Origin of the sequence: Microcoleus sp. Z1_A1, assembly GCF_036700305.1 — a bacterium.
In the GTDB taxonomy this organism is placed as follows: Bacteria; Cyanobacteriota; Cyanobacteriia; order Cyanobacteriales; family Microcoleaceae; genus Microcoleus.
This window is the reverse complement of sequence record NZ_JAUBOR010000002.1, coordinates 192304-249974: the sequence shown is the minus strand read 5'-3', so window position 1 is coordinate 249974 and position 57671 is coordinate 192304. Positions and strand designations below refer to the sequence as shown.

51 protein-coding genes (1 of these 51 running past the window's edge) are annotated in these 57671 nt (G+C 45.6%); 41 read left to right on the top strand and 10 right to left on the bottom strand.

Annotated features, from left to right (window positions below):
* Nucleotides 1–402, top strand: the end of a protein-coding gene (hflX, locus tag QT973_RS02255; RefSeq protein ID WP_333390488.1) for a GTPase HflX. The gene continues 1239 nt to the left of window position 1, outside the view; the window shows 402 of its 1641 coding nt (coding positions 1240–1641); its start codon lies beyond the left edge, outside the window; it ends in the stop codon at nt 400–402.
* Nucleotides 403–1057: 655 nt separating this feature from the next.
* On the opposite strand, the gene QT973_RS02250 is transcribed toward hflX, so the two are convergent.
* Complete coding sequence (locus QT973_RS02250) at nt 1058–1255, bottom strand: hypothetical protein (RefSeq protein WP_333056697.1); 198 nt, start codon at nt 1253–1255, stop codon at nt 1058–1060.
* 504 nt (nt 1256–1759) lie between these two features.
* On the opposite strand from QT973_RS02250, the gene grxC reads away from it, so the two are divergent.
* The 7 genes from grxC (at nt 1760) to QT973_RS02215 (ending at nt 12242) form a co-directional block, all read left to right on the top strand.
* The gene (grxC, locus tag QT973_RS02245) at nt 1760–2023 is read left to right on the top strand and encodes a glutaredoxin 3 (protein ID WP_333056698.1); all 264 of its coding nucleotides are present in this window, start codon (nt 1760–1762) and stop codon (nt 2021–2023) included.
* 67 nt (nt 2024–2090) lie between these two features.
* Entirely contained in the window at nt 2091–3071 is a 981-nt protein-coding gene (gene gshB / locus QT973_RS02240) for a glutathione synthase (protein ID WP_333240424.1), read from the top strand.
* Nucleotides 3072–3231: 160 nt separating this feature from the next.
* Nucleotides 3232–4371, top strand: a complete 1140-nt coding sequence (locus tag QT973_RS02235; RefSeq protein WP_333056700.1) for a Gfo/Idh/MocA family oxidoreductase — start codon at nt 3232–3234, stop codon at nt 4369–4371.
* Nucleotides 4372–4844: 473 nt separating this feature from the next.
* Nucleotides 4845–6659: a CHAT domain-containing protein gene (locus tag QT973_RS02230; protein WP_333209773.1), complete on the top strand. Its 1815-nt coding sequence runs from the start codon at nt 4845–4847 to the stop codon at nt 6657–6659.
* Nucleotides 6660–6825: 166 nt separating this feature from the next.
* Nucleotides 6826–7407, top strand: coding sequence for a hypothetical protein (locus tag QT973_RS02225; RefSeq protein ID WP_333209775.1), 582 nt, complete (start codon nt 6826–6828; stop codon nt 7405–7407).
* Between the two features lie 389 nt (nt 7408–7796).
* On the top strand, nt 7797–9101 hold the full coding sequence (gene iscB / locus QT973_RS02220) for an RNA-guided endonuclease IscB (protein WP_333209835.1): 1305 nt from the start codon (nt 7797–7799) through the stop codon (nt 9099–9101).
* A gap of 639 nt (nt 9102–9740) precedes the next feature.
* The gene (locus QT973_RS02215; RefSeq protein WP_333390471.1) at nt 9741–12242 is read left to right on the top strand and encodes a glycosyltransferase family 2 protein; all 2502 of its coding nucleotides are present in this window, start codon (nt 9741–9743) and stop codon (nt 12240–12242) included.
* Here QT973_RS02215 and QT973_RS02210 read toward each other — a convergent pair.
* Both QT973_RS02210 and QT973_RS02205 read right to left on the bottom strand, forming a co-directional pair.
* Nucleotides 12239–12508: a hypothetical protein gene (locus QT973_RS02210; protein WP_333204682.1), complete on the bottom strand. Its 270-nt coding sequence runs from the start codon at nt 12506–12508 to the stop codon at nt 12239–12241. The genes QT973_RS02215 and QT973_RS02210 overlap by 4 nt on opposite strands.
* Nucleotides 12509–12675: 167 nt before the next feature.
* On the bottom strand, nt 12676–14100 hold the full coding sequence (locus QT973_RS02205) for an ABC transporter substrate-binding protein (protein ID WP_333056706.1): 1425 nt from the start codon (nt 14098–14100) through the stop codon (nt 12676–12678).
* 906 nt (nt 14101–15006) lie between these two features.
* Here QT973_RS02205 and QT973_RS02200 point away from each other — a divergent pair.
* The 4 genes from QT973_RS02200 to QT973_RS02185 all read left to right on the top strand — a co-directional run bounded on the left by QT973_RS02200 (nt 15007) and on the right by QT973_RS02185 (nt 17944).
* Nucleotides 15007–15918 (top strand): heme A synthase, encoded by a 912-nt coding sequence (locus tag QT973_RS02200; protein ID WP_333339545.1) that lies wholly within the window; start codon nt 15007–15009, stop codon nt 15916–15918.
* Between the two features lie 307 nt (nt 15919–16225).
* Nucleotides 16226–17203, top strand: coding sequence for a heme o synthase (locus QT973_RS02195; protein ID WP_333231419.1), 978 nt, complete (start codon nt 16226–16228; stop codon nt 17201–17203).
* Between the two features lie 244 nt (nt 17204–17447).
* The gene (locus QT973_RS02190) at nt 17448–17687 is read left to right on the top strand and encodes a hypothetical protein (RefSeq protein ID WP_333056710.1); all 240 of its coding nucleotides are present in this window, start codon (nt 17448–17450) and stop codon (nt 17685–17687) included.
* A complete protein-coding gene (locus QT973_RS02185; protein ID WP_333056712.1) occupies nt 17684–17944 on the top strand; it encodes a type II toxin-antitoxin system RelE/ParE family toxin in 261 nt (86 codons plus the stop codon). Before QT973_RS02190 ends, QT973_RS02185 begins: the two co-directional genes overlap by 4 nt.
* A gap of 23 nt (nt 17945–17967) precedes the next feature.
* Here QT973_RS02185 and QT973_RS02180 read toward each other — a convergent pair whose 3' ends face one another.
* Nucleotides 17968–18270, bottom strand: coding sequence for a DUF433 domain-containing protein (locus QT973_RS02180; protein WP_333390467.1), 303 nt, complete (start codon nt 18268–18270; stop codon nt 17968–17970).
* 121 nt (nt 18271–18391) lie between these two features.
* On the opposite strand from QT973_RS02180, the gene QT973_RS02175 reads away from it, so the two are divergent.
* The 8 genes from QT973_RS02175 (at nt 18392) to QT973_RS02140 (ending at nt 22608) form a co-directional block, all read left to right on the top strand.
* Nucleotides 18392–18622, top strand: a complete 231-nt coding sequence (locus QT973_RS02175) for a hypothetical protein (protein ID WP_293208071.1) — start codon at nt 18392–18394, stop codon at nt 18620–18622.
* A complete protein-coding gene (locus QT973_RS02170; RefSeq protein ID WP_333056714.1) occupies nt 18619–18888 on the top strand; it encodes a ParE family toxin-like protein in 270 nt (89 codons plus the stop codon). The genes QT973_RS02175 and QT973_RS02170 overlap by 4 nt, the downstream gene beginning before the upstream one ends.
* 173 nt (nt 18889–19061) lie before the next feature.
* Entirely contained in the window at nt 19062–20084 is a 1023-nt protein-coding gene (locus QT973_RS02165; protein WP_333056715.1) for a DUF559 domain-containing protein, read from the top strand.
* Nucleotides 20085–20117: 33 nt separating this feature from the next.
* Entirely contained in the window at nt 20118–20324 is a 207-nt protein-coding gene (locus QT973_RS02160) for a hypothetical protein (RefSeq protein ID WP_333056716.1), read from the top strand.
* Between the two features lie 163 nt (nt 20325–20487).
* Complete coding sequence (locus tag QT973_RS02155) at nt 20488–20727, top strand: hypothetical protein (protein WP_333056717.1); 240 nt, start codon at nt 20488–20490, stop codon at nt 20725–20727.
* A complete protein-coding gene (locus tag QT973_RS02150) occupies nt 20724–20975 on the top strand; it encodes a hypothetical protein (protein WP_333231423.1) in 252 nt (83 codons plus the stop codon). The genes QT973_RS02155 and QT973_RS02150 overlap by 4 nt, the downstream gene beginning before the upstream one ends.
* Before the next feature lie 18 nt (nt 20976–20993).
* Nucleotides 20994–21686 (top strand): SRPBCC family protein, encoded by a 693-nt coding sequence (locus QT973_RS02145; protein ID WP_333339542.1) that lies wholly within the window; start codon nt 20994–20996, stop codon nt 21684–21686.
* A gap of 547 nt (nt 21687–22233) precedes the next feature.
* The gene (locus QT973_RS02140) at nt 22234–22608 is read left to right on the top strand and encodes a signal peptidase I (protein ID WP_333209785.1); all 375 of its coding nucleotides are present in this window, start codon (nt 22234–22236) and stop codon (nt 22606–22608) included.
* Here the strand turns inward: QT973_RS02140 and galK are convergent.
* Nucleotides 22598–23677 (bottom strand): galactokinase, encoded by a 1080-nt coding sequence (gene galK / locus QT973_RS02135; RefSeq protein ID WP_333056721.1) that lies wholly within the window; start codon nt 23675–23677, stop codon nt 22598–22600. The two genes, QT973_RS02140 and galK, sit on opposite strands and share 11 nt — an antisense overlap.
* A 378-nt stretch (nt 23678–24055) precedes the next feature.
* Between galK and rsmA the strand changes: the two genes are divergently transcribed.
* Complete coding sequence (rsmA, locus tag QT973_RS02130) at nt 24056–24877, top strand: 16S rRNA (adenine(1518)-N(6)/adenine(1519)-N(6))-dimethyltransferase RsmA (protein ID WP_333209787.1); 822 nt, start codon at nt 24056–24058, stop codon at nt 24875–24877.
* Between the two features lie 121 nt (nt 24878–24998).
* Here rsmA and QT973_RS02125 read toward each other — a convergent pair whose 3' ends face one another.
* Nucleotides 24999–26525 (bottom strand): ATP-binding protein, encoded by a 1527-nt coding sequence (locus tag QT973_RS02125; protein ID WP_333390464.1) that lies wholly within the window; start codon nt 26523–26525, stop codon nt 24999–25001.
* A 90-nt stretch (nt 26526–26615) separates the two neighbouring features.
* Here QT973_RS02125 and ispE point away from each other — a divergent pair, with 90 nt between their 5' ends.
* From ispE to metH, 7 genes are all read left to right on the top strand, one after another.
* Nucleotides 26616–27593, top strand: coding sequence for a 4-(cytidine 5'-diphospho)-2-C-methyl-D-erythritol kinase (ispE, locus tag QT973_RS02120; protein WP_333270841.1), 978 nt, complete (start codon nt 26616–26618; stop codon nt 27591–27593).
* Between the two features lie 183 nt (nt 27594–27776).
* On the top strand, nt 27777–28130 hold the full coding sequence (locus QT973_RS02115) for a DUF3082 domain-containing protein (RefSeq protein ID WP_333056726.1): 354 nt from the start codon (nt 27777–27779) through the stop codon (nt 28128–28130).
* 75 nt (nt 28131–28205) lie between these two features.
* Complete coding sequence (locus QT973_RS02110) at nt 28206–28832, top strand: DUF488 domain-containing protein (RefSeq protein WP_333209794.1); 627 nt, start codon at nt 28206–28208, stop codon at nt 28830–28832.
* Nucleotides 28810–29262 carry a DUF488 domain-containing protein gene (locus QT973_RS02105; protein ID WP_333056729.1) on the top strand — a complete coding sequence of 151 codons (453 nt, stop codon included), beginning with the start codon at nt 28810–28812 and terminating at the stop codon, nt 29260–29262. The genes QT973_RS02110 and QT973_RS02105 overlap by 23 nt, the downstream gene beginning before the upstream one ends.
* Before the next feature lie 72 nt (nt 29263–29334).
* Nucleotides 29335–30015 (top strand): dual OB domain-containing protein, encoded by a 681-nt coding sequence (locus tag QT973_RS02100; RefSeq protein ID WP_333056731.1) that lies wholly within the window; start codon nt 29335–29337, stop codon nt 30013–30015.
* 105 nt (nt 30016–30120) lie between these two features.
* Nucleotides 30121–30879, top strand: a complete 759-nt coding sequence (locus tag QT973_RS02095; RefSeq protein WP_333056732.1) for a hypothetical protein — start codon at nt 30121–30123, stop codon at nt 30877–30879.
* A gap of 416 nt (nt 30880–31295) precedes the next feature.
* Nucleotides 31296–35033 (top strand): methionine synthase, encoded by a 3738-nt coding sequence (gene metH, locus QT973_RS02090; RefSeq protein ID WP_333056734.1) that lies wholly within the window; start codon nt 31296–31298, stop codon nt 35031–35033.
* Between the two features lie 158 nt (nt 35034–35191).
* Here the strand turns inward: metH and QT973_RS02085 are convergent, their stop codons facing one another.
* Together QT973_RS02085 and QT973_RS02080 are read right to left on the bottom strand one after the other, a co-directional pair.
* Entirely contained in the window at nt 35192–35815 is a 624-nt protein-coding gene (locus QT973_RS02085; RefSeq protein ID WP_333056735.1) for a hypothetical protein, read from the bottom strand.
* Between the two features lie 269 nt (nt 35816–36084).
* Nucleotides 36085–36411, bottom strand: coding sequence for a YbjQ family protein (locus tag QT973_RS02080; RefSeq protein WP_172184303.1), 327 nt, complete (start codon nt 36409–36411; stop codon nt 36085–36087).
* A 24-nt stretch (nt 36412–36435) separates the two neighbouring features.
* On the opposite strand from QT973_RS02080, the gene QT973_RS02075 reads away from it, so the two are divergent.
* The 7 genes from QT973_RS02075 (at nt 36436) to QT973_RS02045 (ending at nt 47309) form a co-directional block, all read left to right on the top strand.
* The gene (locus QT973_RS02075) at nt 36436–37662 is read left to right on the top strand and encodes a tetratricopeptide repeat protein (RefSeq protein ID WP_333056736.1); all 1227 of its coding nucleotides are present in this window, start codon (nt 36436–36438) and stop codon (nt 37660–37662) included.
* A gap of 433 nt (nt 37663–38095) precedes the next feature.
* Complete coding sequence (gene crtO, locus QT973_RS02070; RefSeq protein ID WP_333056737.1) at nt 38096–39793, top strand: beta-carotene ketolase CrtO; 1698 nt, start codon at nt 38096–38098, stop codon at nt 39791–39793.
* 617 nt (nt 39794–40410) lie between these two features.
* Nucleotides 40411–41511, top strand: a complete 1101-nt coding sequence (locus tag QT973_RS02065; RefSeq protein ID WP_333056740.1) for a saccharopine dehydrogenase NADP-binding domain-containing protein — start codon at nt 40411–40413, stop codon at nt 41509–41511.
* 387 nt (nt 41512–41898) lie between these two features.
* Nucleotides 41899–42249: a hypothetical protein gene (locus QT973_RS02060; protein ID WP_333056741.1), complete on the top strand. Its 351-nt coding sequence runs from the start codon at nt 41899–41901 to the stop codon at nt 42247–42249.
* A gap of 286 nt (nt 42250–42535) precedes the next feature.
* Entirely contained in the window at nt 42536–43057 is a 522-nt protein-coding gene (locus QT973_RS02055; RefSeq protein WP_333056742.1) for a hypothetical protein, read from the top strand.
* A gap of 546 nt (nt 43058–43603) precedes the next feature.
* Nucleotides 43604–44938: a hypothetical protein gene (locus tag QT973_RS02050; protein ID WP_333056743.1), complete on the top strand. Its 1335-nt coding sequence runs from the start codon at nt 43604–43606 to the stop codon at nt 44936–44938.
* A 484-nt stretch (nt 44939–45422) separates the two neighbouring features.
* The gene (locus QT973_RS02045) at nt 45423–47309 is read left to right on the top strand and encodes a PAS domain S-box protein (RefSeq protein WP_333056745.1); all 1887 of its coding nucleotides are present in this window, start codon (nt 45423–45425) and stop codon (nt 47307–47309) included.
* Nucleotides 47310–47390: 81 nt separating this feature from the next.
* Here the strand turns inward: QT973_RS02045 and QT973_RS02040 are convergent, their stop codons facing one another.
* Complete coding sequence (locus tag QT973_RS02040) at nt 47391–47708, bottom strand: hypothetical protein (RefSeq protein WP_333056746.1); 318 nt, start codon at nt 47706–47708, stop codon at nt 47391–47393.
* A 112-nt stretch (nt 47709–47820) separates the two neighbouring features.
* Between QT973_RS02040 and QT973_RS02035 the strand changes: the two genes are divergently transcribed.
* From QT973_RS02035 to QT973_RS02020, 4 genes are all read left to right on the top strand, one after another.
* Complete coding sequence (locus QT973_RS02035) at nt 47821–48714, top strand: ion channel (RefSeq protein WP_333209806.1); 894 nt, start codon at nt 47821–47823, stop codon at nt 48712–48714.
* 59 nt (nt 48715–48773) lie between these two features.
* Nucleotides 48774–49121 (top strand): DUF433 domain-containing protein, encoded by a 348-nt coding sequence (locus tag QT973_RS02030; RefSeq protein ID WP_333209808.1) that lies wholly within the window; start codon nt 48774–48776, stop codon nt 49119–49121.
* Between the two features lie 193 nt (nt 49122–49314).
* The gene (locus QT973_RS02025; protein WP_333056750.1) at nt 49315–50490 is read left to right on the top strand and encodes an exonuclease SbcCD subunit D; all 1176 of its coding nucleotides are present in this window, start codon (nt 49315–49317) and stop codon (nt 50488–50490) included.
* A 250-nt stretch (nt 50491–50740) separates the two neighbouring features.
* Nucleotides 50741–53803 (top strand): SMC family ATPase, encoded by a 3063-nt coding sequence (locus QT973_RS02020; protein WP_333056751.1) that lies wholly within the window; start codon nt 50741–50743, stop codon nt 53801–53803.
* Nucleotides 53804–53835: 32 nt separating this feature from the next.
* Here the strand turns inward: QT973_RS02020 and QT973_RS02015 are convergent, their stop codons facing one another.
* Nucleotides 53836–54411, bottom strand: coding sequence for a Uma2 family endonuclease (locus QT973_RS02015; RefSeq protein ID WP_333056752.1), 576 nt, complete (start codon nt 54409–54411; stop codon nt 53836–53838).
* Nucleotides 54412–54506: 95 nt separating this feature from the next.
* Between QT973_RS02015 and QT973_RS02010 the strand changes: the two genes are divergently transcribed.
* Together QT973_RS02010 and QT973_RS02005 are read left to right on the top strand one after the other, a co-directional pair.
* Nucleotides 54507–55676: a pyridoxal phosphate-dependent aminotransferase gene (locus QT973_RS02010; RefSeq protein ID WP_333056753.1), complete on the top strand. Its 1170-nt coding sequence runs from the start codon at nt 54507–54509 to the stop codon at nt 55674–55676.
* A gap of 16 nt (nt 55677–55692) precedes the next feature.
* Entirely contained in the window at nt 55693–57606 is a 1914-nt protein-coding gene (locus QT973_RS02005; protein ID WP_333390460.1) for an aminopeptidase P family protein, read from the top strand.
* Nucleotides 57607–57671: the final 65 nt, after the last annotated feature.

Below are 57671 nucleotides of genomic sequence, written 5' to 3'. Positions count from 1 at the left end.
TTGACCATTCCTGGCACTGTCACTAGGGAACCGCTATCGATCGTCCTCACAGATACAGTGGGCTTTATTCGCGAACTGCCTCCCGCCTTGATCGACGCTTTCCGGGCTACCCTCGAAGAAGTCACTGACGCCGATGCTTTGCTGCACCTCGTCGATCTCTCCCATCCCGCGTGGCAGAGCCAAATTCGATCGGTCATGAATATTTTGACCGATATGCCCGTAACTCCCGGCCCAGCCCTTGTAGTCTTTAACAAAATAGATGCCGTAGATGGAGAGACTCTCGCCCTCGCCCGAGAAGAATTTCCTCAAGCAGTATTTATTTCGGCCGCCAAAGGTTTGGGGATGGAAACTCTCCGCGACAGACTAGCTCAGCTCATTCAATACGCCCTCTACCCTCGGTAAATACTTAAATATTCCTTTTGAATAGTTGACATGGGGGAATATACGTACATATACTGAGGACAGATTTAGTCGAAATATGAGATGATAAAAGAGTAGTCAGATTGTGCATGGCAAAGTACAATACAGCAGCTCTATTTGGCGAGCGGTTAAATAATTAATTCCCGGAGGCCGCGGTCAAGGTAAAAAGACTCTTTGTTAATGGCTGTAAGGGCTGTTGGTTCAGAGGTAGCAAAAAGATGTTGCTTAACTGTTGGTTAACTGTTGGTTAACTCTGTGCAAACTACCTGTCTGTGCAAACCTCTGTGCAAACCACGGTACGGGATGTCAAGGTAAAAGAGAATAATTTTATTAAAGTGTTTGGGCACTTACCTCAAGCGCTATACTATCTTTTACAGACGTCCGCGAGAGAATACATCTTATTGATTGTAAATTGATTGTAAGATTGATTGTAAGAACTCTAAAATCCTTGCCCGTCGTACAGCGCTAATCTCTAGGACTATTTCTATTTTTCGATTTTACCACTGTTTAACTAAATAGTTATGTGTACGCCACTGGCAAAACTAGCAATTGGACTCTCTGCCACAATGGCAACAGCGTTTTACTATCTAGCTGCCGCCCCTCCGGCAGCTGCAGTAGATGTCTGCGGTCCGGGAAATTATTCTACTGCCTGTGCCCCCCCGCCGGCACCCACCCCAACGGCATCGGAGAGCCCATTGGCGACCCAGCCCCGTTTATCCCAAATATACAGAACTACACCTTCGAGAAATGCAACTTCTATTCCGGAACCGGGTACTGCGATCGCAGTCCTACTGACAGGTGCAGGTATGATATGTTCCTGCAGAAAGCGAAACAATCAGGTTGGTCCGCAGCGCTAGGCAGGCTGATGACCAACCTGTTTGCCTTTAAAATGTCTCCGTTTTTTTTAAGCGAGGATATTTGTTTACTTAAATTTATATAAAAAATAAAAAGTTGTATAAAAAATAACTTGACACCTAGCTTGTGCGCTGCAAATAAAGCCGGATGTTGAAGGAAGAAAGCGATAGCGACTTCAATCAGGGTAAAAAAAAGGAAGAAGGCAAATGCACTTCCCTGCAAGGGTTTTAGCAATGAATAACCTCCGGTGCAACAGATAAGGTTGCTATATATAATAAAAATTAAAATATAAAAATTAAAATAAGATTGGTTAAGATCAATGCTTCGCACAGTTTTTGAGAACCCACCGTATAATAAGGGTTTCAAGGCTCCTAGGCAAGTTTGCTACCAACGAAAAATCGAGGGTTTCAGCCTAGGAAGTAAAAAAAGTCCGCACTAGGGTTAAGATTAAAATTAAAAAATATTGTTATTGTTTGAGCGTCCCATGACCCCTAAAGTAGAAATTTACACTTGGAGAACCTGCCCGTTTTGCATTCGTGCCAAAGCACTGCTGAAACGAAAAGGGGTTGATTTCACAGAGTACGCGATCGACGGAGATGAAGCGGCACGGGATCAAATGAGCGATCGAGCCCACGGAGGTCGCACCCTGCCCCAGATATTTATTAACGACCAACACATAGGCGGCTGCGACGACATCCACCAACTCGATACTCAAGGCCTGCTAGATCCGCTGCTAGCAGCAAAATGAGGCATTCCCTGTGGAATTTTCAATTAGCCCAAATTTTTAGGCGACCAATTCTTAATTTTAACTGACAATGAAATTTGCATTCATCATCGATCCCCTCGCGCGACTAATTCCAGGACACGATACCAGCGTAGCGCTGATGGAGGCAGCTCAAGAGTTGGGTCACGAAGTCTGGGCGACTCAAGCCAACGAATTAAGCGTCATCGGCGGCAAAACCTGGGCAATGCTCAGTCGGGTAGCCCTCACCCCAGTAAAAGTGGTAGAGGGACGCTGGGAGGCGGCTGAGGCTTGGTACCAGGTAGAACAGCCTACTTTGCAGCCTCTGGAAGCAATGGACGCTGTATTTATGCGGACAGATCCCCCAGTCAACATTCCTTACCTTTACGCTACTTACCTTCTAGATGGCATCGATCCGGCTAAAACTTTGGTAGTTAACAGTCCCAAAGGATTGCGGGCGGCGAATGAAAAGATGTATGCTTTGCAATTTGAGGGAGCGATCCCCGAAACAATTGTTTCTCAAAACAAGCAGGTAATTCGGCACTTTGTCGAGAAAAAAGGAGCAGCAGTTCTTAAACCCTTGGGCGGCAAAGCTGGCGAGGGGATTTTGTTTTTGGAAGCGGACGATCGCAATCTTAACTCCCTGGTCGAAATTAGCACTCAACAAGGGCAAATTCCAGTGATGGTTCAGACTTATCTGCCGGAAGCCAAAGAGGGAGACAAGCGGATTATATTGTTAAACGGCAAGCCGATCGGTGCTATCAACCGCATTCCCACGGGCAATGAATTTCGCGGCAACATGGCCGTCGGCGGCCGAGTCGCAAAAACCGAAATTACCGATCGCGAACTGGAAATTTGCACTCAGTTAGAACCAGTGCTGCAACGGGACGGACTGTACTTTGTCGGCATTGATATCATTGGCGGTTATCTCACAGAAGTTAATGTCACCAGCCCTACAGGGATCAGAGAAATTGACTTGTTTGAGGGCGTTAATTTGGGGAAACAAGTAATTGAATGGGTGGAGAAGGAAGAAGGAAAGCACGACACGGATTAGGACACGGATACACGGATTAATTATCGAGCGTTCCTTCTGATTTTGAAGTTATTAGTTATTAGTTAGTTGCTACCAATACCTAATACTTCGGTTACGCGGTTCATGAACGAAGTCGCAGGGCAGCACAAGTTCCCAATTCCCAATTCCCAATTATTAAATTATGTCAAAAATTGGCGTTGCAGTAGTCGGTACCGGTTTTGGTCAAAAAGTACACATTCCCGGATTCCAGGCCCATCACCGGACAGAGGTTGTGGCTGTTTATCACCGGAATTTAGACAAAGCAAAGGATCTCGCCTCTACCCACAATATCCCCTACGCTTGCGACTCGATCGCCGATATAGTAGCCATCCCAGAAGTGGCGGGAGTCAGCATTTCCACACCGCCCTTTTTGCATTATGAAATGGCAAAAACCGTCTTGGAAGCAGGCAAGCATTTATTATTAGAAAAACCCACAGCCCTGACAGCAAATGAAGCCAGGGAACTTTACCGATTGGCAAACAACGAATCTCAAACCGATTTTAAAAATGGTGGTTCGAGAGCAATTGCCACAATGGACTTTGAGTTTCGCTTCATCCCCGCATGGCAAATGCTAGCAGAACTATTGGCAGCAGAATATGTGGGAGAAAAGCGTTTAATTAAGATTGATTGGCTGGTATCGAGCCGCGCTGATGCGAGTCGCCCCTGGAATTGGTACGCGCAAAAAGAGCGAGGCGGCGGAGTTTTGGGCGCGACTGGTTCTCACGTTTTTGATTATATTAGCTGGCTGTTCGGCCCGCCACAGAGGCTTTCTGGGCAATTGATTACAGGAATTTCGCGGCGGCCAGATCCGAATGATTCGGGAAAATTAAAATTAGTTGATGCAGATGATTCTTGCACGTTGATGTTGGAATTAGCTGGGGGAACGCCTTGCCAAGTTTGTTTGAGTTCTGTTACGTATCAAGGGCGGGGACACTGGGTGGAAATATACGGGAGTAAGGGTACGTTGGTGTTGGGAAGCGACAACCAGCAAGATTACGTCCACGGATTTCGCTTGTGGGGTTCCCAAGGTGGAGAACCTTTAGCTGAAATCAAAATTCCTCAAAGATTGGAGTTTCCTCAAGTTTATCCAGACGGGAGAATTGCACCGTTTATTCGAGTAGTAGATAGGTGGGTTGAAGCAATAGATGCAGGTAAATCCTTGATACCGTCCCTCAGAGAAGGGGTTTACTCGCAGTTGTTGATGGATTTGACCCAGGAGTCGAATGCTACGGGGACTTGGGTAGATTTACCGAGTATTGATAAATTTTTGGGCACTAAGTAAAAACTCCCAAAGCAATCTCTCGCACTCGATCGCACCCCAAACCCGATAAACTACAAATAGAGAAACTCAATCCCACCCTATATCAAGAGTCGGTAGTTGTCAGTAACGAGCGGGCTAAAGCCACGCTCGCTTGTAAGAGCGATCGAGCAAGCTGTACTGACCAGCTATCGCCTTAACTGGCTACGTTATTTAGGTCACGACACCCGCTTGATGCGAAGCTAGTCCCTTGCTCTGTCGCTAGTAGTTAAACAGCCTTAAAGTCACTGAGGCAGTGCGGCCAGCCGGCGCAAGCCTCTATAACATTGGCGAAGCTAACATTACCCCGCAAGGGAGATCGAGGCAACCATACCTCACCAGAGGGGCAACCATACCCCTCTACCCCGCAAGGGGATTCAAAGCGATTGAAATCGCCGGGTCGTTTTCCTCTCAGGACTAAAGTCTCTGAGCTTCCCACTTACCGAGCTTTTTTGTGAATGGCGCGCCCTGAAAGTCCTTGCCTCAGTATAGCGATCGCTCGCCTGAGAACCGCTGGGGCAAACCATTTTGCCACTTGGGTTCTACAAGCTCCTTATCCCAGCGGGTACGTTCACCACGACTGTATGTGGCCCGATACCCTCTCCCAATCTTGGAAAGCTTGGCAGGAAATGTTTTCGCCCTCCGGGACAATTCACGAATTGCCCCTAAATCCTGATGGCAGTTTGGTCTCGCCAGAAAACAACCAGAATATACTGGCAGAAACTGAACAACGAATACCGACGCCCTCTGTGCCCCTCCACCTCGGTCAAGGGGGGTGGGGCGACAAGGGGGATCAGCATCCGCCTCGGCCACCGGCAAGCTACAGCAGTCGCCTGATGCAGCATTTGGGGATTAATCTTTGGCAGTGGCTGTTTGAAGGGCCGATTCAGGGTAGTCTGCAGGAAAGTAAAGGTATCGCGATCGGGCAAAATCTACCCCTGCGAGTGCGCGTAGACTTGCGCGAACCGTATTTAATTGCTTTACCTTGGGAAATTATGCAGCCTCAAGCTGGTCAACCAGCAATTTCTCTGTCGCAGCAATTGCTTTTTAGCCGCACTACCAGCAATGTTGAACCTTTGCCACCCCTGCATCCTGCGGAGTCGCTCAACATTTTGCTAGTTTTGGGACAAGCAGAACCAGGCGGCGGTGCTAATTCTCAATTTTCCAACAGTAATAACGGTCATTTGCAGTTGGGAGAAGAAGCACTCGCCCTAGCTGGCATTCTGGAAAGTGCTTTTCAAACCGACGACAGCGGCAAATATTTTGACATCAGCGTTCCGACTCGCGTCGATACTCTGATCGAACCTACTGCGGCGGAACTCATTTCTCGGCTGGAAACGCAAACTTACAACATTCTGTTTTACGCCGGCCACGGGATACCGGGCCCCGACGGCGGTTTGCTGTTTTTGGGGCCGGAAACGGCGATTAATGGCACTGAACTGGCTCAAGTATTAGTTCGGTGCCGCGTGACTCTGGCGGTGTTTAATGCCTGCTGGGGAGCTCAGCCGGCGGTGGAGAGGTGGCACTCAACTAACGGCCAGCAACAGGCGATCGCCCGCAGCAGTTTGGCTGAGGTACTGATCCATCACGGGGTGCCTGCGGTGTTGGGGATGCGGGACTCGATCGCCGATCGCGAGGCCCTGAGTTTTATCCAAACTTTTGCCCAAGCTTTGGCCGGACGGATGTCGATCGATCGGGCAGTCGCCGTCGCCAGACAGCAGTTACTGACGCTCTACAAGTTCAATCAACCGGCTTGGACGCTGCCTGTGCTGTATATGCACCCTGAGTTTGACGGTCAGCTAACTGAGCCGGTAGATGACCTGAAAACTGAGTTGCCTTTAAATTCTTCTACTTGGCTGGGACGGTTGCCGTCTTGTGCTTATTTGCGGGGGCGCGATCGACCCAATGGCAAATCCACCGACTCGAGCAATCAGGTTTGGCCCATTCGCGCAGGTATGGTTCGAGTCGGACGCTGGGAAGAAAACGACGTAGTGATTCGAGAACAGTGGGTTTCTCAAAAACACGCCGAGATTTTCTGCCGAAACACGATCGGAGATAGCCGGGAAGAACCTAGCTACTTCCTGCGCGATTTTTCTCGCTACGGGACTCTAGTTTTGGGCTCTGAGGGATGGCAGAGAGTTCACCACCAAGAATTGCTGCTACGCAGCGGGACTCAGCTAAAATTTGGCAGTTCTCAAGGTCAGATTTTTGAGTTCACTATTGAGGTTCCTAAAACTTCGGGCTACAGTGAGACTGATTGCGGAACGAATTAAGGTGCGGGTGTAGCTAATGAAGACAAGCGGCGAGTAGCACAGCAAAGTTCTAGGCGTTAAGTCTCCAGTCTGAATTTAAGAGAGTTACTCACCACTGATAGCTCGGCACTAGCTCTTGGCACAGTCCCCCCTCTGTCTTTTCCTTTTCCCACTTAGGTATTACATCATGGCTACCCAATCTACTGATTCTGAATATTTTCGCGATTCTCAAACTCAGGCCCAGATGGAACTTCTCGCCACAATTGTTCAGACTGATGTTGCTTACCCCTGGAATCCTGCACAGCTTGAATCGGAATCTTATTTAACTGCCCTAGAGCAGGAATTTGCGCTATCTGATTCATTCAGCGACAGCGATATTGCCCTGAAGTCCCAAGTTTTATTCTCGCAATTAGAACAAGTTTGGCTGACGACTTCTCTGCAAAAGTCTTTGCGCGAGAAATTTGCTCGCGTTCCTCAAGATTTTCTGGCCAGCATCGCTCAAAGCGTGCAAAACGCCACTGTTAAGTATCAATCTTTAGCTGACCAAATGGTAGAGTGCGTCTTAGATATTTTGCCTCAGTGGGCTGAGGAAGATTTGCAGGTGTTGGCACGTCCTTTGGCTTATGCCATGCGAGATGTGGATTCGGAAGGGGGAGAATTAGTGATGGCTACTAAAAGACCTTGGGCCCAATTGTCGGAAATAGAACAAGCCAGAGTTAGTTTGGCTGTCGCCCGCTATGCAATCTCGCAATTAGAAATTGCTGATTAGTTTTTGGATGGCTAAATTTTTGTGCTGCGATCGCGGTAATTTTTTTAAATTAATATAAAATTAATCTACCTTTAGTTAGATGTCAAATTCGGCTAATTGTTAAATCCTAGGGATTGCTATAGTTTGATATAGCAATCCTATTTGATTTGTAGAGTAGCACCAATCCGTAGTATTTCGGCGTAATCCGAGGTATTGCAGCTACTCCAGACCACTCAAAGCGAGTAATCGTTATCTCTAAGCGTTTAAGTTCACACCTTGGGATTCGCTAGTTCCAAGCTCTGTAAGTAGATTGTTAAACATCCGAGATTGGTTAGAGGAAGTGCAATCTGCATAGTACCGAGAAGATAACAGGGTTGAAGCAAACTTTACTTTTAGGAAGCAACGCCAAAATGTTGAAACCCAATTTCGTTTTTGTAATTGATGCCAACAAGAAACCGCTGACACCATGTAAGCCTTCTATGGCGAGACGTTTATTATCGATGGGTAGAGCGTCTGTTTTTAGAAGATATCCGTTCAGCATCATTCTCAAAAAAGAGGTTGCAGATATTCCTAAACCCGTCACAATTAAACTAGACCCCGGTTCTAAAACCACAGGGATTGCTCTTGTTCAAAACGACAAAGTAATCTTTGGTGCTGAGTTGACTCATCGCGGTCAAGCCATCAAAGCATCTTTAGAATCCCGTCGTTCTCTACGTCGGGGGAGGCGTTATCGTCACACTCGCTATCGGCAAGCACGGTTTCTCAATCGCACCCGCCCTTCAGGTTGGTTGCCTCCAAGTTTGCAGCATCGCGTAGAAACTACTTTGACATGGGTGAATAAATTAATCAAATTTGCACCCATCAGTGAGATCGTTCAGGAGCTTGTCAGATTTGATTTACAACAACTTGAAAACCCAGAAATCTCAGGCATTCAGTATCAGCAAGGCATTTTATGTGGGTACGAAATCCGCGAGTATTTATTGAATAAATGGAACAGGAAATGCGCTTACTGCGACGTGACTGACACACCATTGCAAGTCGAACACATCCAGCCCAAAGCAAAAGGTGGCACAAATCGGATCTCCAATCTGTGCCTGGCTTGCGAGAAATGCAATCTCAAAAAAGGGACTCAGGATATTAGCGTTTTCTTAGCCAAAAAGCCAGATGTTCTGCGATCGGTTCTAGCTCAAGCAAAACGCCCATTAAAAGACGCGGCGGCTGTCAACTCAACCCGATGGGCATTGTTCAACCGACTCAAAGAAGCGGGTATTCCTGTCTCCACAGGTTCGGGTGGTCTGACCAAATACAACCGCACTCGATTAAGCCTGCCTAAAACTCACTGGTTAGATGCGGCTTGTGTGGGTCAGATTGATTCCTTGGAGATGCTCGCCTTACAGCCCTTGCTGATTAAATCAACAGGACAAGGGAATCGACAGTCCACTAGAAACGATAAATACGGTTTTCCTTGTGCCAAGCCTAGACAGTCTTTTACTCATTGTAGGACTGGTGATATTGTTGCCATTCAGCTTCTAGAAGACCGCAAGCGATTCCAATCAGGACTTTACGTTGGACGGGTCAAGACTCCAACAGATAAAGGTGTTGAGATTAAGATCGGTAATTTTAGACTAAGTACAAAAGATATGAGCAACGTCAAATTCTTGCACAAACAAGATGGCTATCAATATGCGTCAATCAACTCCGCTTTACTCCAATAAAGGCGTTTCTAGTAATTAGACAAGATATAGCCTTTCTCTGTAACATGAGGTGCACGCTTGATAAGCGGGCATAGGCCTCCGTGGGCATAGGCCTCCGTGGGCATACCTCACCAAGATTGAGAACTGGTGTAATTTTTTTTGAACTATAGCAAGCGCGCCCGACGTTTATGACTGAGATGTGGCAGAATTTTTAGTAAGATTTTTATGGGCGGCGTCGCAGAAACGGCCCCCAAGAAATATTTTTTATTATGGAACAGGCCGGAAAGCCTGTTACGGACATTGCTGAAATCCTTGCCGAATATTGCTTCTGACCGAAAGCATCCAGGATACAAGCCCCCCAATTTATCCGGGGGGTCAATGCTTCAATTCTTTAATCTAAAATCTAAAATCTAAAATCGATTGACTTCTCTCCTCGGTAACTAAAGCCTTCTTCCTTCTTCCTTCTGCTATATTTGGCCAGGTTTGGACTCGCTTAGCAGTTTGGCAACAGCAAGCAAGATGAATTATCATACAAGGGTCAGAATGTTAAAAAATGTAAAAATAGTAATTGGGGAGTGTCGGAATTTTCAACTGAAGTAAAAAGTGGACAGCAGGAAACCCTTACTGTGGCATGCACGATCGGGACTTTAAAATTATTTTATGACAACTTCAAGATTTGATTTTCAAGACTTGAAACGCCGCTTTGGGCGGATTTCGCGGGTGCAGACGGCAACGCTAGTCGTGTTGGGGGTGGTTGCTTTCGCAGGTGCGATCGCCGCAGCCTGGTTTGGCAGTGAAGGTACAGTCAGCGGTATTTTTGCCACAATTAACATTTGGCAGCAAAACCCGCCTGTGTGGCTGCAAGTGCCTGCTACGAGCAAGATGTATTTGTTACTGCCGACTTTTATGCTGGTTTCGACCGCTTTAGCTGCAATTAAAATTTCGCCTCAACCGCAGAAATGGTCGCGCGCTGTGGTAGTTGCAATAGTTCTGGCTTTAACGATTCGCTACGTTTTATGGCGATCGCTCGCTACTCTAAATTTAACCGATCCCCTCAACGGTATCTTTAGTTTGGGGCTGTTTTTCCTAGAAATGTTACTGGTTTTTAACAGCAGTATTCAATTGTATTTAATGCTGAGAATGAAAGACCGGCGTCGAGAAGCCGATCGCATGGCAGTTGCAGTGGAAGCTGGAAACTTCACCCCGCCCGTAGATATTTTTATCCCAACTTACAACGAACCGGCTTTCATTTTACGGCGCAGTGTAATCGGCTGTCAAGCCTTAGATTATCCCAACAAAAAAGTATATTTGCTCGACGATACCAAGCGGTCTGAAATCAAGTTGCTGGCAAAAGAACTGGGATGCGAGTATATAACCAGACCCGATAATATTCACGCCAAAGCTGGAAACATCAATCATGCCACAGCCCTAACAAATGGAGAACTAATTGTAGTTTTCGATGCAGATTTTATTCCCACTAAAAACTTTTTAACTCGCACAGTTGGATTTTTTCAAAATCCCGAGATCGCCCTCGTTCAAACACCGCAAAGCTTTTACAATCACGACCCCATCTCCCGGAATTTAGGTTTAGAAAATGTGCTCGCGCCGGAAGAAGAAATCTTTTATCGGCAAATTGAAATCATCAAAGACAGCGCCGACAGCGTAGTTTGTTGCGGTACATCTTTTGTTGTGAGGCGAAGTGCTTTAGAAGCAGCGGGAGGCTTGGTCACAGATTCAATCTGCGAAGATTATTTTACCGGAATTCGGCTGTCAGCAACCGGATATCGCTTAGTTTATTTAGATGAAAAATTGAGTGCTGGTTTGGCGGCTGAAAGTATAGAGGCTCATCTAAATCAAAGGCTACGCTGGGCGCGAGGCACGCTTCAGGCATTTTTTATTGATTCCAATCCTTTAACAATTCGCGGTCTCAGATTCGTACAAAGGCTGTCTCATTTGGAAGGATTGTTGCACTGGTTTACCAGTTTAACCAAGGTTTTATATCTGTTGATACCTTTAGCTTATTCATTTTTTGGCATAATTCCTTTGCGGGCAAGTGCGCGGGAATTGCTGTACTTTTTCCTGCCTTACTATTTGGTGCAACTGACTGTGTTTTCTTGGCTGAACCGCCGATCGGGATCGGCTTTGCTTTCGGATATTTATTCGTTCGTCCAGTGTATTCCTTTAGCGGTGACGGTGGTGAGTTCCATGCTGAATCCGTTTGGGAAAGGGTTTCAGGTGACGCCAAAAGGAATGGCGAGCGATCGCTTTCGTTTTAACTGGAATTTGGGATGGCCTTTGATTGTCTTGTTCGCAGCTACAGCAGTCAGTTTGTGGCACAATTTAAACATTAATTTAGTTAAAAATTTTGGCACCGTACAGTCAATATCAGAAAGTGCAGATTTGTCAAAAAGCCTGGGTTGGGGATGGATTTGGAGCGCGTACAACCTGCTGATGCTGGGGATTGCCTTGCTGATTTTGGTGGATATTCCTAAGCCGGACATTTACGAATGGTTCAATTTACGCAGGGTTGTACAACTGAATATTGGCGGTCAAAGTTTTTGGGGTGTAACCACTGTAATTTCGGAAAGTGGCGCGGAAGTTGCTTTGACACAGTGGCCAAGTTTTGCGGTGAAAAATAAAGGCAGTAAAGAGAGTTTTACAGCAGCAGACATTTTGCCAAAATATGCCGTTCCGACAACTTTATCCCAGGGTAAAATAAAAGCGCTCCCTCGCAGTGCGACAGTCAAAGCAAGGAGATATGTAGGGCCGTCTGTTGTTGAGTTGGGTACTAAGGGGAGTTTGGCCAAAGGTTTGATTGATTGCGATTCGGCGACTTTGGAAATTATGGAAGAGAACTGTTTTATTCCTGTGGCTAAGATTGAGTTGGTGAGCGATAAATCTCAGTTGGAGTCGAGTTTTCGGGATGGAAAAGAGTGCAGTTTTGCGGAATTTCCCACTGTGCGAATTGCGTTCGATCGCCTGAACATTAGCCAGCACCGCTGTTTGATCGAAATGCTGTATTGTCGCCCGGGGCAGTGGCAGCGCCAGGAAACTCCCGGAGAATGGCGATCGCTGTGGCTGTTGTTGAGAATTGCTTTGAAACCGAGGGCTGTTTTTGAGAGGAATAGGGCAGTTAGACCGATCGCAGTTTCGCAACTTTAGATCGAGTTTCCATCCCGCGCGGCTTGCACCAAACCTTTATCGCGCCAACAAACAATCCCATCAAGCTGCCCCCGCCAAAGAACAATGGTACATTTTATAGCAACCGCCAAGACGGTTAGGACGTTGTTAGGAATGAGAATTAAATAACTTAGAATTTTGATGGTTCTTGTGGGATGGGCGTCCCGCCCGTCCAGAAAGGGCGGCCGGGACGCCCAACTCACAAACTTGTGTAAATTATTTAATTCGCGATCCTTAATGGCTGACACGATTGATTTTATTGCTTCTTCCTTCTTCCTTCTGCTAAGCTGTTGCGCGTTTAAATTGCATATTCGGGACGGGCTAGAAGCCCATCCCACAATAATTTGAGTGATTTTTGACACACAATTTAAATGGAGAACAGCTTATACATAGACAAATGACCAGAACTTGTTTTTTAATTAATCGGCACAAACTCGTAACCGTAACTGGTGCGATTTCCGGGTTTAACAGTTACTAATTGAACTGCGCGATTACGATCGCCCGAAGGTAAAAACCGAATCGGGCCCGATGCTCCTTTTGCCGAAAAATCTGAAGCCGATAACGCTTGTTGAATGCCTGTACGAGTCGGATTGCGCTCTAAACCGGCAATTAACGCGATCGTCGCATCGTAGGCTAAAGCTGTGCGCCAACTTACTTCAGCATTCCAAAGTTGTTTGGATGTTTGGGGAAAGTTGGACTGCGGATCTGCGAGAATGTGCCAAGGAACAGCCAGCACCATATCTGTTGCTCCTGCGCCACCTATTTGCAGTGTTTTAGCAGTATAAGCACCGTCTCCCGCTAGTAATGGCAGCCGTTTGGCGTTTACTTGCACTACTTGCAAAGCTTGGTCGATCGTGGTTGAATCGGATGCTAACAGAATCACTTCTGCTCCTTGGGCGATCGCACTTTTAACGCTATCGGCGGCATTAAAATTGCCATTAGCAAAGTCAAATTCCAATACTATTTGTCCTCCATCTCCGTAAACAGCCGTCGTGAATTCATCTTTTAAAGATTTGCTGTAACTGCTAGCAGAATTAAAAAATACAGCAGCTTTTTGCTTTTGCAATTTTTCCACCATATAACGGGAAAGAGCATTAGCTGCAAACCGATCGCTCGGCACTGTCCGAAATATATTGTTGGCAACTCCTGAGAGCTGCACTGACGTACTTGTTGGAGAAATTGCTACTAATTGTTTTTGCTGGTAAATCTTGCTAGCTGCTAGCGTTGTATCTGAACCAAAATGCCCAATTACTCCTATAATCTCCGAATTATTTGCTAAAGCAGTAGCAATTTGGGCAGCCATTTCTTGGTTGTTGTCATCCTTAGCAATTAGCACTTTTAATGGAGTCCCGCTAACGCCGCCTCTTTGGTTGATTTCATTTTGAGCTTGAGCTACGCCCCGCAGAATTTCTAGAGCCGCATTGATATCGCCTCCAATGGGAACTGCGGCGGCAATTGTGTAGGATTTCCGATCGCCGATGCGGGCGTTGTTGAGGTAAATTAAGGCTTCGGGATCGTTGCGATTGGTTTTCAGCGAAGCTTGTAAGTCGGAAATAGCTGCGTTATAGTTGCCAGATGCGATCGCCTGTACTGCTGCTTGTTTAGTTGTTGTGGCTTGCTCTGGAATTAACACTTTTTGTCCGGCACTCAGACGCTGCTCAATTGCCTGATCTGACTGCGACGAATTAGTCGGAGGCTTGGGAAATGTCGGATTTTGGGGTGATAAACCCCCGACATTGATGCCGCCTCGGCTTGTCAGCCACCAAATACCTGCACCGGCTAGTCCGATCGTAATTAGGAGGGATAAGATGAGAACAGCAGTTTCATTTTTTTGTGACATAATTTTACATTTTTAGATTTTTGAAATAACGAAGTCATTAGTCATTGTCATTAGTTATTAGGAGCAAGTAAAAAACCTTGATCGAGGAGAAAAAGTGATTTTAACTTGGCGATCCCGAATTGATGTATGGTGCGTCAGATAGGGTAATTTTATCTATCAATTGATGCTTTCGGAGCTGAGGCACCATGCAAGCCTAAAATCCAGTAGTCACTACTCCCTTATTATATGCGATCGCCCGGACATGATATAATTCAGTAACATTGGCCTAGTAAAAATAGCGCTCGCACTGTTTAGTCTGAATGCCTTCAAGGTGGTTCCACCAGAAAAGTGCAGGAATTTTTATAAGTTACCGATTCAAAGATTAGTGAACCCTACCCTGCAAGAGCGCCACTTCCTCCATTCCCAATTTAGTTAAGCAGGCAAGAAATGATAACTGGTGGATTAGATAAAACGCTGAGTGTTGGAACTGAATTATACAATCTAAGGTGAGTAAACCTGAGAACTACCTTGAATAACACCTAGGGGGTAACTCTTCATTCCTGTATTTAGTTACAAATTTTTACGTTAAAGTTGGGTATATATCATAAACCTTTAAAAAAAAGCTTTTCTTAATGATATCTTTATTTTTCTCCGCGAGTGGCAGTGGGAGGGAGGCTGTAACAGCAAAGGGTTGGGTAAAATAATTAAAGTTTGTTGAAATTTATAAAAATAGCTGCAATACTTTGTAATGTAAAGAGGAAAGTTGAAAAATATCTAAAGACAAACTAATTGGATTGCGATGTCGCTAAGGTAGTATATATGACGGTTTGTCACCGAAAAAGAGTGTTAAGCTCAGCTAAGCTCAGCAAAAGTAAAAGCTCGCTATTTCATTAAGTTCGATCGATAACAAAGGCTAAGGTAAAGTTCATGGCAAACTCAGTTTTAAATCAGCCAAAAGCAGCAGGAGTGCAGTGGCAGCCAAAAGATATTATCCGCGGCTTAGTGTGGAAAATTGCGATCGCAACCTGGCTGTTAATGGCAGTAGGCAGCGCCACGCGAGTCATGAATGCGGGGCTCGCTTGCCCCGACTGGCCGCTGTGCTACGGTCAATTAATACCTGCAGCGCAAATGAATTTGCAGGTATTTCTGGAATGGTTTCACCGATTGGACGCAGCAGCGATTGGCCTGAGCGCGATCGCACTTTTAGGACTATCTTTGTTTTACCGCAGCAGCCTGCCAAAATGGCTGCCAATTGCGAGCGCCGGAGCACTATTTTTAATCGTTTTTCAAGGCGTATTGGGCGGCTTGACAGTAACACAACTGCTGAGATTTGACATCGTTACCGCTCACTTGGGAACAGCTTTACTATTTTTTGGCGCCCTGCTAGTCATCGGTTTCATGCTGACTCCCTACCAAGCTACAGGAAATGTCGGCAAATTAGCTTGGGTAAGTTCGATCGCAGCATTGTTAGTTTACCTGCAAAGTTTGCTAGGAGCATTAGTAGGCTCTAGATGGGCACTGCACCAATGTTTGGACTCCTCAGAATTGTGCTCGGTAATGAACAGCCACATCGCCGGTATCGTACCAGCTACAGCAGCGACTTTAGCAGTAGCAGTCATGGCTTGGCGGCAGCCTGCACTGAGTCCAAATTTGCGAAAACTGGCTAACTGGGCGAGTGTTTGCCTAATGGCTCAATTAGTTCTGGGATTAGCAACATTCCGGCTGCACCTTCAGGTAGAACCGCTGACAGTCGCCCACCAAGCAGTCGGTGCTGCTTTGCTGGGAACCCTGATAGCTTTTAGTGTTTTAGCTTGGCGCGATCGAGTTTTATCAGCTTGAGAGTAATATTATGTCCGGTAGCATCGTTATTATTATAATCCAAGGTCTTGTAGGGGCGGGTTCACCATCATTCTCGATAAAAGCCAACAGTTTCCTAAACCCGCCCCGCCCAGACAAGCACCAATCAACCGGACACTCTCTAAAACGCAGATTTATCTATTCCTTGAGTAAGAGAGGGCTGATTTATCTCTCGTCGGTGGGGGCGGGTTTATTAATCCTTTTAGCTACGGCAGATATCTCTCGTAAAACCCGCCCCTACGAACCAATGACAACTAACTGACAACTGAAAACTAACAACTAATAACCGATGCAAGAAGTTCTTACAAACAATAGCCCCCGTCTCCACGAAAACTTTTCGCAAGTCGTGAAAAGTTACTATCAACTAACAAAACCCAGAATTATTTTACTGCTGCTAATCACGACATCAGCAGGAATGTGGATGGCGGCCAAAGGAGAAGTAGATCCGCTATTACTGGTATCAACTATTACTGGAGGCGCTTTAGCTTCTGCGTCGGCGAATACGATTAATTGTGTCTACGACAGCGACATCGATTATATCATGGAGCGCACCCGGTGGCGGCCGATTCCTTCGGGGCGTGTCAAGAAGCGGGATGCTTTGATATTTGCGATCGCCCTAGCTACAATATCCTTTACATTGCTCACAGTTGTTGCCAACTTATTAGCGGCATTGCTAGCAATGTCAGGCATCCTTTTCTATGTCCTAATTTACACCCACTGGCTGAAGCGTCACAGCGTGCAAAACATCGTCATCGGCGGTGCAGCAGGGGCGATTCCGCCGCTAGTTGGGTGGGCTGCGGTGACGGGAGATTTGAGTTGGGGTGCGTGGCTGCTGTTTGGGATTATATTCCTGTGGACACCGCCGCATTTTTGGGCATTAGCAATGATGATTCGCGATGAATACAAGGAAGTAGGCGTGCCCATGTTACCTGTAATTGAGGGCGACGAAGAGACAGCCCGCCAAATTTGGATTTACACGCTATTGATGATTCCTGCAACTTTGCTGCTAGTTTATCCCCTGAATTTAGCCGGCGCGGTGTATGCGGGAACAGCTATTTTCCTCGGTGCTATTTTTGCCCAAAAAGCTTGGTTGCTGTTGCAGACTCCAGAGGATAAGATTGTTGCGCGATCGCTCTTCAAATACTCTATTCTGTACCTGATGCTATTGTGCGCGGGAATAGTGGTTGACAGTTTGCCTGTGACTCATAATTTGACTACTGCTCTTTTACAAAATGTGCAAACTTTGATGAGTGCGGTTGTAATGTAGTAATCAGTTAAATTGCCATGATTAAAATGAAGCCCGCATCTTGCGGGTTTTGTTTATGGTAAAATAGCAATAGTCATTCTTCCATCTGCGTAAATCTGCGTAAATCTGCTTTAATCTGCGGTAAAAAAAAGAGCGAAAGAACATGACAGAAACCATTTAGCTAAATATAAAATCACATTCCAGCTACTTTGAGCATCTTGAATAAATATACTAAGTGTAAAATTAAAGTAGGAGGAAAGTTCTGATGGCTGAGAATACTGTGAAAGTAGACATCTCATTTCAATCACTGCTGGAAGCTATTTCGTCACTGGGAATTGCTGAAAGATACAAGATATGGGAATTTTTGGAAGCTGAATTATTCCCGGATGAGGACGATTATCCAGAAGATATTGCCGAAATTGAAGCGGCCCGTGCTGATTACAAAGCTGGAGATTACACAACTTTCGATCGATATATGGCCGGGCGGGCAAATAAATCGACATGACTTACACTATCCTTACCCCTAAAGCTGTACAAAAGCAGCTAGATGCCCTGCCCAATGATGTCTACGATCGTATCGCTGTCAAGATTTTGCAACTTGCCGAAAACCCGCGCCCAGATGGGGTGGTCAAGCTCAAAGGTGCTGACAATGAGTACCGTATTCGGATCGGTGATTATCGCGTTCGTTATGAAATCGGCGATGAAGAACTAATCATTCTCCTATTACAATGCAAACATCGGAAAGATGTTTACAAAGCATGATGTTTCTTCACCTACTATCTCACTCATGCTTCTTTACCAAAGTTGCTGTACAAAGCTTCAAGACGCTTGGCTTCTGCTGCTTGATGGATTAAATCAGTTTCAATTTCTGCGGTGTTGGCATGATAGTAGGTGAGTGCGGCGTAGACTTCGGCGAGGGTGAGATGAGAAATGCGATCGCAAATCTCTTCAGCATTCAATCCTCGCTTGTACCAGGTTACAATCCGGCGAACGGTAACACCTTTACCGAGGATGTGGGGACATCCACCGTGCAGTTCGGGAGTGCGTGTAATGAGCGTACCAATGTCAATAGATACTGCTGTGGTCATAAACTATGGAAGTTTGAAGGGACTGATCTCTATTACAGCATAGCGATCGCAGAATTATATCGCGGTGTGAATTTCGATCGATAAATGAAGTAAGCTAGAGATACAGGTTTCAAACAAAATCATGACTGAACTCCTTCAACAGGCGATCGCCCAAATCCAAAAACTCCCACCCGATCGGCAAGATGCGATCGCGGCTCGGTTTTTGGCAGAGTTGCAGGACGAGCAAAAATGGGAAACTCGTTTTGCTGACACGACAGACGATCAATGGGATCAGATGGCTGCAATGGTACGTCAAGAAATTGCGGGAGGAGAAACGGTTCCACTTGATGAGGTTTTCCCAACACAAAAATGAAATCAAGTGTTACAAAGTCATTTCGCACGCGGCTAGAGAGTCTTCCTGCATCAGTTCAGGAACAAGCCGATAAAGCTTATGCCCTTTGGCAGGATGATCCTTATCATCCAAGTCTTCAGTTCAAGCGAGTCAGTCAGAAGCAACCGATTTATTCTGCTCGTATCAGTATCAATTATCGTGTTTTAGGTTTATTGGAAGCCGATCGTATTTACTGGTACTGGATTGGTGTACACGACGAGTACGATGAATTGCTGAAACGGATGTAGTTTAAGGCGATCGAATTCGTCAACCCCCCGCTACCGTAAATGGCGATCGCAGAATTATATCGCGGTGTGAGTTTTGGGCGATAAATGAAGTAAGCTAGAGACAAAGGTTTCAAAATAATTGTTAAATTTATTGCAGTAAGCAAGCGATGAGATTGTCCTAATGAGACTATTTTATGATGACACCAAATGTTGAAATTTTGAAAACAGAGTTCCGTGAATTCTGTGTAGATAATTTGGTGGTACGTAACATCAATGATATTTTTACTGCTGCTGGAATTGCACAGGGAAAATCCGAGAAGAATTCAAGTGGAACTCGTAGATCACTTGTTGAAGATTATTATGCTTCCCTAAATTGGGAAAGTATGGAGTCGATCCGAAAGTTTGTGAAAGTTTTAGAAAACACATTACTTATAAGTTGGATTAGTGAGGAGAGGAAACAAGAATTACGCTTGCTTTGTGAAAAGCACGGTTTTACAGTAGACAAGAATGGTTATAGAGTTTACCCTGCCAATCTGGGGGTAGGTAACAACGTTAAGAATTTGATTTTTGCAGCGACTGGACCAAAGCCAGAAATCATCTTCTCTGATTCAGTCAGCAACGATATTGAGATAGTCAAAAATGCGGATTATTGTCTCATATACGATCGTCCAATCAAGTCACACGGTCTTCTTTGGAAGGAGCTTGTTGATTGGTGGAGGGAGAGAGAACAACTAAATAACGAATCAGATAGAGAGGTCGGCCGAAAACTATATTCTCGTTTGGATAAATCATTTAGTTCTCAGCCGGAGAAGTTATTTTGGAGAAGTTATTTTAAGAAGTTTTATGAGTCATTCAACGAGAAACTTCCGGCTCTAGTCCCACAAGTTTATTTGCACTATGACCCGTATACACTTAAGCAGTTGCAAGCTCGGCGTCGCTTGGTGCGCCAAAGAATGGATTTTTTGTTTCTGCTATCAGATCGAATAAGGATAGTAATAGAAATTGACGGGAAGCAGCATTATGCTGAAGAAGATACAGCCAGTCCAAGGCTATATTCTGAAATGGTTGCTGAAGATAGACGGCTAAAGCTATGTGGTTATGAAGTGTATCGATTTGGAGGTTATGAACTTAATAACGAAAGTGAAGCGGAAATAATAGTAGAGCATTTTCTGGTCAACCTATTCAAACGTCACGATCTGATAGCACACGCAACCTAACAACGTTCAAATTCCAACCCAAAGGTGAATGCCATGCAAGCCAAACTTCAAGAACAACTTTCTCCTGCTGATGCCGAAGTTATTTTGGGACGTTTGCCAGAACGAATTAAAGCAGCTCTAATCGCGCGTGCTGCGGAAATTGAATATCCGATCGAAGCGCTGATCGAAATGGCGATCGCCAGTTTTCTCGACACAGAAGCATTAGGTTTCGTAGATTGCAAACCAGGACGCGGGCAGTAAAAGCGACAAGAGCTTTAAACCCCCGTTTTAGTTCGGAGATGAAATGCTCTACAGCAGGCGATCATTACTTTAGGCAGACGCAGGAGCCCCGCCAGGAAAGATACATTTTAAAGAATCTGTTGTTTTCATTACACAACCCCTTATTAGAAAAAGAGTTTCAGCGGTGAACTTAATATCTGCAGAGGAACTCAAAGCACTGGTACAACAATCTCCGGGATTGTGCGTATCAATTTATATGCCAGTCGCTCAAGGAACAGAAACTCAACAAAATCCGATTCGGTTCAAAAATTTAATCAGAGAGGCTGAACAAAAAATAGTAGAGTACGGATTTGACAAGAAAGAAGCGGTGGGATTGCTAGAGCCAGTCCGAGCAGAAGCAGCGATAAAATTTCTGCTGATTTGAAAGAAGCTGTTTCGGCTGCTTATTTTGGACGGGTCGATCGACTATTTGTGGCTCTTGGCGTTCATCAGTGGGGTACTTTTAATCCCGATACGAACGCGGTGCAAATCCACCCAGATGCAGAATTGGGCGACGAAGATTTGTTGAATGCCGCAGCAATTCAAACTATTCTCAACGGCGGAACTGTTTACGCGATGCCGCCGGAACAAGTGCCGGACGAGGCACCTTTAGCTGCTATTTTTCGCTATTAATTCACGAGGTTTAAAGCAATGGAATCTACTTCAATGACAAATTCCGACAAACAAAACCAAAGTAGCAGCGGCGATACCGAACGCTGGGCATCTTTAATAGGTGGCGGGGCGCTGGTGCTTTTTGGTTTGTCGCAGCGTTCTTTGAGAGGTGCTTTGCTGGCGGTTGCGGGCGGCGGTTTAGCGGCTCGCGGGCTGGGGGTTGTAGAGGGTTTGCAGTCGGCCGCAGATGCCAATCAAAGCATTAAAGTTGAAAAGACGGTGACGATCGACAAACCGGCTGAGGAATTGTACCGTTTATGGCGCAATTTTGAAAATTTGCCTCGGTTTATGAAGCATCTCAAACACGTTACGGTAATCGATGAAACACGTTCTCACTGGATTGCTAGCGCGCCGATGGGCAATAGTGTGGAATGGGATGCAGAGATTGTCCGCGAAGAAGAAAATCGCTTAATTGCTTGGGCGTCTGTGGAAGGGGCTGATGTTGACAATTCGGGTTTTGTGCGCTTTCAAGCGGCACCAGCGGGACGCGGTACTGAGGTAAAAGTTGTCATCGAATACAACCCTCCGGGCGGTGCAATTGGTGCTGGTGCTGCTAAACTATTTGGCGAAGCTCCCGAACAGCAAATTGCAGATGATTTACGTCGCTTTAAGCAGTTGATGGAAGCTGGGGAAATAGCGACTACGGAAGGTCAACCTTCGGGCCGCAAGTAAGTATCGCACTTTTGGTGGTAAGCCCTTGTAGGAACACGGCGACTGTAGGGACTTAGGACAAGCCCATAGGTGTTCAACTTAAGCTTTTTGTCCACCAGTCCTCCCGCCCACACCTTAGTCCGCCAGGGAATGAATTCCCTGTCTCATAGCGAAAGTCCTCTCAAAGAGGACTGAAAAACTCATTAGTCCTCTTTGAGACGACTTTAGCTTTGAGGCAGGGGTTTCAACCCCTGTCGGACTATCGGTTGTACGTTAAGTTGACACCTATGGACTGTTGGAGTTAGTCCGCCAGGGAATGAATTCCCTGTCTCATAGCGAAAGTCCTCTCAAAGAGGACTGAAAAACTCATTAGTCGTCTTCAGACGACTTTAGCTTTGAGGCAGGGGTTTCAACCCCTGTCGGACTGTGGGACTATCGGTTGTACGTTAAGTTGACACCTCTGGACTCTTGGAGTGTCCCTACGACACGAGCGATCGTGCGGGATGTCCTTGAGTACAAAACGTAGAGTTGGTGCTCTCAAGCTATTTGTTGTTTACCGGATTAGCTGATGTCATCTCAAGTGGTTTTCGGAAATGCGGGCGCTGAAGGGGCAAGTCGGGGCGGTTGGTTTGCGGGTCACTTTATGACGCCGGAAGATGACCCGCGATCGACTTCTGTATTAGAGGTAAAATGGGGCACTCACCCCGCCGGAGATTGTAGGACTCAGTGGGCGGTAAATGCACAAGCCACGACGCTTTCTATCCTGGTAAAAGGCCGGTTTCGCCTGCAATTTCCAGAGCAAGAAATCTTGCTGTCTCGCGAAGGAGATTATGCTCTCTGGCGGCCGGGAGTGCCTCATTATTGGTCTGCGGAGGAGGATTCGGTAATCGTGACTGTGCGGTGGCCTTCCCTACCGGGAGATAGTTCTGGAGTTAAGAATTAACTGGAATTTCGGGAACCAAAACGCGGCCGCTATAACCCGCGCGCTGGTAGCGATCGATCGCCTCGGATGCAATAACACCCGCTTTCCCACTCTCCACCAAGGCTACGCAAGCACCGCCAAAACCTCCGCCCGTCAGCCTTGCGCCGAAGACTCCGGGGATTGACTGCAAGATGGCCGCCAGCGTGTCTACTGCCGGCACCGAAACTTCGTAGTCGTCGCGCTGACTGGCGTGGGAAGCATTCATTAACTCGCCAAAACGTTTGGCTGACAAAGATTTTACTGCTTCTAGCACGCGGTTGTTTTCGGTAACGACGTGGCGCGCTCGTCTTCTGAGAGGTTCCGGTAATACTTCGACAGCTTGGGGATCGGTTATATCCCTAAGAGCTTTAACTCCCAATATCCGGGCGGATTCCTCACACTCGGCGCGCCGCTGGTTGTAGCCGCTTCCGGCTGCTAGTTGGTGGCTTTCGCCACTGTCAATTATTAAAATTTCTGTGTTTGCGGGAAAAGGTATCGGGCGGCATTCGAGGCTGCGGGTGTCGATTAATAGCATGGTGTTGGTGTCTGCTAAACTCGACGCCATTTGATCCATGATCCCACAGTTCAAGCCGGCATATCGGATTTCGGCTAGCTGTCCGATTTGAGCTAGGCGCACGTCGTCTATGGGGAGGTTCAGCAGGGCGCGCACTCCTCTGAGGGTTGCTATTTCTAAAGCGGCGCTGCTGGACAAACCGGCTCCGATCGGCACAGTCGAGGTAATGTAGAGATTTATTGGCGGTATTTTGTATCCTTCTTTTTCTAAAAGTCTGAGGCAGCCACAGATATAAGTGACAAATTTTTGCGGTATGGTATCGTCGTCTGAATAATTTATCAGTTCGTCATATTCTGCTGAATAAAAATGGTGGCGATCGTCGCTGCTGAAGCCGATTTGTACTGTGGTGCGCTGGGGAATCGCTGTTGGAAGTACAAATCCATCGTTGTAGTCTGTGTGTTCGCCCAGCAGGTTTACTCTGCCGGGGGCGCTGGCTGTGGTTTTGGGTAATGTACCAAATACTCGTTGGAATTTCATTTTTGGGGAAGTGGTAATTGGTTGTTGGTTATTTGTTATTGGTTATAGCAATCCTAAATCATTTGTAAATTTCTTACTCCCTCCCCTTGATAAGGGGAGGGTTGGGGTGGGGTAAAAAAATTACGACTCCTGCAAAAATTGCTATATTTGTTATTGGTTATTTGGAAAAACAGCTATCCGTGTATGCGTGACTTACGTGTTGTGCTGTTGGTAATTGGGAAGAAATAAATTGATTTTTTATCGTTTGTCCTTATTATAGTGCCCAAGTTTTTTGGTTAATTCAACCCCTGTTAACAAAAATAAACATGACCGTAGGTTAGGAAAAGATATAGACCTGTGATAGAATGACAGGCTAAGATTTCTCCAAAAATTCAAAAAATGCGATCGACCAGACCCCGGAAACAGTTTGCTCAACATTGGCTCAAAAGCGAGAAAGCCTTAGATAAGATTGTGAAAGCGGCTTCTTTGGATGGCGATCGCGTCCTGGAAATTGGGCCGGGCACGGGGATTCTGACTCGGCGTTTGCTGCCTGCGGCTGAGTCTGTTGTTGCTGTGGAGATCGATCGAGATTTGTGTCTCAAGCTAGCCAAACAACTCGGCAAAACCGACAATTTTTTATTGCTGCAAGGCGACATCCTGGAAATGGACTTAGAGGCTGAACTAACAGCCTTTCCCAAATTCCAAAATCCCAATAAAGTTGTTGCCAATATCCCTTATAATATTACCGGCCCGATTCTGCAAAAACTGCTGGGAACAATCTCTGTTCCTGCTGCTAAACCCTTCGATGCGATCGTGCTGTTAGTGCAGAAAGAAGTGGCCCAAAGGCTTTACGCTAAACCGGGTTCGACAGCTTTTGGCGCGCTGTCGGTGCGGGTGCAGTATTTAGCAGAATGCGAGTTAATTTGCGATGTGCCGTCTAAAGACTTTTTTCCGCCGCCAAAAGTCGATTCTGCCGTGGTGCGGCTGCTTCCCAGACAGATAGAAACTCCGGCGGTTAATCCGCGCTATTTGGAGAATTTAGTTAAGTTGGGATTTGGTAGCAAGCGCAAGATGCTGCGAAATAATTTGAAAGGGGCTGTGGATTTAGATAAACTCGTTCAATTGCTAGAAGAGTTACAGATAAATCCTCAATCTCGCGCTGAAGATTTAAGCGTGGAGCAATGGGTAAAGTTGAGCAATAATCTTATGTGCGAGGTTTGAAGTTCAGGATTGTGTTAGATACCCGAATGCTTAAATAATTCGGATATCGGGGTATTTCTTAAGTATTTTTTGGTCTGAATACTAATAGTTGAATTTAGGTTTTATGGAAATTTTTAAAGGCTTATTGTAGGCTAATCGGAATTTGAATAATAAATTCTGCACCTTTCCCCGGTGCAGAAATACACTGCAATTCGCCTTTATGCCTTATTGTGATAATTTGATAGCCAATAGATAATCCTAATCCCGTGCCTTTGCCTACTGGTTTAGTGGTAAAAAATGGATTGAATAACTGGTTTTTCACCGATTCGATTATTTCTGGCCCGTTGTTGCTAATTCGGATTTCTACCAATTCACTGTCTGAAAGTTGGGTAGAAATTTTGATGAGGCGGCTATCAGCTTCATTGGCTGCAATCGACTCGCTGTGGCTGTCCTCTTCTAAAGCATCAATAGCATTAGCCAGGATATTCATAAACACTTGATTTAGCTGTCCGGGGTAGCACTCGATTCGGGGTAAATTGCCATATTGTTTGATAACTTGAATATTCGCCAAACCGGGCTTAGCATTCAATCTGCTTTGCAAAATCATCAGTGTGCTGTCAATTCCTTCGTGAACATCGGCTAATTTCATATCGGCTTCGTCATGGCGCGAAAAAACTCGCAGCGACTTGACAATACCGAGAATGCGCTCGGCCCCGTTTTTCATAGAAATTAATATTTTTGGTAGATCATAGATAATAAAATCTAAATCTACAGACTGGAGTTTTTCTTTAAGTGTGGGTAAGGGATTCGGATACTGTTTTTGATAGATATTCACCAATTCTAGCAAACTATCGGCATACTCGCGAGCGTGAGTAACATTCGCGTAAATAAAGTTAATCGGATTGTTGATTTCATGAGCAACCCCAGCGACCAATTGCCCTAAAGATGACATTTTTTCGCTAGGAATTAGCTTTGATTGAGCCTGCTTCAATTCAGACAAGGCTTGTTCGAGCTGTTGAGTTTGAGACTTTAACTCTGCGGTGCGTTCCTCAACTCGAATTTCTAATTCTTCTTTAGCTTTTTTTAGTGCAGCTTCGGCTAATTGGCGATCGACAATTTCAGCTTCTAGGAGTCGGTTGGCCAAGGCTAAATGTTGAGCTTGAGTCTTTAACTCTGCGGTGCGTTCCTCAACTCGAATTTCTAATTCTTCTTTAGCTATTTTTAGTGCAGCTTCGGCTAATTGGCGATCGACAATTTCAGCTTCTAGGAGTCTGTTGGCGGATTCTAACTGTGCGGGACTGGGAAGTGCTAGGGCTTGAGGCATTAAGTCTACCAAAAGTATGGCTGTAGCAAAGGAAATAAGGGCAGTAATTGCTTTCATTGTTCCTGAAAGCCAATAGTTGGGATGCCAAAGTGTCCAGAGTTCAAATATGTGAGTGATGCCACAGGCGACGATAAAGGCTCCAAACAGGGCAAAGATCCAATTAAATGGCAAATCTTCGCGTTTGGAAATAAAATAAACCAATGTAATTGGAATCGAAAAATACGCGAGTGCAATGATTGAATCTGAGGTAAGGTGAAGCCAGACTAACGGGGTATGCCAGAGATAGCAGTGGCCGTGAGGAATAAATGGCCCGGAAGTAAAAAAAGTTTTCCACATTTCCTGCATAATATTTCCTTTGAGTTGTGAGAAAATGGACTCTGACTGGTGTCAATTAATTTCAACCAGGGGTTTCTTTCACCTGCGGCTTAATCACCTATGCGTTCATATTCTCTGCTAGCTTCAGCAAAAATCAATCTGTATCTGGAAATCATAGGCGATCGCCCCGACGGATTCCACGAACTGGCGATGGTACTTCAAAGCATAGATTTAGCCGATCGAATTGACTTGCGCGCGATCGGTACGGACACGATTCGCGTGCGCTGCGATCACCCGCAAGTCCCTCCTGACAAGAATAACCTGGCCTACCGGGCGGCGGATTTGTTGGCGAAGCAATTCCCCGATGCTTTGGCGAAATACGGCGGAGTCGAGATTGCCATTCACAAGCAGATTCCAGTGGCGGCGGGGCTTGCCGGCGGTTCGGCCAATGCGGCGGCGGTTTTAGTCGGGATGGATTTGCTGTGGCAATTGGGACTTACTCAGTCGGAGTTGCAAGAGTTGGGGGGAACTTTGGGTTCGGATGTGCCTTTTTGCATTGCGGGAGGTACGGCTTTGGCAACTGGTCGCGGGGATAAACTGTCGCCGCTGCCTGATTTGGGTGGCTTTTCTGTGGTGTTGGCCAAGTACCGGAATCTCAGTATTTCTACGGCATGGGCGTATCAAACTTATCGCCAGCAGTTCAGTAGTTCCTATTGTGCAGCGGAAGATTTGGAGTGCCGTCGGCAACGGCTGCATTCGGGCCCGATGGTGGGGGCGATCGCCCAAAAAGATCGATCGAAAATTGGTCAATTGCTGCACAACGATTTAGAAAAAGTTGCTTTACCTGTGTACCCGCAGGTGTTGCAGTTGCGGGAGGCTTTTGAGTCGGCGGGGGTTTTGGGAACGATGATGTCGGGTTCCGGGCCGACGGTGTTTGCGCTGGCGGAGTCTTCAGAGCAGGCTCAGCAGGTTGTGGAACGGGTTAAAAGTGCGATCGCTTCTCCAGATTTGGATTTTTGGGTAGCACCGTTTAGCAATACTGGAATTCAGATTTTTTCGCAGGGAAACGAGACGAAACCGCCGATTTCGAGGGTGTAACTCGAAGAGGGTGCGATCGCCATCGCCCGTTAAACCTGTCTAACAGGCGAGGGTAAAGATTAATCTAACTTTTCGCAGAGTCTATTGAGATCGAAGAACTGATAATATGTCATGCAACACCGATTTTAGTTTTGGTGAATTAACCAGAAATCTAAAATCTAAAATCTAAAATCTAAAATCGCCATGACTGATTTAACTAATCCAAATTCTACTTCTAAACCTCTGAGTTCGGCTGAAGATGCAACCTCTGCATCTTCCACGCCGCCGACGATTTTGCGGTGCGTGATGGGTTCGCTGATCGCGGGCGGGTTTGCGGCTGCTTTGTACGCGCTAACTTTGTCGATCGTCCAAACTTTTGCAAATTCCCCGATTCATTCTGACAATGTGACTGCGATTAATATTGGCGCGGCTGTGAGAACTTTAGTTATGGGGATTGTGGCTTTGGGTGCGGGTGTTTTTGCTTTTGCATCTTTGGGTTTGATGCTGCTGGCTGTGCAACTTGTGATTCAAAAGTTGCTAAAGAAACCTACAGCTTGAAGTCTACCAGTTGCCAGAATTTGGCTACACAAACTTTCATCCGCAAGGCAAAGACGGAATAGTAAGATCGAAGCAATGGAATTATTTACGATCGGGCACTCCAATCTGAGTATTGAAGCGTTTGTTTTGCTGCTGCAACAACACGGAATTACGGCGGTTGCGGACGTGCGATCGCATCCTTTTAGCCGCTATTTACCTCATTTTAATAAATCCGAAATTAAAGTTTCTCTGTCAAGTGTTGGCATTCAATATGTTTTTTTAGGCAAAGAGTTGGGCGCGAGACCAGAGGATTTAAGCTGTTATGATACTAGCGGTAAAGCTTTATACGATCGCATAGCAGCAACTCCTCTATTTTCCGAAGGAATTCAGCGGTTGATCCAAGGCGCAGCCAATTATAAAATCAGTTTAATGTGTGCGGAAAAAGACCCGATTACTTGTCATAGGACTATTTTAGTTTGCCAGAAACTCAGAGAATTTAATTTACAAATTCATCACATTCTTTCCGATGGCAATTTAGAATCGCACCAGCATTTAGAAGAAAGACTTTTGAGCAAGTTTAACAAAGGCAAAAAAAATAATGAGCCAATTCAGCTAAGCTTGTTTGAATTAGAGCCTCAAGTTAAAGAGGAAATAGTAGATTTAGAAACAGCTTATTATCGTCACGGGTTGGACATCGCTTATGTCACAAAAGAAAGCAATTAATTTATTTACAATTGGTTTCACTCAAAAAAGTGCGGAGGAGTTTTTTGGGATTTTGATGCAAGCGGGAGTCCGCAGGGTGATAGATACGCGGCTGAATAATGTGTCGCAGTTGGCGGGTTTTGCTAAGCGGAAAGATTTAGAGTATTTTTTGCGAACCATTGGCAATATTGAGTACGTTCACATTCTGGATTTAGCGCCAACTCAAGATATTTTGGATGATTATAAAAAGAAAAAGGGAGATTGGGATGTTTATGAACAGAAGTTTTTGGAGTTGATGGGCGATCGACAAATTGAACACAAGGTTTCATCGGATATTTTAGACTGCGGGTGTCTGCTTTGTAGCGAACCAAAACCTCATAATTGTCACCGCCGCTTAGTTGCTGAATATCTCAGCGAGAAGTGGAAAAATGTCACAATTAATCATCTTTGATTTAGTGAAAAGATTAGATAATGGTGGGATGAATCTAAAATCTAAAATCTAAAATCTAAAATCTAAAATCGAATGACTCGGATAATTTGTCTCGCTAATTCCTGGAAACGCGGCGACAGGTGCATCGCCGGAATTAATGAACTTCAAGGTAAGTGGGTGCGTCCTGTTTCCGACTTACCAGAGGGCAAAATTCCTAAAGAAATGCGGCAGATAAATAGACTTGAACCCGCGTTGTTAGATGTTCTAGAAATTCCTCTGGCCAAGACGGGGCCGGACTTTGGCTTTGAGTGTGAAAATCTTTCTGTTTTACCGGGAAAATGGCGGCAAGTAGGGAAAGTTCCGCCAGCATATTTGCTGAAATATTGCCAGAGTCAAGAATATATTTTGCACAACGATTTGCGATATGTTACGGTGGCATATATGCAGTCTTTGCCAAGGTGCGATCGCCTAACTTTGCAATTAGTCAAAGCAGTAAGATTTACGGTAAAAAAGCTAAGTCAAAGATTTGAAGGTGGTAATAAATGGGAAGGATCTATTGTCACGCAGCATGGTCAAAGATTGACTGCAACAATTACAGATCCGGTGTTTATTAGAAAGTTAGAATTGGGGTATGTACCGCAAAAAGCTTGTTTGGTAACAGTGAGTTTGAGTATGCCTTGGCGGCCCGATGATTGGGAGGGAGATGACCCTTGTTGGAAGTTGATTGCGGGTGTGGTAGAGTTGCCGGAAGATGTTGTTTATGATGAAATTTAGTTTTGACCAAAATGGGCGATCGATTATTTATTTCTTTTTATTTCCCGCAAAAACTCTGTTCATGCTATAATTCTGCGGGACTGTAGCAGAAAGGGGTGCTTTTTGATGAAAGCAGAATTTTATTTTGACTGTCACAAATATATTTGCAGTTTAGTTCAAGTGGATTTTGTCAAAGAATTAAAAATAAAAAATCATCAAGGTTTTGTTTTGGCTGTTAAGCAAGGACAAAAGATTGGACTTTTGGGAAAAAGTCGTCATAATGCTAAACAAGTTGATGTATCTAAGCCACATTTTTATAATGTAATTAAAGCGGCTATGAGCGCTTTGGAATTAGAAACTAAAAATGAGGTTATATTAGAGAGAAATCGAACTATTGCTGATGCCGAAGAAATGATTCAGCAGCAAAACCGAGAAATTCGCGTTCTTAACGAACAGATTAGAATGCTTGGAACTAAGGTTGATGAATTGTCAAGGGAAAAGCAGCAGTTATCCATGCAGCTAGTAGATAAGGAAATCAGAGAAACTGAAATTAGTCAAAAAATTGATGATTTTCCTGCTTGCGAGGAAGATTTAGTGGCGGCGAAAATTGAGCAAGAGATTGGAGAAGTTGAAATTAATGAAAAAATAGAAGAATTGTCGGTTCAAGCTTCTGGGCTAGACGTGCAGTTAATCCCAAATCAACTGAATGCGGAGGAGATTGAGGAAGAGAAAGAAATCAGCAGGGGCAAGGTTGAGACTGTTGATTTAGAAATTATAGAAGAAGTAGAAGAAAATATCAAACAACTAGAAGTTCCAGGAGGCGAAAGTGAAATTAAGCGACTGCCTAAAATAGCGTCTCACAAAAGGATGAGAAAGAAATCTTAATGCTTTAGTTATATAGCAATTCTCGCATCATTTGTCAATTTATTACGGAGTCCCAGCGGGTTCGGAGAGGGTTGGGGTGGGTAAGAATTTACGAGGCATTTAGGATTGCTATATAACTCATTGAATTGTGGCGATCGCATTTTCGCAAAAATCGTCAGCAGTTAAGCGAAAAAATCCCTTGCAACTCGCCGATTTTCCCGCCGCAGCCTCACCCACAACAGCATTTTGACAAGAATCCAGGGCGATCGGTAAAATAACAGGTACGATGGCTACGCCCCGGCCCCGGCCTACGAACTATTGTCAGCCGCATTAAATCCTTCACTAATTAACCATTTGCCAACAGTCACATAAATGTTGACAATATTGCACAATAGATAAAATTGTAAATATATAGCACCTGCGTTTTTTTACCGCTTATGAATAGCAGATTCCTCGATCGACTCCACCACCCCTCACGCCCCGTCATCGTCTTCGACGGCGCGATGGGAACCAACCTGCAAGTCCAAAACCTCACCGCAGAAGACTTTGGCGGCAAAGAATACGAAGGCTGCAACGAATATCTCGTCCACACCAAACCCGAAGCCGTCGCCAACGTGCACCGGGGATTCCTCGAAGCAGGGGCCGATGTCATCGAAACAGACACCTTTGGCGGGGCTTCCATCGTTCTCGCCGAATATGATTTAGCAGACAAAGCATATTATCTCAACAAAACTGCCGCCGAACTCGCCAAGGGTATCGCCGCCGAATTTTCCACAGCAGAAAAACCGAGATTTGTCGCAGGATCGATCGGGCCAGGCACCAAATTGCCAACATTAGGACACATTGATTTCGACACACTCACCGCCGCTTTTGCCGAACAAGCAGAAGGACTTTATGACGGTGGCGTTGACTTATTTATTGTCGAAACTTGTCAAGATGTGCTGCAAATTAAATCAGCATTAAATGCCATTGAAGAAGTATTTAAGAAAAAAGGTGCGCGAATTCCGTTAATGGTATCAGTCACAATGGAAGCCACCGGCACAATGTTAGTCGGTTCCGACATCAGCGCCGCCCTAGCCATTTTGCAGCCGTACCCCATAGATATCTTAGGATTAAATTGTGCCACCGGGCCCGATCGCATGGCCGAACACGTCAAATACCTTTCCGAACATTCACCCTTCGTCGTTTCCTGCGTTCCCAACGCCGGTTTACCCGAAAACATCGGCGGCCACGCGCACTACAAACTCACGCCCATAGAATTAAAAATGGCCTTGATGCGCTTTGTCGAAGACTTAGGCGTGCAAGTCATCGGTGGCTGCTGCGGCACTCGCTACGATCACATTCGCGAACTATCAGAAATTGGCAAAACTCTTAAACCCAAAATTCGCGAAATTACTTGGGAACCTTCCGCCGCTTCAATTTACACCGCCCAACCCTACGAACAAGAGAATTCCTTCTTAATTGTCGGCGAAAGACTCAACGCCAGCGGTTCCAAAAAATGCCGCGATTTGCTAAACGCCGAAGACTGGGATGGTTTAGTAGCAATGGCTAGGGAACAAGTGCGAGAAGGCGCGCACATTCTCGATGTCAACGTGGATTATGTCGGCCGCGACGGCGTGCGAGACATGAAAGAATTAGTCTCCCGCGTTGTGACAAATGCAACTCTCCCTTTAATGCTGGATTCCACAGAATGGGAAAAGATGGAAGCAGGCTTAAAAGTTGCGGGCGGCAAATGTTTGCTGAATTCCACTAACTATGAAGACGGAGAACCGCGTTTTTATCAAGTTTTGGAGTTGGCGAAAAAATACGGCGCGGGCATAGTTATCGGGACGATTGATGAAGACGGAATGGCGAGAACCGCAGACAAAAAATTTGCGATTGCCCAACGCGCCTATAACGCCGCCGTCGCCTACGGAATTCCCCCCCAAGAAATCTTTTTTGACACCCTAGCATTGCCCATTTCCACCGGGATTGAAGAAGACAGAAAAAACGGCAAAGCCACCATCGAATCCATCCGCCGCATTCGCCAAGAATTACCAGGCTGTCACGTAATTTTAGGAGTTTCTAACATCTCCTTCGGCTTGAATCCGGCGGCGCGGCAAGTTTTGAATTCCATGTTTTTGCACGAAGCAATGCAAGCGGGGATGGACTCGGCAATTGTCAGCGCCAATAAGATTTTGCCCCTGGCGAAAATCGACCCCAAACACCAAGAAATCTGCCGTAAACTGATTTACGACGAACGGGAGTTTGACGGCGAAATTTGCGTTTATGACCCCTTGGGCGACCTGACAACGGTGTTTGCGGGCAAAACTACCAAGCGCGATCGTACAGAAGACGCAAGCCTCCCGGTAGAAGAACGCCTCAAGCAGCACATCATCGACGGCGAACGCATTGGGCTCGACATCCAACTCGCCAAAGCATTAGAAACCTATCCGCCCCTCCACATTATCAATACCTTCTTGCTAGACGGGATGAAAGTAGTCGGAGAATTGTTCGGTTCGGGACAAATGCAACTGCCATTTGTATTGCAGTCAGCAGAAACAATGAAAGCGGCAGTTGCCTATCTAGAACCGCACATGGAAAAGTCCGAATCCGGGGACAACGCCAAAGGCACATTCATCATCGCTACTGTCAAAGGCGACGTTCACGATATCGGCAAAAACTTGGTTGATATTATCCTATCAAACAACGGCTACCGAGTGATCAACTTGGGAATTAAACAGTCGGTTGATAATATCATCGAAGCCTACGAAAAGCACAAAGCCGACTGTATAGCCATGAGTGGCTTGCTGGTAAAATCCACCGCATTTATGAAAGAAAATCTGGAAGTGTTCAACCAGAAAGGAATCACGGTTCCGGTAATTTTGGGCGGCGCGGCTTTGACTCCCAAGTTTGTACATGAAGACTGCCAAAATACTTATAAAGGTAAAGTAATTTATGGCAAAGATGCGTTTTCTGACTTGCACTTTATGGACAAACTCATGCCAGCAAAATCTGCTGGAAAATGGGAAGATTTGCAAGGATTTTTAGATGAAATAGAGGATGATAATGGGGCGGTTAAAGAAGCTAAAGCGGCGCCAGAAATTTCTGTAGAAGAGGCTAAGAAAGCAGACACTCCTGTGGTGATAGATACTAGGCGATCCGAAGCAGTTGCTGCAGATATCGATCGCCCGACTCCTCCTTTCTGGGGAACGAAACTGTTGCAGGGAGAAGACATCCCATTTGAGGAGATTTTCTGGCACTTAGATTTGCAAGCTTTAGTTGCCGGTCAGTGGCAGTTCCGCAAGCCCAAAGACCAATCGCGGGAAGAATACGACGCTTTCTTAGCTGAGAAAGTTTATCCCATCTTGGAAGAGTGGAAACACAAAATTATCACCGAAAAGTTACTGCAGCCGCAAGCAATTTACGGGTATTTTCCCTGTCAAGCTGAAGGTAATTCTTTGCATTTGTACGATCCGGAAATTATGAATGGCGGGCAAACAATAATCAGTGGCGGGCAAACAATAATCAGTGGCGGGCAAACAATAATCAGTGGCGGGCAAACAATAATCAGTGGCGGGCAAGATGCCCACCCCACAAAAGAAAGTGGCACAGGCATCTTGCCTGTGGCTGCAACAGAAAGTGGCACAGGCAAGATGCCTGTGGCTGCAACAGAGAGTGGCACAGGCATCTTGCCTGTGGCTGCAACATTCACATTTCCCCGCCAAAAATCGGCGCGCCGGCTGTGCATTGCCGACTTCTTTGCGCCCAAAGAATCGGGTAAAATCGATGTATTTCCGATGCAAGTAGCGACAGTGGGAGAAATTGCTACAGAGTACGCGCAAAAGCTATTTGCTAACAATCAATATACCGACTATCTCTACTTTCACGGATTAGCGGTACAGACAGCGGAAGCAATAGCAGAATGGACTCACGCGCGAATTCGGCGGGAATTGGGATTTGGTAGCGAGGAACCGGACAACATTCGCGATATGCTGGCGCAAAGATATCGCGGTTCGCGGTACAGTTTCGGCTATCCTGCTTGTCCGAATATGGCGGATCAGTATAAGCAACTGGAATTGTTAAAGTGCGATCGTATCAACCTGTACATGGATGAAAGCGAACAACTTTATCCCGAACAATCAACAACCGCAATTATCACCTATCACCCAGCAGCCAAATACTTCAGCGCTTAATTTATAGGGTGCGCTAGCAGCACCTTTCTCTCGTTTTCCTCGTTTTTATACTCGTTCCCCGGTACAACCTGGGAACGAGAAACCAAATTAAAATAACAAAAAAGCACCTTAAAAAAAGTGCTTTCCTGAATATGAACTTTCCGTGTCTGACGAAACATTTACGAGTAATTCCGGGGAGTGCGTGCACCTGCAGATGCTCCTACCATCGAAGCAACTAAACCCAATAGCGAGCCGAACAAAAATGACCAACCAGCTTTCGCAGCATTACCAGCGATATTGCGAGTATCCTGAGCAGTTACGTTAGGCGCTTGGTTCGGCAAATCGACGCCGCTTTGCTGCGCTTGATTAATTGCTTCTCCCGCATTCGCAGCTATGACGCCAAAAGTGCCGGCCACGCCATTTGCTAACAGCCAAGAGCCGATTGTTAAGGTGGTTGCCCACAAAATTGCTCCGTTCAAAAGCGCTGTGTTGCGGTTCATCGGGCCGCAAGCACGAGCAGTTACCCAACCGCCAACGGCCAAGCTAATTAACAAACTGATAATTGACCAAATTCCGACGCCGGTACCCACGTCTCCTGAAATAGTGCGCGGAGCTCCTGAACCAGCAATGCTGCTCAAGCCGATCGCAGCGCCCAATGCACTTAACACCAGTTGTGTGGCGATCGCAATTACCAAACCCGAAAAAATCGGGCCCCAACGTACTCGATCGTGGTATTCCATCACTGAATTTACCACCACGGGTTCGGTACCAACGTTATCTACAGGTCTATTTACGTATGACATAGGTTTTTCTTTCCTCTTAGAGTTGCTTTAATTTTTAACAATCTTTCACTTAAGCATTGATTGTGGCTGAGATTGATAAAAACTATATCTGCCTGGGGAAATAACCAGTATCTATGTCTGAAGAAAGAAACGAAAAAGTCATCCGCCCCCAGCCACCCGCTATTAGCGAATGACTGATGACTGATGACTCATGAGTGATAACTATTTTATCCCGTTGGAAAAGTTCCCGGATGTATACAGGAAATGCGGACGTATACAGAAAATACAGCTTAACGCAATCTTACAGCCGTTCCAACGGCAGTAATCAGCAGCAAAGCCCCGCTGGAGTCTACATTAATCGTGCCGGTGTCAACTTCCACCCCGATTACGGCATTGGCGCCGAGGCGCTGGGCCCGTTTTTCCAGTTCCGCGAGGGCATCTCGCTGTCCTTTGAGAAACACTTCCTCGTAACTGCCGGTGCGCCCGCCGATGATGTCGCGAATGCCCGCGAAGAAGTCTCGCAGGGCATTGGTGCCGTAGACAACCTCAGCAGTTACAATTCCCAGGTAAGATTGAATTTCTGCTCCTTGGATGATATCAGTTGTTGTTACAATCATCAGTTGGCCTCAATCGCGAAAATTTTGAGTGGGTCTTGTTCTGTAGATTTACTACATCTCGCCACTCAAACATTCCTGGTAAATCATCAGTTGTCAGCTTGTCAAGCTGACAGCAACTCGCTCTTCCATTCCACATACTCTTTGAAACACATGGCCGTGCACAAACAAAGTCTCTTGGTATTCACTACGTTGCTAATAGCAGGATTCGCTGTCACAGCGCCGCAAATAGCGCTCTCAGCAGAAACAGTCGTTCAAGTCAACCCTCAAAATGATTCAAATTTAGATGCTCTGCTGCGACAAGGGCGCGAGTTTGTAGATGTAGGAGACTACAGTAGCGCGATCGCCATTTATCAGGAAGCTGCGCGTTTAGATACGGAAAACCCGCGCATTTTTTCTGGTATTGGCTATTTAGAAGCGCGTCAAGGCAACTATGAAGCCTCAGTAGAATTTTACCAACAAGCGATCGGTCTGGAACCGAACAATGCGGACTTCCAATACGCATTAGGATATGCTATGGCGAATTTACAAAACTACCCCGCAGCCGCCACAGCTTATCGCCGCGCCGCTGCGCTCGATCGCAAAAATGTCAATGCCCGCATCGGTCTGGGAGTGGTACTCTTTCAGCAAAAAGATTACAGCGGTTCTTTTAAAGCATACCAAGAGGCGATCGCCCTCGATCCAAAAAGTTGGCAAGCTTATTCTTCAATGGGTTTAGTATTGATCCAGCAGGGAAGTTTTGCCAGTGCTGTCACCGTGCTCCAACAAGCAGCCGAACTCGCTCCCAAACAAGCAGGTGTCCAGTTAAAATTAGGCACTGCTTTGCTGCGGGCAGGCTATACTTCCGAAGGGCTAGCAGCTTTTGAAGAAGCTGCAAAATTGGAGCCCCGGAATCCAGAAGTGCAGCTAGAAATTGGCGAACTTCTCCAGGATCAAAACGACTTCGACGGAGCGCTTATAGCTTATCAGCGGGCTATTGCGGTACGACCGAATTTAGTGGAAGCACACGCAGGAATCGGGGAAATTCAACTGAAAAAACAAGATTTTTTAGGAGCAATTACCACTTTTAGGCGAGTGATTGGACTCGATCCAAACCGGGCAGAAGCTTATTACAATATGGGTACGGCACTCAAAGCGCGCGCTCGCAAATCCGAAGCAATTGAAGCTTTTAAACAAGCCCTCGACACTTACCGCCAGCAAGGCAACAATGATGGTGTACAAAAAGCTGAGGCTGCGCTCCAGCAACTAAAGTAATATGTCTCAATGTACTAATAGGTAATTGGCTAGCAGTTTTGAGTGTGGAGTAAGTATTTTTCCTAGGGCTTAACTCCTTCCACTCCCCGTCTTGCAAGGAAAAAAGCAATCTCAAAACTGTTTCTCTTCCCTATTCCCAATGCCCCCTTTCCTCTTCCTTCTTCCTTCTTACTTCCTTTGCGTAAATTGTTTAATTTAACGCAGATAAATTTGCCTAAATATAGTACAATATTGGCGCAATTGGAGAAGGGTGAGTGCTCGGTAAGTTTAAGCAGAAATCAGGGCGATCGCACAACAGGATTTTGTCAAAGCTCCCTCTTTTGTAATATGCTAAAAGGGCTTACTGACAATGAATCTATTTCTATTGGTAGAGACAGCCAACTTGTTAACATTTGTAAAATAAGCAAAATATCCTCTCCCTAGAACTTCATCTATGCAAACGTATGATGTCATTATCATAGGCGCAGGTCACAACGGACTCGTCTGTGCATCTTATCTGCTGAAAGCTGGATATACCGTCCTGTTGTTAGAAAAACGTTCGGTTCCCGGGGGCGCAGCAACTACTGAAGCGGCCATTCCCGAATTACCGGATTTTAAATTCAATATGTGCGCGATCGACCACGAGTTTATCCATTTAGGGCCAGTTGTAGAAGAATTAGAACTGGAAAAATACGGTTTAGAATATCTTTTCTGCGATCCAGTGGCTTTTTGTCCGCATCCCGACGGTAAATATTTCTTAGCGCACAAATCCGTTGAAAAAACTTGTGCTGAAATTGCCCGCTACAACGAGCGCGACGCTAAAAAATATGCCGAATATACAGACTTTTGGCAGCGGGCTTTAGGGGCAATGGTTCCGATGTTTAATGCGCCACCAAAATCGATCGTAGATATTCTGGGAAACTACGATATTTCAAAAATCAAAGATTTATTGTCAGTCATCGGTTCACCCGACAAAACGCTGGACTTTGTTCGCACGATGCTCACCAGCGCTGAAGACCTTCTCAACGAGTGGTTTGACGAGGAATTTATCAAAGCACCCCTAGCAAGATTCGCCGCAGAACTAGGCGCGCCTCCTTCGCAAAAAACCCTTGCTGTAGGCGCAATTATGCTGGCAATGAGACACAATCCCGGCATGGCAAGACCGCGCGGTGGGACGGGTGCATTAGTGCAAGCGCTGCTCAATTTAGTGAAAAGTTATTCCGGTGTGGTACTTACCGACCAGCACGTCGAGAAAATATTAGTTGATGATGGTCGCGCTGTGGGAGTTCGAGTTGCCAACGGCACGGAATACCGTGCGACAAAAGGTGTCATTTCTAATATTGATGCTAAGCGCTTGTTTCTGCACTTAATGGACTCCAGCGATGTTGACAGTGCCGACCCGGATTTGCGGGAAAGATTGGAGCGCAAAATTGTTAACAACAACGAGACTATTCTCAAAATAGACTTAGCTCTCAATGAAATGCCCAAGTTCGATCGCTGGAATCATCGGGACGAATATTTAATTGGTTCGGTTTTAATTGCAGACTCGGTAAAACACGTTGAAATTGCTCACAGCGAGCCTTCAATCGGCAGAATTCCCGACTCTGATCCATCGATGTATGTAGTGTTTCCGACGGTACTAGACCCGTCAATGGCTCCCCCCGGACATCATACGGCTTGGATTGAATTTTTTGCTCCTTACCAGATCGAAAATGCTGAAGGAACCGGCCAGCACGGTACGGGTTGGACGGATGAGCTCAAAAACAAAGTTGCCGATCGCTGCATCGATAAATTAGCAGAATACGCGCCAAATATCAAAAATTCAATTATAGGGCGCCACGTGGAAAGTCCGGCAGAATTGGGAGAGCGTTTGGGGGCTTTGAAAGGGAATTATTATCACGTTGATATGACGCTAGATCAGATGATATTTTTCCGTCCTTTGCCGGAGTTGGCGAATTACAAAACGCCGATCGACGGTTTGTTCCTCACGGGGGCGGGAACGCATCCGGGTGGCTCAATTTCGGGGATGCCGGGACGCAATACCGCTCGCGTTTTCATGCACTCGCAGCAGCCTTTCGCGCAGACTTTAGCAGATGCGGCTAATACTCTGAAAGCGAAGGGGAAGTCGGTATTTCGGAGTAATGAGAAGTAAGATTTTTAGCAACCGCAGATGAGGGCAGATAGACGCAGATGAATCACATCTGCGTTTGTTTGTTTGTATTGATTTATCTGTTGGCAAGTGCGATAATTTTTTCTGGTTGATTCCCTGTGAAGGGAAAACGATTTGCGAGCGCTATTAATACCATTTAGTCCTGGACGCATAAATACCAAAGAAACCGGGTTTTTACCAGTTTTAAAGGTCTGGATACAGTATTTTCGCAAAAACCCGGTTTCTGACCACCCCTGCGTCCAGGACTACCCTTTTTAAATCTGGTGCATCTTTCGCGAGCGCTGGCGGTGGTTCACGTTCCCTCTAATCTGTTAAAATATTTTTGCATCCGAGAGCATATTCCATTGATAAAATTCTCAATTCTCAATATTAGAAGAACAAGTTAACGCGGAAGGCATTTTTAAACTTAGTGTCGCAGCCAAACCTCTAATGAAAGCAGAACAGGCAAGTCCCTGGTAGAAGTCGCTCCCCATCGGCATATCAGGGCGATAGCCACCGATCCCCACCATCTCGCATTCTCCTCAATTCATACTTTATGCGGATGAAAACGCCGGCCCCAAGTTGAGAGACTGAGAAGTGGCGTTACCCTTTTTTTAGCGATGGCAAACCGAGTTTTGATTGTCGGCGGCCGAGGACGAATTGGCAGCAGTGTTGCCCAAGACCTTGTTACCCATACCGACGCAGAAATTACCGTTACCGGACGCAACTCTGAAGCCTCTATTGGGCCGGGATTGCCGCCGGATCGGGTGCAGTACCAAACTTTTGATTTAGCGGACAGTGCAGCCCTGCAAAAAGCTGTTTCAGAGTCTAATCTTGTGGTTCACTGTGCGGGGCCTTTTCACTACCGAGACGCTAGTGTACTGAAAACTTGCATAGAAGCAGGTGTTAATTATACTGATGTCAGCGACAGCCGCAGTTTTACTCGCAGAGCTTTAGACTTGCGCGAAACAGCTAAAAATGCTGGAATTACTGCTATTATTAACACGGGGATTTTTCCCGGTGTGTCTAATAGCATGGTGCGGCGAGATGTGGAGCAATTAGATGAAGCAGAAAACATCCATTTGAGTTATGTTGTCGGAGGTTCTGGCGGTGCTGGCGTTACCGTCATGAGAACCACTTTTTTAGGTTTGCAAACTCCTTTTGACGTTTGGGCCGATCGCAAGTGGCAGCAAGTAAAACCCTACAGCGATCGCGAAACAATTGAATTTCCCGCACCCTACGGCAACACAGGCGTTTACTGGTTCGATATGCCGGAAGCAATCACTTTGCCCGAAACTTTCCCCGTCAAATCAGTTGTGACTAAATTCGGTACGTCTCCCGACCTTTACAATCACCTTACCTGGTTTGTTGCCAAGTATTGGCCCGCTAGCTGGCTCAAAAATAACTCTGTGATTGAATTTCTCTCCTACGTCAGTTATGGGATGACCAGTGTTAGTAATAGTTTTAGTGGGGTTGGTGTGGCCGTGCGATCGCAAGTGACCGGTCTCAAAAACGGTCAACCCGCTAAAGTTTGCTCGACAGCGATACACCCTAGTGCAGCAGTCGCTACGGGCCTCGGTACTGGCAGCATAGCTCAATTAATGTTAGAAGGAAAACTGGAAAAACCGGGCGTTTGGTCGGTCGAACAAGCTCTTTCTACTGAGCTATTTGAACGAGCTATGCAGAACAGAAAACTAGACATAGAGCAGGTTGTTTTGTAGTTAGTTAGGTTATTTATAGCAATTTAAAATCTTGGAAAATAGGATTTTTGCCAGAACTGCGAAGACGCGAAAGACGCGCCTAAAAAGAAGAGTCAGGGGCTTCTTAATTGATGGGAAAACCCCTAGATAGGGTTCCTCGCAGGAATTGCGATCGCCCCTGATAGGAGATGAGTTCCGCTTGTATAACTAATCTATCTTTTGGTAGAAGTAATAATAACAAGCAGGCGCTTAAGATATGGGATGTCACGGGAAACATCCCTTTTGGCTCGCTCTAGATGCGGTAGCTGCGACACAGATTGCGATTGAACCAAGGTTGTCAATGTGCGATCGCAGTGAAGGGGCGACAAACACCATAATTTTTGCGGAAAAATACGAGGAGAAGTTGATATGAAGCGGGTTTTAAAAGCTCTAGGACAAACATTGAGCCAAAGCATTTTGCTGGTATGTACCCTGGCGTTCATTGGTCTGCTAAGTCTAGCGATCGTACCCAGTCAGGCTGCTTACGCAGGTCAAGACAGAACTCAGGCGCAGCCAGAAGCTAAAATTACTGACCCCGCAGAAAGTTTCGAGGATCTCAATCCCCAAGCAGCTTACGAAGAAATAGTCAAAACCTCTCAAAATCCTGCAACGGTCGAGAAAGCTTACGACGAAAGCTTAAAGGAGTACAAGGGAGAACACCCGCAAGAAGGCATAGTTCAAAAAGCTGAAGAGTTGATCGAAAAGGTAACTGGCAACTAATAAATCAAGAGATTTATATCTAACTCAAGTTGCTGGTAAATAAACAGCTTCAGTGAATAAACAAGGGAGCCGAGTTTAGAACTCACTTGAACATCACGATCTAGGGTGCGCCGAGGCGCACCTTATCCCTTGAGAGTAGCGTGTAAAACTCGTTTTTGAGTCGAGAAGTATTTGATCGTTTCCTTCCTTTTGAAGCTAGCAGCTTCATCCTTAAGGCAGATGAATAGATATGAATTTAAAAGGTAAATTTAATCATAGTTACAGTTAGATAAAAGGAAAAAATATCATGAGCGATGACAAAAAAACGGTACATGAACCTGATGCTAACCTAGATCCGCTTTCGGGGGAAACCGGGGCTCATCCAGTCGCAACGGGTATTGGTGCGGCGAGTGCCGGTGCTGCGGGTGCTGCGATCGGCGGTGCCATCGGCGGGCCTGTAGGAGCAGTTGTCGGCGCTGTTGTGGGTGCCTTTGGCGGCGGTTTGGCGGGCAAAGGTGTGGGCGAGGCGATCGACCCCACGGTAGAAGATGCTTACTGGCAAAGCAACTACAGTTCCCGTCCTTACGTGGACACGAGCGCGACTTACGAAGACTATCAGCCTGCATACCGCACGGGTTATGAGGGATACACCCGCTATGGCGCTACTGGTAAGAAATACGACGAGATCGAACCGGATTTGCAGCGCGACTACGAAACAAATCGCGGTAAGTCTAATGTGACTTGGGAAAAAGCTAAGCACGCCACGCGCGACGCTTGGGATCGGGTGGAACGGGCTGTTCCTGGCGATATTGACAAAGACGGCCGCTAAGGGCTTACGCCAAGTATTTCTCAGTCTTGGAGACACACAAACTCAAGCATTCCGGTGATTTTTAGCCGGGTACCGGAATCGAGGGAAGTGTTTGATAAAAAAACCCGGCTGCGTTTTGGACTGTTGTTGATAGGTAACACAGTTTTTAACGCGAGTTTAGCGAAGTTTTTGGGGATTTTCAGCCCCTCTCTACATCGGAGAGGGTATTTTTATGCTCCCTTAAAATTGCATTTTTCAGGACGATTTTTCTTTCACAGGGCTGTTCGCTGTGAGAACTCGCTATAGACGTAGAGCCTTTGCTGTGCGTGAGTTTAGCACTCCTAAAAAATGCTTTTTACAAAATCGGGATGCTTCCGTTTGAGATTAACATTTTTTTTTGACTATTAGCCTTAAAATTAAACTTATTCAGGACTGAGGCATCGATTGCATATTTCTGTCATTGTTCGCGATGCGCTTTCTTCAATCGCAGCCGGATCGTAAAGCGTCGGTGGCTTCAATTCCGATAATTGTTAACCTAAATCCTCTCATTCAAAATTGGTATTACTTGTGGATGAAATGTTGGAAAGAGCTTGGACACTCAAGCAAAATTTAATTGACTTTGTGCTGGATGCTGAGGGAGAGTTGGCGGTAGCTTTGGAAGCTTATGCAGCAGCTCGATCGACCGGCGAGCGCTACGATATTGCTCAGCAAAATCAAGTGATTGACAGTTTTACTATCGAAGGTAAAGTCGGAGAGAAAACGCCGATCGACTTATTTGTCGAAAGTCAGCCGGATTTAACCGAGAGCGATCGTAGCTTGCTCGAAAGTTGGGAGCACAGAAGCTTCACTGGCTTATTTGAAATCACTCAACTTTCCCCCGACAGGTTTGAACTGATGAACTGGCTGACGGCTAAGCACTACGTTGTCAAGCCCAACAGTCCTAATTTTCTTGCAGAAATGTCTCGCTTTAAGTTAGGAGAAATCTTGCTGGCTCGGATTTCTCCCCTTACCGATGACTGGTGGATACTTTCGAGCTCTCCCATCCCGAAGGGGAAATTGGGTAAGCCGAAGTTGGCGGTGGCGATCGGTAATTTCAAGCAAAATCACAAAAATAACCTATACAGCGATGCCCCGGAATTGTTAGAGCAAGCTTGGCAGTCAGTAGAAAAGTACCATGAAGATTTTACCGAATTTTTTGGCAGTGAGGAATTGACGCTATCGGGATATCACCTGAATAAACAGTTGGCTGAATTTCAGGAATTTATCACTAAAAAACGCCTAGCTGATATGGGCGTTGATGGAAGTAAATCTCTGGCGGATATCGTTGAAGATGCCGGAGTCGATCGAGAAGAAGTCAAAGCAGCAGCCATCGCCGCTGCAGGTGCTGATGCTAAAGCAGTTGAGGTAATGCTCGACAGCAATGCTAGTGCAAAAATGGTAATGCCGAAAGTCGAATTGCCCGATCGCTTCAAGAAAGCCGAACAGGTGAGTGCACTTTCTCATCCTCGCTGGGGACAAACCTTTTTGTCTACTTACGCTCAATTTACTGCACTGCTAGCAGCCGAAGACTTTTCAACCGTTCCCGGTTACGAAAAGCTGGTGCGTAACTATCTCGAAGATCCTGCAATTAATGTCTGGATTTGGCAACGGTTAGCTAAAGTTAATCCAGCGAAATTAGAACAAATTTTGCAAACTGTATTGCAGCGGACTAATTTTCAGATCGATCGCGATTTAGATGCCCTGCTGCAAGAGTTTAAAAAACCCTTAGAACCCGAACTCCCGGAAATTGCCAGCGTTCCCCTGCACCTGCACAACTTATTTCAGGAAGCTTTAGGCGAAGTTAATAAGTCAAAATCCAAGCCACAGGAGAAAAAGAAAAGCTCTAAGGGCTTTAAATCCTGATTTTAGGAACAGGCCGAAAAGCCTGTTCCTAATCTGCCTACTGGCATCACAATCTCTGCACTTCACCGTAAAATTACTTACTCTATCCCATCTAAAATTTCAACTCTAAAATCGATTGACCGAAGTTGAAAAACCCGGAATATTAGTGCGATCGTCCCGCTCGCGAGTTGCAGTGCGAGCGCCCCCGCTCGCGCTGCAACTCGAAAAATTATGATTCCGATGAAGCGCGGAAACGATATCAGTCCTGTTTAATTCAAACTTTAAAAATCACAACTATTTTCAGTAATATAACTGAACTCAATATTTTTTTGTTCGCTCAAACTTGGTGGAATTATCCATCTGTGTCAGCGCCGAGGGATTGGCATCGAAATTAAAACTCTACCGCTAAACTTCAAGATTTATTTCTTTTGACACTTGACTCAAACAAGGTGTTATGATGGGAAATATAAAAAAATAGTCTTCATAAGTTTGAGCGCTGACTACAATGATGCAAAATCTATTGAAACACGTGCGGGAATTGCAGGGACATATTGAGCAACTACCTGTAGATAAACAGGCGATTTTAACAAGCACTTTCGAGCATTTGTCCGCATCTTTACAAGAATTGGCTGCAGAGTTTCAGTCGCTTTTGTTGTCTAAACAATCCCAAGTCAAGTTAGAAAGAATTAACAGCAATTTAGAGATTAAAGTTGCCCAGCAAGCTGCTACTATCAGACATTTAGAGCAGCAGTTAGAGCAAAGCCAGATGCTGTACAAAAGGGTGACTCAGGCACTGACAAAAGGGGAATCCCGACTGCAAAGTCTCCTGCGAAATTCTTCCGATTTGATGACAATTCTCGAAGCAGACGGACGCATCCGAGACCAAAATTCGATCGCAGCAGAGCGGATGTTAGGCTACAATCTCGAACAAAGAATTGGCGAATTCCAAGACGATTTGATCCACCCAGACGATCTACCTGTTTGGCAAGCATATTTGGCAAAATTACTCAAACAGCCAGGGATTGCACCGCCTGTAGAATATCGGAAACGGCACGCTAACGGTTCTTGGGTGTATTTAGAAGTCATTGGTAACAATTTACTCCACGATTCCAGCATCAACGGCATAGTCATCAATTCCCGCGATATCACAGAGCGCAAGTTCTCAGAAGCAGCTTTGGAAAAATCGCAAAAGCAAATCGTTAATATCTTAGAAAAAATCACAGACGGCTTTTATGTGCTCAACCGCCAGTGGCAGTTTACCTACCTCAACGCGAAAGCAGAGCAGTGCTGGCAAAGAGGGCGTCAAGAACTTATAGGTAAAAATATTTGGGATGAGTTTCCTGATACAGCCGACACGATTTTTTTCAAGCAGTTTTACAGAGCGGTATCTGAGAACGTTAATGTTAAATTTGAAGGATATTACCCGCAGCTAAATATTTGGTTTGAAGTCGAGGCTTATCCCTCGGAAGAAGGTTTGTCGGTGTTTTTTCAAAATATAACCGATCGCAAAAATGCAGAAAACGCACTGCGAGCATCAGAATCGCGCTACCGTATTCTCTCGCAAATGACTTCAGATTTTGCCTATTCTTTTAAAGTATTGCCTGACAATACCTGGGCCTGCGAATGGATGACTGAAGCTTTTACTAAAATTACGGGTTATACTCCCAAAGAAATCGCAACTTCCGGCGGTTTACAATTCGACTGCATTCATCCCGACGACCTAGAAATGCTGCTGGAACAAATGCAGCTTCGTTCATCTAGCCGCAAGGAAGTAAGCGAGTATCGAATTGTCACCAAATCCGGTGAAATCCGGTGGCTGTGGGATTGTCGGCAAGTTGTGTGGGATGAAGTCGAGAACCGCGCTGTCGGCATTTATGGTGCTTGTCAGGACATCACACAACACAAGCTGGTAGAGGCTAAATTGTGCGAAACCAATCAAGTTTTACAAGGCTTAATTAAAGCTTTGCCGCTGGCAGTTGTCGGGGTTGATAGTAATGCTTTGGTGACGGTGTGGAATTCTGCGGCGGAGCGAGTTTTTGGCTGGAAGGAGTCTGAGGTTGTGGGGGAGCTTTTGCCGATCGTCCCTAGCGATGAAAACGTAAATTTTTATGCGATGTTTCAGTCAGAATTGGCAGGGGAAGCGCAAGTTGCTAGGGAATGTCGGCGGCGGCGGAAAGACGGTTCATCAATTGATGTCTGTATTTGGACTGCACCGATGCGAGATTCTGAGGGCTTGACTTCTGGCACTATCAAGATAGTTTCTCAGATTTCAGAAGCAAACGGAATGGAGGAAAATATGGGCTGGTTGCAATCCCGCAGAGATCGACTAGAACCATTTTGGGCGCGTTATGTCAAGCTTCCTGCGGGAATTAAAAATTTACAAACAACCTGAAACCAAAGTCTTGTGGGGTGGGCACTCTTAGCCCGCCCCAAAAATACAATTTAGATGCGGGACACCTTAGCTTCACGTTTTTTAATCTTCGACTTGCCGAACAGCCATGCGTTGCAGTGGCAGACTGAGTATGCTGGAAACTGTCAACAAGTAAGATAGAACCGTGGTCAGCTTCAGACTTGCCAACAACCAGTTGTCCTCCGGCAGAGGCATCTTTAGGGCAAAGACAGACATGGAGTAGACTATTGAGTAAACAAAACTCATCTTAATTAGGATTTCTTCGCTTAAAGTGCGATCGTCCCTTGGCTGCGATTTGCGATCGCTCAGCAAAATTAGACCCGCAATAGAAGCCACACAAGAAACCATAACGAGATAGTCATGCCAGTTAAGCTCAACCATTTTCAAACTTCCTTGATATCCTAATTTTTAGAATCTGACATCAGTCTAAAGGATAAGTTTTCCCAGTCAAAACAATAGTTACAAATTGACACAGCGGTAGTTACAAATCTCAATGAAAAATAATCGCGATCGGCAGCCACAGACTCGTTTAGTCAGCCGCCAAGGACAATTCCCCTTAAATATTGTCAAGTTGGGAGTACCTCGCCTGCATTTTGCCGACCTCTACCACAGGCTGCTAACTCTTTCTTGGCCTCGATTTTTCATCCTGATTTGTCTCTCCTATACAGTCGCGAATTCTTTATTTGCCTTAGCTTACTTGGCGGGAGGAGATTGCATTGCTAACGCGCGGCCGGGTTCTTTCCCAGATGCCTTTTATTTCAGCATCCAAACAATGGCGACGATCGGCTACGGCGCCATGTATCCGCGCACGGATTACGCTAATACTATAGTTGCGATCCAAGCGCTTTTTGGTTTGTGGGGAGTAGCAATGGTGACGGGACTGGCTTTTTCGAGATTTTCTCGACCAACAGCCAGAGTTATCTTCAGCCGCGTAGCTGTAATCGCTCCTTTCAACGGCGTTCCGACTCTGATGTACCGCACTGCAAATCAGCGTTTTAACCAGATTTTAGAAGCGCAGCAGCGAGCTACTTTGATCCGTGACGAGGTAACAGCGGAAGGAGAATTTATGCGGCGTTTTTACGATTTGCAATTGGTGCGAAGTCACTCTCCGATTTTTGCATTAACTTGGACGGTTATGCACGCAATTGATGAGAACAGTCCTTTGTACCAACTTACTGCAAAAGACTTGATGGAACAGCAAGCAGAAATTGTAATTACGTTAACAGGAATTGACGAAACTGTTTCGCAAACTATTCATGCGCGACATTCTTTTGTGGCGTCTGAAATTATGTGGAATATGCGGTTTGTAGATATTCTTTTGAAATCGGCGACGGGAGGGCGGGTGGTTGATTATACTCGGTTTCACGATGTGAAGCCTGTTGAATGAAAGTTTTGATTTAGCCACCAGTGCTAGAATACCTGTATGGCCAAAAAAAGTTAATATTTATGAACTCAATAACTGCAAATACGACACTGAAAGAATTGCAAGCGCAACTCTTAGCTTTAACTCCCGAAGAGAAGGCTCAAGCTATAGAATTACTAGCCCAAAGTTTAAGAAAATTTTGGTCTGGAATTCAAAAGACTCCCGGCGTGTGCGGCGGCGATGCTTGCATCAGACAAACGCGAATTCCTGTTTGGGTACTGGTGAATGCTCGCGGTTTAGGTATTTCTGAGGCTGAACTCCTAGAAGACTATCCGACTCTGCGTGCCGCTGATTTGGCGAATGCTTGGGCTTATGCTGAGGCATATTCTGATGAGATTGAAACAGCAATTCAAGAACAGGAAGAGGCATAAACAGTGGCAGATATTTATAGCGCGATCGCACAAAGCATTAAAAATGAAATATTTTACCATTTTAAATCAGCCTTTTATGAACGGGCAAGATGCCCGTTCCACAAGAAATTCATTCTTTGTGGAACGGGCATCTTGCCCGTTCTTGAAAATGGTACAACATCTCAGTTAACATAAACAAAATACTCCTCGTACTATGCGAATAATTCATACTGCTGACTGGCATTTAGGGCGACGTTTTCGAGGGATCGATCGCACTTTTGAAATTGCGATCGCCCTCGAACAGATTTTGAAGCAAGCAAAAGCATTGGATGTCGATGCTGTGCTCGTTGCGGGCGACATTTTCGACGTGCCCAACCCTCCCGCTTACGCCGAACGCATTGCTTATAACTTTTTCTGCGAACTCCAAGCGGCAGGAATTCCCGCAATTGCGATCGCCGGTAATCACGATTCGGCATCCCGCATCGACAGCATCGCGCAATTGCTTTCCCTCGCCGGTGTTCGCGCTTTAGGCAAACCCAGGCTTTCCGCCGACGGCGGCACAATTACTCTCAATACAAAAAGCGGTAAACTTTGTGTGGGCGCGATGCCTTTTGCTTCCGAACAAAGACTGTTAGATGCTAATTCTCTCTGGCAGTCTGGCGATGCCGATCGCCGAAAAGATTACCGCGAAATTGTAGCATATTTACTCGAAGATTTAACCAGAGAGTTTAGAGACAATACTGTCAATATTCTCATGGGACATATGAGCATTGACGGCGCTCGATTGGCAAAATCCGAAGTCGCTTATTACACGCGAGAAAAATACCTCCTATCATCGCAAACTCTGCCCCCGGAAGCTCAATATGTTGCCCTCGGACACATCCACATTCACCAGCGAATTTCTGAGACTTCTCCCGCTTATTATTCCGGTTCTTTGATTCAGTTAGATTTTGGAGAAGCGGAACAGGAAAAAGGATTTTGCTTGATAGAAGTTGAGCCGGGAAGTCAGGCAAAGGTGGAATTTAAGCCTGTGGCTTGCCACAAGCCGTTAAAAGTGCTTAAATGTCATAACGACAATCTCGATGAAACTTTACAAGCTCATCAGTACCATCCGGGTTTCTTGAAAGTAATTGTCGAACTGGACAGTCCGCAAATCGGACTTGCCGATCGAGTGCGCCAAATCTGTTCTCAAGCGCTGTTAATTGAACCGCGCTATCCAGATGCAGCGCTAGAACCAACAGAAATAACTACTATCGATCCCAATAATTTCGATCCGGCAGCCGAGTTTTGCAACTATTATCAAAACCGATTGGGAACGACACCTAAATCGGCAGTATTGGAGGAATTTAAAAATTTGTACAAGAAGTTTAAGGAAACAGTTAATAATTAAATGCGTAAAAAGATACAATCCAAAATCCAAAATCTCAAATTTCAAATAGTTTTAAGACTGAAACCCACGCTAAATGTCGCTTGTAGTCGAGTCTAGAACCCCCTAAATCCCCCTTAAGAAGGGGGACTTGGATAATACTCTTGTTCCCCCCTTATTAAGGGGGTTAGGGGGGATCGGGAAGACTGTAGAAGGAAGACACTAGACCGGAATATAACAATCTAAAACCCCAAATCTAAAATCTAAAATCAGTATGCGTCCACTCGAACTTATTCTCGAAGGATTTACCAGCTTCCACCGCGAACAGCGTTTAGATTTTTCTCAACTCGATTTGTTTGCCATTACTGGTGCTACAGGTGCGGGCAAATCTTCACTGCTAGATGCCATGACTTACGCTCTTTTTGGCACTACTACTCGCAGCGGCAAACAAGTAAGTGATTTGGCGAGCCAAGGTAGCGAAAATTTAAAAGTGCAGTTGCGTTTTGCTGTGGGTTCGGCACAGTACCGGGTGACGAGACGGTGGCGTTTCCGTCCGAAATCTCCCGAAAATAAGGTGATTTTGGACAACTGGCAAAATGGCCAATGGGAAACTTTGGGGACGAGTATCGTTGCTGTTCAAAATACCATTGAACAGATTTTAGGAATGGATTTTGATACTTTTACGCGCGCAATTGTTCTGCCTCAAGGCAAGTTTGATGAGTTTATTAAAGGGGATACTTCAAAACGCCGGGAAATTTTGCGGCAGCTAGCAGGATTTGAGATTTTTGAGCAGATGCGGAAGGAAACAAATGAACTCGCAAAGTTGCTGAAACAGGAACGGGAAATGGTGGAAAGGCAGCTAGCGGATTTGAGTGCGCCGACGGCGGATGAGGTGGATCAAAGACGATCGCAACTTTTGATTTTAGAGCAACAGTTGCCTGAGTTCGATCGCGCTGTTATGAAAGCTCAGAAGGCTCTAGATGAAGAGGAACAGCTATTTTCGCAAATCGCTCGCTGGCAAGAGTTACAACAACAACTGGCTAAATTAAATGCTAATTCTGCTGAGGTTGCAATTTTAGCACAGCGTTTAGAAAGAGCGCAAGCTGCCAATCATTTACAGGGAGATTGGGCTTTAGTGCGATCGGCTCGCCGTCAGTATGAAACTGCCGAAAGTGCCTCCGTGGCCGCGCGAAAGCAGTTAATTAAAGCTCGCTCTGAGCTGGCAGTAGAGCAGCAGCAACTTGACGCGGCCAAAGCCAAAGAAGAGGTGCTAGCGCCACAAATTAAGGCTCGCGAAGATGCTCTAGCTGCTGCTAAAGTATATGAAGAACAGCGCGCTCAATTAGAAAAAGAAGTTGCGCTTGCCCAAAAAATTCAACAGGAAAAACTGCGCTTTTTTATGGCAGCAGATAAAGACCTGCAAGCTGCTAACACTAAAATTCAAGGCGCTGGTTTTCGAGTTACTCAAGCAGCGGCACAACTCGAACAGTATGCGCCGGGAGGAAAGCGTTTAGAGCAATTGCAGCAAATTTCACCCTTATTGATGGAATTGCAGCTAATTACCAAGCAGCAAAAGACTCAGCAAGAACAGTTGGATAAATCTCTGGCAGATCGGGAAAAAGCTCAACAAAATTATGTGAAGGCTACCACTAATTTAGAAGCCATTGAACTCAGGCTAAAAGAGTGCGATCGCGAGTTAGAAGCGGCCCAAACCGCTAATGCGGAAGCGGCACGTTTAGAGAGTGTTGCTGCTGTCAGAATGTCGCTGAATTCTGGCGATACTTGCCCGGTGTGCGGGGGGGTGCATCCTGAGAGCGATCGGCTCCCTCCTTTGCCAGATTCTAATATTGTCGATGTCGCTGATTTGCGGCAGAAATTGGCGGGGGCAAATCAGCTTTTTCAAGATGCTCAAAGGTTGGCTGCTGAGGCAAAAAGTACAGCTTCAGCTTGCCAGCAAAAAGAGTCGGAAATTGCTCAAATGCTGGAATTAACTGCGAATAGAGTTGCAGAATTGCAGCAGCAAATCACTCAAGTTCTGGAAAATCCTCAGTGGGAAAGCTTGGGGTTGCAGCAGGAGTTGGCAATCCTTAAAGAGAGCGATCGCCAATACCGGGAAACCGAACAGCAGTTCCAACTGGCATCATTGGAATATGATAATTTTCAGGAAAGATTTAATTTGGCGGTGGCGACTCAAGCAGCTAAACAGCAGGAATATCAAGATGCGATCGCCGAATCAGACCGCCGCCAGCAACAGTTCCAAAGTTGTGTAAATGCGCTTTATCAAATTACCGAATATCAACCTTATGCTAATTTAGCAAAAGTCTTAGAGCAAGACAAGCAAGACTTGGCAAATCTGCTGAAAGTTGCCGAAAAATCCTATCAAACTGCTCAAAATAAGGTTATTCAAGCAGCAGAGAGAGAGCAACAAGCTGGAGAAGCTTTTGGGCAAGCCCAAGCCCAGAAACAGCAGCTAAATCTGGATTGGTCAGCAAAATTAACAGCGGCTGATTTCACAGAAGATACTTTTTTAGCAGCGGTTGCGACAGTTAAGGAACAATCAGAATGGGAAAATGTTATTCGCTCTCACCGCGAATCAAAAATTCAGTTAGAGACGCGGGCGAAAGATTTGAGCGAGGCGATCGCAGGCAGAACTACCGATGAAAATACTTTAGCACAAGTGCGATCCTCTCCGAGGGCTGCGCTAACGGCAAAACATACCGCCCAAGAAAACCTCAAACAAGCCAACAACAACCGCGCCGAACTTTTAGCTTGGATTCAAGTAGCAGCCCAAAATCTCGAACAAGCCGAAAGACTGTCACAGCAAATCACAAACTTCACAGAACAAGAGCAAACTTATCACACCTTAGCGCAGAATCTCAAATCCAACGAATTTCAATCGTACATTTTAGAACATTTAGAAGCAGAATTAGTCGGCAGCGCCACCTTAATTTTGCAAGAATTAACCGAAAATCGCTACAAACTAAAAAACCAAGACGGCGAATACTGGGTAACAGATAATTGGAACGGCGGCGAAGCTAGACGAGTGCGAACCCTTTCCGGTGGCGAAACCTTTGCAACTTCCTTATCAATGGCTTTAGCTTTGTCAGAAAAACTGTCTCAAGGAACTCACTTGGGCAGCTTGTTTCTCGATGAAGGATTTGGTACTTTAGATACGGAAACTCTCGAAAGCGTTACTCAAATTTTAGAATCTTTGCGGCAGCGAGACAGGCTGATTGGAGTGATTACCCACGTTCGAGAATTGGGCGAAAGATTGCCAGCACAAGTTAAAGTGTCTAAATCCCCCCAAGGTTCTAAAATAGAAGTTGAAAGAGTCTAAGTCTCTACTTTTTGCGATATATGGTAGTTTTTCTAGAATTGTGTTTCTTCTTCTGTAAAGATAGGAGGCCACAATTCTGAAACGGGCAATTCCCAACCGGGGAAAAGTTCTGGTAATGTTAAGATATCGCCATTTTGTAAAATTTGTGGTTCGCCAGCCGCTCGATAAATCTTCACTGTTTCTGCATCAGGATCGATCGCAATTCCGACAATCGCTCCGAGCTCAACAAACTTCAAAACCTTGGTTTCGATAGGCTGCGTGCGATCGCTTTGAGACTTAATCTCTACCACCAAATCGGGAACCAACTGTCCAAAATAACGCGGACTTTGGCGCAATCGTGCGGCGCGCACAAAGGAAACATCGGGCGCTTTGACGTTAGTATCTGGCATAATAAAGCCGCCTGCGGAGTCAAAAACTCGTCCGAGACGGCGGGGATTTACCCAAGCGAAAAGAAAGGCAATGAGACGGCTGCTGATTTCACTGGATACGATGTCAGATGGGCCCATAATTGAAAGTCTCCCGTCTTCTAGTTCAATTTGGTAATCTAAACCAGCTTCGGAAAAAGCGGTTTGAACTTGCTCAACATCTTTGACAGTCATCGTTGACATAGGAACTTTCTCCTGTTATGAGCTGATATTTCATTTTAGCACGATCGCTATTTTCAATCTATAATTTAGTCAAACCCCCAAGAAACAAATATTATATGAAAAATTACCCCACTCGAATGCAATCGGTACAGTCGCCCATAATTCCCGTAGTTGGCGAACTGATTCGCCAAAATCCCGGAACGATATCTTTAGGACAAGGTGTAGTTTACTACAATCCGCCACAAGAATCATTTGACAAAATCCCCGAATTCTTCGCAAATCCCGACAATCACAAATACAAAGCCGTCGAAGGTATTCCACAATTACAGGATGCAATCGCAGCCAAACTCCAAACAGATAACGACATAGAAATTAATAGCAACAACTGCATTGTCGTTACCGCCGGCAGCAACATGGGATTTACCAACGCCATTCTCGCTATTACTTCGGCGGGGGACGAAGTTATTATCCAATCACCTTATTACTTTAACCACGAAATGGCGGCAATTATGGCAAATTGCCGACCAGTAATAGTAGAAACCGACGCAAACTATCAACTTAATATCGATGCTATAAAAAAAGCAATTACTGACAAAACGCGAGCCATAGTTACCATTTCACCAAATAATCCTACTGGTGTTGTTTATTCAGCCGAAGCACTTCGGGAAGTGAACGAAATTTGTCGCCAGCACAACATATATCACATCAGCGACGAAGCCTACGAATATTTTACTTATAACGGCGTCAGACACTGTTCGCCCGCCGCTTTTCCCAACAGCAGCGAACATACAATTTCTCTGTTTAGCCTCTCCAAAGCCTACGGTTTTGCGAGTTGGCGGATCGGGTATATGGTAATACCAGAACACTTGCTCGTTTCTGTGAGAAAGATTCAAGATACCATCTTAATTTGTCCGCCCGTAATTTCTCAGTATGCAGCCCTGGGAGCCTTGCAAGTTGGTAGAGGTTACTGCGATAATTATGTAAGGGCGATCGCATCCGTGCGCCAACTCGTATTAGACGAACTCAATACTATCCAAAACTTGTGTACAATTTCCCCAGCCGCTGGAGCTTTCTACTTTTTCTTGAAAGTTGATACTGAACTCGATACAATGGAATTAGTAGAACAATTAATTCGCGAATATCGCGTAGCAGTGCTTCCCGGTACAACTTTCGGCATGGATAACGGCTGCTATTTGCGCGTTGCTTACGGTGCTTTGGAGAAAGCAACCGCCACCGCAGGTATTAGGAGATTAGTTAAAGGTTTGAAGACAATTTTAAACAAGTAAAATAGGAAATTTCAAAATGGTTGCCACGAACTTGAAAGCAAATACAAATATCCAAGATACCTCCGCTGCAAGACTGGCAGACTTGCGCGATTTGATGGCAGATTATGAATTAGATTGCTATTACATCCCAGCGGTTGACGAACACTTAAATTTATCAGTTCCAGCAGCGAAGCAGCGGCGGGCTTGGATGTGCGGTTTTACGGGTTCCGCTGGCGATTTGTTGGTTGGCAAAGATTCCGCTTGGTTGTTTGTGGACTCCCGCTATTACGAACAAGCCGAATTGCAAGTCGATACTGGAATTATTCAAATATCGAAACTCGGGTTAGAAGGAAATTTAACCTTAATTGAAACTTTAGAAAAACTGGCTGTAGAATCGGCAGAAAAATCAAGGAAAATTCGCCTGGGTTTTGACCCGTTTACCGTAGCGACAGAGCAATATCAAAATTGGGTGAAAAAATTTGCAACGGCGGAGATTGAGCTCATACCAATCCGGGAGAATTTGACAGACAAAGTGCGATCGCAAACTCCTTGGCAAACAACAGAGACTTTACCCGCGATTGATGCAGAACCCATATTTAGCTTACCTGTATCCCTGACAGGAGAAACCGCCGCCGAAAAATTAGCCAGAGTCAGGGAAGCGATGCACAAAGCCAACATTGATGTGCTTCCGATTACCAACCTGAATCAAATAGCGTGGCTGTTCAATCTCCGAGGCTCGGATATCCCCCACATTCCCATTTTTATATCCTATGCCATTGTCACCACAGATTCAGCGTTTTTATTTACAAATCCCGAACGAATTTCACTAGAAATAAAGCAAGAATTGCGGGCGGATGTAACTTTGCTTCCCTACGCAGACTATCCGCATACATTAGAAACTTGCGTAAATTTGCCACATAAAGTTCGGGTACTTTTAGACCCAAAACACAGCACAGCAGGCACGTACCAGTTAATATTAAACCATCAAGAAGCGCAGTTTTACAACATCGAAATAGTTTTTAAGGCACATCCGGTAGAAGGGATGAAAGCTCGCAAAAATCCCGTAGAAATTGAGCAGATGAAATCAGCCAATTTCAAAGCAAGTCGAGCGAAAACTTTGGCTTTAAAGTGGTTGACAGAACAGCTAGAAAATGGTAAGGTAGTTACCGAGTTTGATGTCAAAGAAAGCATCGAACATTTTTACCAGCAAGAAACAGATTTTCAGACTTTAACTTTTAGAACGATCGCCGGTGCGGGAGCCAATAGCTCGATCGTACATTACGGAACCCCCAGCCCTGAAATAACGTTAAAACCGGGAGAACTGCTGCTGCTTGACTCAGGCGCGCAATATTTAGCAGGTACAACCGACGATACGAGAACAGTAAGTATCGGAGAACCGACGGCGCTACAAATAGAACACTACACAACAGTCTTAATCGCGCACATCAACTGTGCAATGCAGCAATTCCCCAAAGGAACAACGGGAGCGCAATTAGATGCGATCGCCCGTGCGGTATTATGGCAACAACAGCTAGACTACGGACACGGTACAGGGCACGGAGTCGGCGCGTTTTTAGCCGGTCACGAAGGGCCAAACGGCATCAGTAAATCTGTGCAGTATCCCCTGGAAGCCGGGATGGTAACTAGCATCGAACCGGGATATTACGAACCGGGATGGGGCGGAATTCGTATCGAAAATCTCTATGTTGTCAGGGAAATGCCATCCAAAAATGGTACTGTTTGGTACGGATTTGAAACGCTGACGTATATTCCGTTTGAGCGCAAATTAATAAATGTCGATCGGCTGTCACAGACTCAACTAGCATGGTTGAATAATTATCATGCTGCTGTAGTCGAGAAACTGGAACCCGTACTTGATGCAGCAACAATTGAATGGTTGAAAAAAGCCGCCGCACCCTGTGTGATATCAATTCCGGTTGCACCGGAATGATACCGAGGACACTGCAATGCTCATAGATGTCAACTTAAGGTCAGCCCGAAAGTCCGACAGGGGTT

What these genes read in the sequence shown, in the direction of transcription:
- grxC (WP_333056698.1), top strand. Translation starts at nt 1,760, where the DNA reads ATGACCCCTAAAGTAGAAATTTACACTTGGAGAACCTGCCCGTTTTGC.
- gshB (WP_333240424.1), top strand. Translation starts at nt 2,091, where the DNA reads ATGAAATTTGCATTCATCATCGATCCCCTCGCGCGACTAATTCCAGGA.
- QT973_RS02235 (WP_333056700.1), top strand. Translation starts at nt 3,232, where the DNA reads ATGTCAAAAATTGGCGTTGCAGTAGTCGGTACCGGTTTTGGTCAAAAA.
- QT973_RS02230 (WP_333209773.1), top strand. Translation starts at nt 4,845, where the DNA reads ATGGCGCGCCCTGAAAGTCCTTGCCTCAGTATAGCGATCGCTCGCCTG.
- QT973_RS02225 (WP_333209775.1), top strand. Translation starts at nt 6,826, where the DNA reads ATGGCTACCCAATCTACTGATTCTGAATATTTTCGCGATTCTCAAACT.
- iscB (WP_333209835.1), top strand. Translation starts at nt 7,797, where the DNA reads ATGTTGAAACCCAATTTCGTTTTTGTAATTGATGCCAACAAGAAACCG.
- QT973_RS02215 (WP_333390471.1), top strand. Translation starts at nt 9,741, where the DNA reads ATGACAACTTCAAGATTTGATTTTCAAGACTTGAAACGCCGCTTTGGG.
- QT973_RS02205 (WP_333056706.1), bottom strand. Translation starts at nt 14,100, where the DNA reads ATGTCACAAAAAAATGAAACTGCTGTTCTCATCTTATCCCTCCTAATT.
- QT973_RS02200 (WP_333339545.1), top strand. Translation starts at nt 15,007, where the DNA reads ATGGCAAACTCAGTTTTAAATCAGCCAAAAGCAGCAGGAGTGCAGTGG.
- QT973_RS02195 (WP_333231419.1), top strand. Translation starts at nt 16,226, where the DNA reads ATGCAAGAAGTTCTTACAAACAATAGCCCCCGTCTCCACGAAAACTTT.
- QT973_RS02190 (WP_333056710.1), top strand. Translation starts at nt 17,448, where the DNA reads ATGGCTGAGAATACTGTGAAAGTAGACATCTCATTTCAATCACTGCTG.
- QT973_RS02185 (WP_333056712.1), top strand. Translation starts at nt 17,684, where the DNA reads ATGACTTACACTATCCTTACCCCTAAAGCTGTACAAAAGCAGCTAGAT.
- QT973_RS02180 (WP_333390467.1), bottom strand. Translation starts at nt 18,270, where the DNA reads ATGACCACAGCAGTATCTATTGACATTGGTACGCTCATTACACGCACT.
- QT973_RS02175 (WP_293208071.1), top strand. Translation starts at nt 18,392, where the DNA reads ATGACTGAACTCCTTCAACAGGCGATCGCCCAAATCCAAAAACTCCCA.
- QT973_RS02170 (WP_333056714.1), top strand. Translation starts at nt 18,619, where the DNA reads ATGAAATCAAGTGTTACAAAGTCATTTCGCACGCGGCTAGAGAGTCTT.
- QT973_RS02165 (WP_333056715.1), top strand. Translation starts at nt 19,062, where the DNA reads ATGATGACACCAAATGTTGAAATTTTGAAAACAGAGTTCCGTGAATTC.
- QT973_RS02160 (WP_333056716.1), top strand. Translation starts at nt 20,118, where the DNA reads ATGCAAGCCAAACTTCAAGAACAACTTTCTCCTGCTGATGCCGAAGTT.
- QT973_RS02145 (WP_333339542.1), top strand. Translation starts at nt 20,994, where the DNA reads ATGGAATCTACTTCAATGACAAATTCCGACAAACAAAACCAAAGTAGC.
- QT973_RS02140 (WP_333209785.1), top strand. Translation starts at nt 22,234, where the DNA reads ATGTCATCTCAAGTGGTTTTCGGAAATGCGGGCGCTGAAGGGGCAAGT.
- galK (WP_333056721.1), bottom strand. Translation starts at nt 23,677, where the DNA reads ATGAAATTCCAACGAGTATTTGGTACATTACCCAAAACCACAGCCAGC.
- rsmA (WP_333209787.1), top strand. Translation starts at nt 24,056, where the DNA reads ATGCGATCGACCAGACCCCGGAAACAGTTTGCTCAACATTGGCTCAAA.
- QT973_RS02125 (WP_333390464.1), bottom strand. Translation starts at nt 26,525, where the DNA reads ATGCAGGAAATGTGGAAAACTTTTTTTACTTCCGGGCCATTTATTCCT.
- ispE (WP_333270841.1), top strand. Translation starts at nt 26,616, where the DNA reads ATGCGTTCATATTCTCTGCTAGCTTCAGCAAAAATCAATCTGTATCTG.
- QT973_RS02115 (WP_333056726.1), top strand. Translation starts at nt 27,777, where the DNA reads ATGACTGATTTAACTAATCCAAATTCTACTTCTAAACCTCTGAGTTCG.
- QT973_RS02110 (WP_333209794.1), top strand. Translation starts at nt 28,206, where the DNA reads ATGGAATTATTTACGATCGGGCACTCCAATCTGAGTATTGAAGCGTTT.
- QT973_RS02105 (WP_333056729.1), top strand. Translation starts at nt 28,810, where the DNA reads ATGTCACAAAAGAAAGCAATTAATTTATTTACAATTGGTTTCACTCAA.
- QT973_RS02100 (WP_333056731.1), top strand. Translation starts at nt 29,335, where the DNA reads ATGACTCGGATAATTTGTCTCGCTAATTCCTGGAAACGCGGCGACAGG.
- QT973_RS02095 (WP_333056732.1), top strand. Translation starts at nt 30,121, where the DNA reads ATGAAAGCAGAATTTTATTTTGACTGTCACAAATATATTTGCAGTTTA.
- metH (WP_333056734.1), top strand. Translation starts at nt 31,296, where the DNA reads ATGAATAGCAGATTCCTCGATCGACTCCACCACCCCTCACGCCCCGTC.
- QT973_RS02085 (WP_333056735.1), bottom strand. Translation starts at nt 35,815, where the DNA reads ATGTCATACGTAAATAGACCTGTAGATAACGTTGGTACCGAACCCGTG.
- QT973_RS02080 (WP_172184303.1), bottom strand. Translation starts at nt 36,411, where the DNA reads ATGATTGTAACAACAACTGATATCATCCAAGGAGCAGAAATTCAATCT.
- crtO (WP_333056737.1), top strand. Translation starts at nt 38,096, where the DNA reads ATGCAAACGTATGATGTCATTATCATAGGCGCAGGTCACAACGGACTC.
- QT973_RS02065 (WP_333056740.1), top strand. Translation starts at nt 40,411, where the DNA reads ATGGCAAACCGAGTTTTGATTGTCGGCGGCCGAGGACGAATTGGCAGC.
- QT973_RS02060 (WP_333056741.1), top strand. Translation starts at nt 41,899, where the DNA reads ATGAAGCGGGTTTTAAAAGCTCTAGGACAAACATTGAGCCAAAGCATT.
- QT973_RS02055 (WP_333056742.1), top strand. Translation starts at nt 42,536, where the DNA reads ATGAGCGATGACAAAAAAACGGTACATGAACCTGATGCTAACCTAGAT.
- QT973_RS02045 (WP_333056745.1), top strand. Translation starts at nt 45,423, where the DNA reads ATGATGCAAAATCTATTGAAACACGTGCGGGAATTGCAGGGACATATT.
- QT973_RS02040 (WP_333056746.1), bottom strand. Translation starts at nt 47,708, where the DNA reads ATGGTTGAGCTTAACTGGCATGACTATCTCGTTATGGTTTCTTGTGTG.
- QT973_RS02035 (WP_333209806.1), top strand. Translation starts at nt 47,821, where the DNA reads ATGAAAAATAATCGCGATCGGCAGCCACAGACTCGTTTAGTCAGCCGC.
- QT973_RS02030 (WP_333209808.1), top strand. Translation starts at nt 48,774, where the DNA reads ATGAACTCAATAACTGCAAATACGACACTGAAAGAATTGCAAGCGCAA.
- QT973_RS02025 (WP_333056750.1), top strand. Translation starts at nt 49,315, where the DNA reads ATGCGAATAATTCATACTGCTGACTGGCATTTAGGGCGACGTTTTCGA.
- QT973_RS02020 (WP_333056751.1), top strand. Translation starts at nt 50,741, where the DNA reads ATGCGTCCACTCGAACTTATTCTCGAAGGATTTACCAGCTTCCACCGC.
- QT973_RS02015 (WP_333056752.1), bottom strand. Translation starts at nt 54,411, where the DNA reads ATGTCAACGATGACTGTCAAAGATGTTGAGCAAGTTCAAACCGCTTTT.
- QT973_RS02010 (WP_333056753.1), top strand. Translation starts at nt 54,507, where the DNA reads ATGAAAAATTACCCCACTCGAATGCAATCGGTACAGTCGCCCATAATT.
- QT973_RS02005 (WP_333390460.1), top strand. Translation starts at nt 55,693, where the DNA reads ATGGTTGCCACGAACTTGAAAGCAAATACAAATATCCAAGATACCTCC.